At 60.4% G+C, this 55,328-nt stretch carries 55 protein-coding genes and 2 tRNA genes (1 of these 57 running past the window's edge); 22 read left to right on the top strand and 35 right to left on the bottom strand.

Features of this window, described 5'->3' with window-relative positions; genetic code table 11:
- The 3 genes from NW807_RS08475 to glyS form a co-directional block, all read left to right on the top strand.
- A protein-coding gene (locus NW807_RS08475) for a superoxide dismutase (RefSeq protein ID WP_414393646.1) crosses the window boundary here: on the top strand, positions 1 to 390 show its 3' portion. The gene continues 210 nt to the left of window position 1, outside the view; only the last 390 of its 600 coding nucleotides appear in the window; its start codon lies beyond the left edge, outside the window; its stop codon occupies positions 388 to 390.
- A gap of 200 nt (positions 391 to 590) precedes the next feature.
- The gene (locus NW807_RS08470; protein ID WP_414425823.1) at positions 591 to 2,669 is read left to right on the top strand and encodes a cation:proton antiporter; all 2,079 of its coding nucleotides are present in this window, start codon (positions 591 to 593) and stop codon (positions 2,667 to 2,669) included.
- 110 nt (positions 2,670 to 2,779) lie between these two features.
- Positions 2,780 to 4,972, top strand: a complete 2,193-nt coding sequence (gene glyS / locus NW807_RS08465) for a glycine--tRNA ligase subunit beta (protein ID WP_414425822.1) — start codon at positions 2,780 to 2,782, stop codon at positions 4,970 to 4,972.
- A 52-nt stretch (positions 4,973 to 5,024) separates the two neighbouring features.
- Here the strand turns inward: glyS and NW807_RS08460 are convergent, their stop codons facing one another.
- The 11 genes from NW807_RS08460 to NW807_RS08410 form a co-directional block, all read right to left on the bottom strand.
- The gene (locus tag NW807_RS08460; RefSeq protein ID WP_414425821.1) at positions 5,025 to 5,948 is read right to left on the bottom strand and encodes a fructosamine kinase family protein; all 924 of its coding nucleotides are present in this window, start codon (positions 5,946 to 5,948) and stop codon (positions 5,025 to 5,027) included.
- A gap of 161 nt (positions 5,949 to 6,109) precedes the next feature.
- Positions 6,110 to 6,538, bottom strand: a complete 429-nt coding sequence (locus NW807_RS08455; protein WP_414411217.1) for a hypothetical protein — start codon at positions 6,536 to 6,538, stop codon at positions 6,110 to 6,112.
- Between the two features lie 29 nt (positions 6,539 to 6,567).
- Positions 6,568 to 7,137, bottom strand: a complete 570-nt coding sequence (locus NW807_RS08450; RefSeq protein ID WP_414425820.1) for a GTP-binding protein — start codon at positions 7,135 to 7,137, stop codon at positions 6,568 to 6,570.
- 46 nt (positions 7,138 to 7,183) lie between these two features.
- Positions 7,184 to 7,741 carry a protoglobin domain-containing protein gene (locus NW807_RS08445; RefSeq protein ID WP_414411219.1) on the bottom strand — a complete coding sequence of 186 codons (558 nt, stop codon included), beginning with the start codon at positions 7,739 to 7,741 and terminating at the stop codon, positions 7,184 to 7,186.
- Positions 7,742 to 7,780: 39 nt separating this feature from the next.
- Positions 7,781 to 8,149 carry a roadblock/LC7 domain-containing protein gene (locus tag NW807_RS08440; RefSeq protein ID WP_414425819.1) on the bottom strand — a complete coding sequence of 123 codons (369 nt, stop codon included), beginning with the start codon at positions 8,147 to 8,149 and terminating at the stop codon, positions 7,781 to 7,783.
- 77 nt (positions 8,150 to 8,226) lie between these two features.
- On the bottom strand, positions 8,227 to 9,084 hold the full coding sequence (locus NW807_RS08435; RefSeq protein ID WP_414425818.1) for a DUF4388 domain-containing protein: 858 nt from the start codon (positions 9,082 to 9,084) through the stop codon (positions 8,227 to 8,229).
- Between the two features lie 161 nt (positions 9,085 to 9,245).
- A complete protein-coding gene (locus NW807_RS08430) occupies positions 9,246 to 10,082 on the bottom strand; it encodes a DUF4388 domain-containing protein (protein WP_414425817.1) in 837 nt (278 codons plus the stop codon).
- Between the two features lie 288 nt (positions 10,083 to 10,370).
- Complete coding sequence (locus NW807_RS08425; RefSeq protein ID WP_414425816.1) at positions 10,371 to 12,839, bottom strand: heavy metal translocating P-type ATPase; 2,469 nt, start codon at positions 12,837 to 12,839, stop codon at positions 10,371 to 10,373.
- 92 nt (positions 12,840 to 12,931) lie between these two features.
- Positions 12,932 to 13,201 (bottom strand): hypothetical protein, encoded by a 270-nt coding sequence (locus NW807_RS08420; protein ID WP_414393669.1) that lies wholly within the window; start codon positions 13,199 to 13,201, stop codon positions 12,932 to 12,934.
- A gap of 12 nt (positions 13,202 to 13,213) precedes the next feature.
- Entirely contained in the window at positions 13,214 to 14,479 is a 1,266-nt protein-coding gene (fabF, locus tag NW807_RS08415) for a beta-ketoacyl-ACP synthase II (protein WP_414425815.1), read from the bottom strand.
- A 63-nt stretch (positions 14,480 to 14,542) separates the two neighbouring features.
- On the bottom strand, positions 14,543 to 14,791 hold the full coding sequence (locus NW807_RS08410) for an acyl carrier protein (RefSeq protein WP_414393674.1): 249 nt from the start codon (positions 14,789 to 14,791) through the stop codon (positions 14,543 to 14,545).
- 193 nt (positions 14,792 to 14,984) lie between these two features.
- On the opposite strand from NW807_RS08410, the gene rpsF reads away from it, so the two are divergent.
- From rpsF to NW807_RS08390, 4 genes are all read left to right on the top strand, one after another.
- A complete protein-coding gene (rpsF, locus tag NW807_RS08405) occupies positions 14,985 to 15,275 on the top strand; it encodes a 30S ribosomal protein S6 (RefSeq protein ID WP_414393677.1) in 291 nt (96 codons plus the stop codon).
- Positions 15,276 to 15,344: 69 nt separating this feature from the next.
- Positions 15,345 to 15,743 (top strand): single-stranded DNA-binding protein, encoded by a 399-nt coding sequence (locus tag NW807_RS08400; RefSeq protein WP_414405338.1) that lies wholly within the window; start codon positions 15,345 to 15,347, stop codon positions 15,741 to 15,743.
- Positions 15,744 to 15,881: 138 nt separating this feature from the next.
- Positions 15,882 to 16,478, top strand: coding sequence for a M14 family zinc carboxypeptidase (locus NW807_RS08395; RefSeq protein WP_414425814.1), 597 nt, complete (start codon positions 15,882 to 15,884; stop codon positions 16,476 to 16,478).
- A 95-nt stretch (positions 16,479 to 16,573) separates the two neighbouring features.
- Complete coding sequence (locus NW807_RS08390; RefSeq protein WP_414425813.1) at positions 16,574 to 17,221, top strand: universal stress protein; 648 nt, start codon at positions 16,574 to 16,576, stop codon at positions 17,219 to 17,221.
- Here NW807_RS08390 and NW807_RS08385 read toward each other — a convergent pair.
- From NW807_RS08385 to purM, 5 genes are all read right to left on the bottom strand, one after another.
- Positions 17,218 to 18,627: a DUF4340 domain-containing protein gene (locus NW807_RS08385; RefSeq protein ID WP_414425812.1), complete on the bottom strand. Its 1,410-nt coding sequence runs from the start codon at positions 18,625 to 18,627 to the stop codon at positions 17,218 to 17,220. The two genes, NW807_RS08390 and NW807_RS08385, sit on opposite strands and share 4 nt — an antisense overlap.
- Before the next feature lie 18 nt (positions 18,628 to 18,645).
- On the bottom strand, positions 18,646 to 20,214 hold the full coding sequence (locus tag NW807_RS08380; RefSeq protein ID WP_414425811.1) for a GldG family protein: 1,569 nt from the start codon (positions 20,212 to 20,214) through the stop codon (positions 18,646 to 18,648).
- A gap of 24 nt (positions 20,215 to 20,238) precedes the next feature.
- A complete protein-coding gene (locus NW807_RS08375) occupies positions 20,239 to 21,024 on the bottom strand; it encodes an ABC transporter permease (protein ID WP_414393689.1) in 786 nt (261 codons plus the stop codon).
- The gene (locus NW807_RS08370) at positions 21,021 to 22,031 is read right to left on the bottom strand and encodes an ABC transporter ATP-binding protein (RefSeq protein WP_414425810.1); all 1,011 of its coding nucleotides are present in this window, start codon (positions 22,029 to 22,031) and stop codon (positions 21,021 to 21,023) included. Before NW807_RS08370 ends, NW807_RS08375 begins: the two co-directional genes overlap by 4 nt.
- 138 nt (positions 22,032 to 22,169) lie before the next feature.
- Complete coding sequence (purM, locus tag NW807_RS08365; protein ID WP_414425809.1) at positions 22,170 to 23,216, bottom strand: phosphoribosylformylglycinamidine cyclo-ligase; 1,047 nt, start codon at positions 23,214 to 23,216, stop codon at positions 22,170 to 22,172.
- 239 nt (positions 23,217 to 23,455) lie between these two features.
- Between purM and NW807_RS08360 the strand changes: the two genes are divergently transcribed.
- Positions 23,456 to 24,436, top strand: coding sequence for a septal ring lytic transglycosylase RlpA family protein (locus NW807_RS08360; RefSeq protein WP_414425808.1), 981 nt, complete (start codon positions 23,456 to 23,458; stop codon positions 24,434 to 24,436).
- Here NW807_RS08360 and NW807_RS08355 read toward each other — a convergent pair whose 3' ends face one another.
- The gene (locus NW807_RS08355; RefSeq protein WP_414405331.1) at positions 24,437 to 25,435 is read right to left on the bottom strand and encodes a ribose-phosphate pyrophosphokinase; all 999 of its coding nucleotides are present in this window, start codon (positions 25,433 to 25,435) and stop codon (positions 24,437 to 24,439) included.
- A gap of 129 nt (positions 25,436 to 25,564) precedes the next feature.
- Here NW807_RS08355 and NW807_RS08350 point away from each other — a divergent pair, with 129 nt between their 5' ends.
- From NW807_RS08350 to NW807_RS08340, 3 genes are all read left to right on the top strand, one after another.
- On the top strand, positions 25,565 to 26,470 hold the full coding sequence (locus NW807_RS08350; protein WP_414425807.1) for an SDR family oxidoreductase: 906 nt from the start codon (positions 25,565 to 25,567) through the stop codon (positions 26,468 to 26,470).
- 80 nt (positions 26,471 to 26,550) lie between these two features.
- Positions 26,551 to 28,437 carry an ATP-dependent zinc metalloprotease FtsH gene (gene ftsH, locus NW807_RS08345; protein WP_414425806.1) on the top strand — a complete coding sequence of 629 codons (1,887 nt, stop codon included), beginning with the start codon at positions 26,551 to 26,553 and terminating at the stop codon, positions 28,435 to 28,437.
- A 90-nt stretch (positions 28,438 to 28,527) separates the two neighbouring features.
- Positions 28,528 to 29,349, top strand: coding sequence for a class I SAM-dependent methyltransferase (locus NW807_RS08340; protein ID WP_414425805.1), 822 nt, complete (start codon positions 28,528 to 28,530; stop codon positions 29,347 to 29,349).
- Here NW807_RS08340 and NW807_RS08335 read toward each other — a convergent pair.
- Positions 29,346 to 29,975, bottom strand: coding sequence for a hypothetical protein (locus NW807_RS08335; RefSeq protein ID WP_414425804.1), 630 nt, complete (start codon positions 29,973 to 29,975; stop codon positions 29,346 to 29,348). The genes NW807_RS08340 and NW807_RS08335 overlap by 4 nt on opposite strands.
- Positions 29,976 to 30,058: 83 nt before the next feature.
- Positions 30,059 to 31,462 (bottom strand): chromosomal replication initiator protein DnaA, encoded by a 1,404-nt coding sequence (gene dnaA, locus NW807_RS08330; RefSeq protein WP_414425871.1) that lies wholly within the window; start codon positions 31,460 to 31,462, stop codon positions 30,059 to 30,061.
- 217 nt (positions 31,463 to 31,679) lie between these two features.
- On the opposite strand from dnaA, the gene rpmH reads away from it, so the two are divergent.
- Together rpmH and rnpA are read left to right on the top strand one after the other, a co-directional pair.
- Complete coding sequence (gene rpmH, locus NW807_RS08325; protein WP_414393711.1) at positions 31,680 to 31,820, top strand: 50S ribosomal protein L34; 141 nt, start codon at positions 31,680 to 31,682, stop codon at positions 31,818 to 31,820.
- A 68-nt stretch (positions 31,821 to 31,888) separates the two neighbouring features.
- On the top strand, positions 31,889 to 32,260 hold the full coding sequence (gene rnpA / locus NW807_RS08320; protein WP_414393714.1) for a ribonuclease P protein component: 372 nt from the start codon (positions 31,889 to 31,891) through the stop codon (positions 32,258 to 32,260).
- Between the two features lie 168 nt (positions 32,261 to 32,428).
- On the opposite strand, the gene NW807_RS08315 is transcribed toward rnpA, so the two are convergent.
- Positions 32,429 to 32,569: a hypothetical protein gene (locus NW807_RS08315; RefSeq protein ID WP_414419991.1), complete on the bottom strand. Its 141-nt coding sequence runs from the start codon at positions 32,567 to 32,569 to the stop codon at positions 32,429 to 32,431.
- A 143-nt stretch (positions 32,570 to 32,712) separates the two neighbouring features.
- Between NW807_RS08315 and NW807_RS08310 the strand changes: the two genes are divergently transcribed.
- From NW807_RS08310 to miaB, 4 genes are all read left to right on the top strand, one after another.
- Positions 32,713 to 33,300 carry a Uma2 family endonuclease gene (locus NW807_RS08310; RefSeq protein ID WP_414393719.1) on the top strand — a complete coding sequence of 196 codons (588 nt, stop codon included), beginning with the start codon at positions 32,713 to 32,715 and terminating at the stop codon, positions 33,298 to 33,300.
- Between the two features lie 136 nt (positions 33,301 to 33,436).
- The gene (locus NW807_RS08305; protein ID WP_414425803.1) at positions 33,437 to 34,954 is read left to right on the top strand and encodes a S41 family peptidase; all 1,518 of its coding nucleotides are present in this window, start codon (positions 33,437 to 33,439) and stop codon (positions 34,952 to 34,954) included.
- 138 nt (positions 34,955 to 35,092) lie between these two features.
- Positions 35,093 to 36,442, top strand: coding sequence for an adenylosuccinate synthase (locus tag NW807_RS08300; protein WP_414393723.1), 1,350 nt, complete (start codon positions 35,093 to 35,095; stop codon positions 36,440 to 36,442).
- A gap of 164 nt (positions 36,443 to 36,606) precedes the next feature.
- The gene (gene miaB, locus NW807_RS08295) at positions 36,607 to 37,968 is read left to right on the top strand and encodes a tRNA (N6-isopentenyl adenosine(37)-C2)-methylthiotransferase MiaB (RefSeq protein ID WP_414393726.1); all 1,362 of its coding nucleotides are present in this window, start codon (positions 36,607 to 36,609) and stop codon (positions 37,966 to 37,968) included.
- Here miaB and NW807_RS08290 read toward each other — a convergent pair.
- A tRNA-Thr gene (locus NW807_RS08290) sits at positions 37,968 to 38,039 on the bottom strand. The two genes, miaB and NW807_RS08290, sit on opposite strands and share 1 nt — an antisense overlap.
- Positions 38,040 to 38,043: 4 nt before the next feature.
- Positions 38,044 to 38,129 (bottom strand) — tRNA-Tyr (locus tag NW807_RS08285).
- 144 nt (positions 38,130 to 38,273) lie between these two features.
- On the opposite strand from NW807_RS08285, the gene lysA reads away from it, so the two are divergent.
- The 3 genes from lysA to NW807_RS08270 all read left to right on the top strand — a co-directional run bounded on the left by lysA (position 38,274) and on the right by NW807_RS08270 (position 41,502).
- A complete protein-coding gene (lysA, locus tag NW807_RS08280; RefSeq protein ID WP_414393729.1) occupies positions 38,274 to 39,644 on the top strand; it encodes a diaminopimelate decarboxylase in 1,371 nt (456 codons plus the stop codon).
- 182 nt (positions 39,645 to 39,826) lie between these two features.
- Entirely contained in the window at positions 39,827 to 40,750 is a 924-nt protein-coding gene (gene cdaA / locus NW807_RS08275) for a diadenylate cyclase CdaA (RefSeq protein ID WP_414393732.1), read from the top strand.
- 5 nt (positions 40,751 to 40,755) lie between these two features.
- On the top strand, positions 40,756 to 41,502 hold the full coding sequence (locus tag NW807_RS08270; protein ID WP_414393735.1) for an isoprenyl transferase: 747 nt from the start codon (positions 40,756 to 40,758) through the stop codon (positions 41,500 to 41,502).
- A gap of 53 nt (positions 41,503 to 41,555) precedes the next feature.
- Here NW807_RS08270 and NW807_RS08265 read toward each other — a convergent pair whose 3' ends face one another.
- The 8 genes from NW807_RS08265 to NW807_RS08230 all read right to left on the bottom strand — a co-directional run bounded on the left by NW807_RS08265 (position 41,556) and on the right by NW807_RS08230 (position 48,806).
- The gene (locus NW807_RS08265; RefSeq protein WP_414405324.1) at positions 41,556 to 42,140 is read right to left on the bottom strand and encodes a CPP1-like family protein; all 585 of its coding nucleotides are present in this window, start codon (positions 42,138 to 42,140) and stop codon (positions 41,556 to 41,558) included.
- Between the two features lie 33 nt (positions 42,141 to 42,173).
- Positions 42,174 to 43,367, bottom strand: a complete 1,194-nt coding sequence (locus tag NW807_RS08260) for a cysteine desulfurase family protein (RefSeq protein WP_414405323.1) — start codon at positions 43,365 to 43,367, stop codon at positions 42,174 to 42,176.
- An 87-nt stretch (positions 43,368 to 43,454) separates the two neighbouring features.
- Entirely contained in the window at positions 43,455 to 44,780 is a 1,326-nt protein-coding gene (rodA, locus tag NW807_RS08255; protein WP_414410502.1) for a rod shape-determining protein RodA, read from the bottom strand.
- 244 nt (positions 44,781 to 45,024) lie between these two features.
- On the bottom strand, positions 45,025 to 46,158 hold the full coding sequence (locus NW807_RS08250) for a histidine kinase (protein WP_414393744.1): 1,134 nt from the start codon (positions 46,156 to 46,158) through the stop codon (positions 45,025 to 45,027).
- A gap of 56 nt (positions 46,159 to 46,214) precedes the next feature.
- Complete coding sequence (locus NW807_RS08245) at positions 46,215 to 46,391, bottom strand: DUF3285 domain-containing protein (RefSeq protein WP_414393745.1); 177 nt, start codon at positions 46,389 to 46,391, stop codon at positions 46,215 to 46,217.
- Positions 46,392 to 46,470: 79 nt separating this feature from the next.
- Entirely contained in the window at positions 46,471 to 47,049 is a 579-nt protein-coding gene (gene aat / locus NW807_RS08240; RefSeq protein WP_414393747.1) for a leucyl/phenylalanyl-tRNA--protein transferase, read from the bottom strand.
- 2 nt (positions 47,050 to 47,051) lie between these two features.
- Complete coding sequence (locus NW807_RS08235; RefSeq protein ID WP_414393749.1) at positions 47,052 to 47,525, bottom strand: hypothetical protein; 474 nt, start codon at positions 47,523 to 47,525, stop codon at positions 47,052 to 47,054.
- A gap of 99 nt (positions 47,526 to 47,624) precedes the next feature.
- Positions 47,625 to 48,806, bottom strand: a complete 1,182-nt coding sequence (locus tag NW807_RS08230; RefSeq protein ID WP_414425802.1) for a metallophosphoesterase family protein — start codon at positions 48,804 to 48,806, stop codon at positions 47,625 to 47,627.
- Between the two features lie 192 nt (positions 48,807 to 48,998).
- Between NW807_RS08230 and NW807_RS08225 the strand changes: the two genes are divergently transcribed.
- Entirely contained in the window at positions 48,999 to 49,427 is a 429-nt protein-coding gene (locus NW807_RS08225; RefSeq protein ID WP_414405319.1) for a Fur family transcriptional regulator, read from the top strand.
- Between the two features lies 1 nt (position 49,428).
- Here the strand turns inward: NW807_RS08225 and NW807_RS08220 are convergent, their stop codons facing one another.
- From NW807_RS08220 to NW807_RS08210, 3 genes are all read right to left on the bottom strand, one after another.
- Positions 49,429 to 51,534, bottom strand: coding sequence for a thioredoxin domain-containing protein (locus NW807_RS08220; RefSeq protein WP_414425801.1), 2,106 nt, complete (start codon positions 51,532 to 51,534; stop codon positions 49,429 to 49,431).
- Between the two features lie 87 nt (positions 51,535 to 51,621).
- Positions 51,622 to 52,125 carry a GNAT family N-acetyltransferase gene (locus tag NW807_RS08215; RefSeq protein WP_414405317.1) on the bottom strand — a complete coding sequence of 168 codons (504 nt, stop codon included), beginning with the start codon at positions 52,123 to 52,125 and terminating at the stop codon, positions 51,622 to 51,624.
- A 71-nt stretch (positions 52,126 to 52,196) separates the two neighbouring features.
- Entirely contained in the window at positions 52,197 to 52,664 is a 468-nt protein-coding gene (locus NW807_RS08210; protein ID WP_414425800.1) for an SRPBCC family protein, read from the bottom strand.
- Positions 52,665 to 52,942: 278 nt separating this feature from the next.
- Here NW807_RS08210 and NW807_RS08205 point away from each other — a divergent pair, with 278 nt between their 5' ends.
- Positions 52,943 to 53,710, top strand: a complete 768-nt coding sequence (locus NW807_RS08205; RefSeq protein WP_414393761.1) for a DUF502 domain-containing protein — start codon at positions 52,943 to 52,945, stop codon at positions 53,708 to 53,710.
- On the opposite strand, the gene NW807_RS08200 is transcribed toward NW807_RS08205, so the two are convergent.
- Positions 53,707 to 54,039: a TIGR03792 family protein gene (locus NW807_RS08200; RefSeq protein ID WP_414425799.1), complete on the bottom strand. Its 333-nt coding sequence runs from the start codon at positions 54,037 to 54,039 to the stop codon at positions 53,707 to 53,709. The two genes, NW807_RS08205 and NW807_RS08200, sit on opposite strands and share 4 nt — an antisense overlap.
- Positions 54,040 to 54,053: 14 nt before the next feature.
- Positions 54,054 to 55,328: 3-phosphoshikimate 1-carboxyvinyltransferase (aroA, locus tag NW807_RS08195; RefSeq protein WP_414425798.1), on the bottom strand; the 1,275-nt coding region annotated here is incomplete at its 5' end.

The following is a 55,328-nucleotide window of genomic DNA, read 5'->3' as shown; positions in this document are numbered from 1 at the left end:
AACAATGCCGCCCAGGTTTGGAACCACACCTTTTTCTGGGAATCCATGAAGCCAGGCGGGGGCGGCGCGCCGACAGGGCCCATTGCCGACAAGATCAACGCTGATCTAGGCGGCTACGACAAGTTTGTGGAGGCTTTCAAAACGGCGGCGGCCACCCAGTTTGGCAGCGGCTGGGCCTGGCTGGTGCTGGACAACGGCACCCTGAAAGTGACCAAAACCCCCAACGCGGAAAACCCGCTGGTCCACGGCCAAGTTCCCCTGCTAACACTGGATGTGTGGGAGCATGCCTACTACCTGGACTACCAGAACCGGCGGCCTGACTACATCACCGCCTACCTGGAGCACCTGGTGAACTGGGATGCTGCCAACGCTCGGCTGGCGGCAGCCTGAGTGTATCTGTTCTGGGATCCCTGGACAGGGGATCCCCTTGAAGACTAGCTCCGCCTCTGCCAGCTAGGCAGACCTCTTTTGATGGGATTCGAGGGATCCTCAGCAACTGGGGATCCCTTTGCTCTTTTTGCAAGGCACCTCGAACCTGGAAGAATCTGATAGACTCAGGCGGGCATCTGGTTGCTGTCCTTTGGGTATCTATGCTGGCTAGCTGGCTGCAAATTTCAGGGATCCCTCTAGCCGTAGTCGGCCCGGTGAAAAACCCGGTGCTGGTATTCCTCATCATCCTGACGATCATGCTGGTGGCCCCGCTGCTATTTGAGCGACTGCGCCTGCCGGGGATCATCGGCCTGATCTTGTCCGGGTTGGTGGTGGGGCCCTACGGCTTGGGGATCCTGCAGCGGGACGAGACCATCGTCTTGTTGGGCACGGTGGGGCTGTTGTTTCTCATGTTCATGGCCGGGCTGGAGACCAGCCTGGAGGATTTAAAGCTCAACGCCGGCAAGGCCAGCATCTTCGGGGCGTTTACCTTCCTGTTGCCCATGCTCATCGGCACAGCAGCCATGCTGGCCATTGGGTATGACTTCCTGGCGGCGGTGCTGGTGGCCTCCTGCTTTGCCTCCCATACCCTGATTGGGCTGCCCATTGTCTCCAAGCTGGGGTTGATGCGTCTGCAGACGGTAACGGCTACCTTGGGGGCCACCCTTATCACGAATGTCCTGGCCTTGTTGGTGCTGGCGGTGGTGGTGCGCGCCCACCAAGGGGAGCTGTCGCTGCGCTTTTGGCTGACGTTGATCCCTTCCATTGCCCTCTACACGTTTGCCACCCTGTGGGGGGTGCCTAAGCTGGGCAGTTGGTTCTTTCAACGCTTTGGTCACGACGAGGGAGCAGAGTTTACTTTCGTGATCGCCACTTTGTTTGTGGTGGCCTACGGAGCGGGGTTGATCGGCATTGAGCCGGTGGTGGGAGCCTTTCTGGCCGGGACGGCCATTACCCCCATCATCCCGCCTCTCAGCCCCCTGATGAACCGGATCCGGTTTATCGGCAACACCCTGTTTGTGCCTTTTTTCTTGATCTCGGTGGGGATGTTGATCAATCCCGGCATTCTCTTGGGAGAGCCGCGCACACTGCTGGTGGGCGGGGTGATGATCGCAGCGGAGGTGGTGAGCAAGTTTCTGGCGGCTTGGATCCCGGCGCAACTGTTTGGCTGGCGCTTGGCCAGCGCTATGGTCATGTTTGGCCTGTCGATGGCCCAGGCGGCGGCTACCCTGGCGGCAATCACGGTGGCTTTTCAGGTGGAGTTGGTGGATGAGCTGACGGTGAACGGCACCATTGCCATGATCCTGGTGACCTGTGTTGCCTCGCCTTGGATTGTGGCCCGCTGGGGAGAGCAAATGCAGCCAGCCGAAGTGGCGGCAGAGTCCACTGAATTGCCCAAGCCAGCCTGGGGATCCCGCGTCCTGGTGCCGGTAGTCAACCCCGAGACTGAGAGCAACCTGCTGCGGTTGGCTCTGATTCTGGCCAAGAAAGAAGGGGGAACACTGCTGCCGCTGCATGTTTTGTCTGACTGTGCTGGGATCTCGCCAGCAGCCCTGGCCCGGCAAGAGCAGTTGTTGTCCTTTGCCGAGTCCCTAGCCCACAGCGCTGCAGCGCGGGTGGAAGCCATTCGCCGGGTGGATGACTCGGTGGAAAAGGGAATCGTCCGCTCGGCCCTGGAGCGGCAGGCGACCTTGGTGATCCTGGGCTGGAAGGGCTACTCCACCTACGCGGAAAACTTCTTCGGCAGCACCATTGACGCCGTGGTGCGGCAGGTGGAGATCCCGGTGCTAATCGCGCGCTTCCCTGTTCCGCTCGAGACGACGCGGCGCATCCTTTTGGCAGCCCCAGAGTTGGAAGTGTCTCCTGGATCCCTGCAGCAGACGATTGGGCTGGCGCAGACGCTGGCTGGGGAGTTGAAAGCGGCGCTGCAGCTTCTCTTAGTGCAAACCCGACCGCTGCAGGAGCGCTCTCCGGGCCCGGGGGCGGCAAGCTATGCCCATCTGCCGGTACAGCGGGTGCAGGGGGGGTTGGTGGCCGAGGTGCTCAAAGCCCTGCAGCCGGGGGATATGTTGGTGGGAGTGCTCAGCGAAGCCCGCAGCCGCTTTCGCCTAAGCCGCGAGCCGGAGATCATCGCCCGCCATCGTCCCGACCTCCCCATGATCGTGGTGCATCTGCCTGCTGCCCACCCGCCGCGTTTGCAGGAGAGTGTTCTGGCGGCAGGAGACTCCACTTGGTACTAGGGCTAGTGAGACTGGCTCAAACGGCAGCCCGCTTCCCCTGCTAGACTGAGAAATCGCGATCAACACCCACCCTCGCCGAGGAAAGACGTCGCTAGCGCCGGGCGGAGCCTATGGTTGCCTATTTGCTGGAAGTTGGCTGTGAGGAGCTGCCAGCTAGTTTTGTGGATTCGGCCCTAGAGCAGTGGAGGACGGGGATCCCGGCCTCTTTGGCAGAAGCCCATCTGCAGGCCGAGCAGATGCAGCTTTTCGGCACGCCGCGGCGCCTGGCAGTTCTGCTGCAGGGGCTGCCCACCCAACAGCCGGATCGCCTTCTGGAGGTGAAGGGGCCGCCAGTTCAGGTGGCCTACCAAGACGGCCGGCTTACCCCTGCCGGGGAAAAGTTTGCCCAGAAACAGGGGGTGGATCCCGCCAGCCTGGAGATCCGGCAGGTGGGGAAGGGCTCCTTTGTCTTTGCCGTGCAGCGGGTGCAGGGACGTCCAACAGCAGCGGTGCTCCAGGAATTGGCGCCCACCTGGATCACCTCCTTGAGCGGCAAGCGGATGATGCGCTGGGGCTACGGGGAGTTCAAGTTTCCCCGCCCCATCCGCTGGCTGGTCTCCCTCTGGGACGATCAGGTGCTGCCTCTGCTCTGGCCTACCCCTGACGGCAATCCTCCGTCGGGCTTAGTGGCTGGTCGGGTAAGCCGTGGCCACCGCGTCTTGGGATCCCCGCAGGTCGTCTTGGAGCGGGCCGAGAGCTACGTTCAGCAGATGCAAGCAGCAGGGGTAAACCCCGACCCGGCAGCGCGGGCAGCGCACATCCAGGCGGAGGTGACCCGGCTAGCCAAGCAGGTGAACGGGCAGGCCCAGATCCCCTCTGCTCTGCTGCAGGAGGTGGTGCAGTTGGTGGAGTGGCCAACGGCAGTTCTGGGGCGCTTTGAGCCGGAGTTTTTGCGCTTGCCCCCTGCGGTCATTGAAACGGTGATGATTGCCCACCAGCGCTACTTTCCCGTGCGGGATGGGCGGGATCCCGGAAAACTGCTGCCCTACTTCATCACCATCTCCAACGGCGACCCCCGGCAAGCGGAGCGGATTGCGGCAGGCAACAGCCGTGTGGTGCGGGCCCGCTTGGCCGATGCCCGCTTTTTCTACGAGGAGGATCGCCGCCTCCCCTTGGCCCAGCGGGTGGAACGTCTCCAGGCGGTTACCTTTGCCGAGGGGCTGGGATCGATGCGCGACAAAGTAGAGCGCATCCGCCACATCAGCCGCCTCATTGCCACTGCCTTGAACTTGGATCCCCAAGAGCAGGCCTTGGTGAATCGCACGGCTTACCTGTGCAAGGCAGATTTGGTTACCCAAATGGTGTACGAGTTCCCAGAGCTGCAGGGGATCATGGGCGCCGAGTACGCCCGCCAGGACGGCGAGCCTGAAGCCGTGGCCGAGGGGATCGAGCAGCACTACTGGCCTTTGGGGGCAGGGGAGGCTCTGCCCACCTCTTTGACCGGGCGGGTCGTGGGCTGGGCAGATCGCCTAGACACCCTGGTGGGCATGTTCCACCTGGGGCAGATCCCTACGGGCTCTTCGGATCGCTTTGCCCTGCGGCGGGCTGCCAACAGCCTGGTATTGATTGCCTGGGAGGCTGACTGGAGGTTGGATGTCAATGAGCTCCTGCGCCAGGTGGTGCGGGACTACGCGGCGGGAGACGAAAGGACCTTAAAGGCCTTGCAGGAGTTTCTTGCCCAGCGGCTGCAAATCCTTCTGCAGGAGGAAAAGCGAATTGACTACGACTTGGTCAGAGCCGTGGTCGGGGATCCCGAGTCTGTCCACGGCAAGGAGCCCCAGAAAGCGGAACTGACCTTGCGGGCTTTGAGCAACCTGCCTCTCACCCTGCTGCGGGCCGAGTACCTGCAGCATCTGCGAGCGACTGGAGAGTTGGCAGATCTCTACCCCACCCTCAACCGCTGCGCCCGCCTGGCCACCCAAGGGAATTTGGACTACGCCGTGCTGGATCCGGCGGCTGCAGTGAATCCTAGGCTGTTTCAGGAGACGGCAGAGCAGGAGCTGTACGAAGCCTGTCAAAGGGTTTACCGGCTGGGCGTGGGGCCAGCCTGCCAAGGAGACTTTACCCCACTGGTGGAGAGCCTACAGGCAGCAGCCCCTGCAGTGGATCGTTTCTTCGAGGCGGTTTTGGTCATGGATCCGGATCCCAGCCTGCGAGCCAACCGGCTGAACCTGTTGGGGATATTGCGCAACCAGTCTCGCCTGCTGGGAGATATGGGGGCTGTGGTCATGGCCGGGGAAGCGACGCCAGAGAAGAGCCGCTAGCTGCCGGCTGGCTATCCCAGTAACTAAGCGTAGGCGAGGGAGTAGAACAAGACTATGCAAGAAAGCGTAAGCATTGCTGCAAGGCCCGCTGCACTGAGCCCAGGTAGCCCTCTCCAAACAAGTTGAGATGGTTGAGCCAGTGGTAGAGCTGGTAGAGGGGCTTGCGGTGAGGATACCCCTCGTCCAGGGGATAGGCCTCTTGATAGGCCCGGTAGAACTCCGCCGGGAAGCCGCCAAAAAGCTCAGTCATCGCCAGATCCGTCTCCCGATCCCCGTAGTAGGTGGCTGGGTCGAAAATTACCGGCGAGCCATCGGGCAAGGCGCCGTAGTTGCCGCCCCAGAGATCCCCGTGTAGCAGAGACGGGACGGGCCGGTAGTTGCGAAAGAAAGTCTCTAGCTCCGCCATTACCCGCTCGGCTTGCGTCACCCAGGCGCCGCGGTAACCCCGCTGACAAGCCAGCTTGACCTGGTAGAGAAGTCGCTGTTCTCGGTAGAACTCCACCCAGTTCTGCCGCCAACTGTTGATCTGCGGCGTCGAACCAATGGTGTTGTTGCGATCCCAGCCGTAGTTGCCGTTGGGGGAGAGCGTGCGGTGCAACTGGGCCAACTGGGATCCCAGCAAACTTCCCGTTTGGGGGCGGGGCGAACTCAGCTCCAGGTATTCCAGCACCAGGTAAGCCTGCCCATCAAAGGATCCCCAGGCAATCGGCTGTGGCACCCGCACGGCATTGGCCGCCGCCAAGGTTTGCAGGCCCGCCGCCTCTGCTGCAAACATCTCCAGCGCTCTTTCTCCTCCCCCCGCCACCTTGACAAAGTAGTCCCGTCTTTCCTGGCCAGAAGAAGCCTGAAGCACACAGGAAAGCTGGTAGGCGGCGTTGATGCTGCCCCCGCCCAGGGGACGGTAGTGTAGAGGATGCAAGGGATCCCCTGTGGCTTCAGAGAGGTGCTGGGCAACGGCCTGCCAAAAGTTCTGCATCAATACTGGGCTAGCTGGGCTAGTTGTTTAGATGAACTATCGGTGTCAGTCCGGCAACCGACCCAGCTACCAGCGTAGCAAAGCTGCCTGCCGCGTCCATTTCTCGCTTGGGCGATAACCTCCGCCGCCTTTCTGGCCGCCTGGCGAGAGCCCAGAAGCTGCTATTCTCCTTCTACCGCTGCCTCAGCATCCAAAAAGTCGAGTTCAATGGCTTGGGATCCCCCCACTGCCAACAGCTCCAGCAGGGATCCCAGCCGCCACCAGATCAGTCCTGCTGTGCTGAAGACAAGGATCCCGCCGACCAAGGCCGCCAAAGCCAGAGATAGGCCAAAAACGTGTAAACAGGCAGCTACAAAGCCAAAGGCAAACAGATTGCAGAGGGTGTAGCTGAGGATGATCCCCGGCGTGCGGTAGCGGATCTGCCCCTGGCCCTCTCGGTTCTGCTGCCAAAGGGCTACCTGGTATTCCAACTTGTCTTTAAAGATGATGCCGAAAATAATAGCCAAGAAGCTGAGCAGGGCAATGGCCGAGTAGATAGGGGGGTTGACAAGGCTACGGGAAAACTCGCCGCTGAGGTAGAGGGACTCCATAAGACTTAGCTGACCCAACTCCCCCTAGCTTAACATTTCTTAGCATCTTCTGCTGGGACAACCACCTGGGGCATCAGTTGCTCAACCAATAGGAGCAGCGTGTTGGCCACAGAAGCCGGCTCTTGAGCATTTAAGGTCGTGTGGGGAATTGAGCCGTCTTGGTTGTTCAGGATCAGCAAAATGTCTTCCGGATCCCAGGCATTGGGGTGATCGACGTGGGTGATCCCAATAACTGAGGGAGCACGGGTTCTGGACCTCATAAAGGCTTGAATGGCCTGGGCATTGCGAAACTGGCCAGGCAGGTGGGCAGGCACCAGAAGAACGTAGCCATGAGCGCGCTGGATTAAAATATCCCACATAAAGCTAAAGCGGGCCTGGCCGGGCGTGCCGTAGAGATGCAGCCACATCTCTTCTTCCTCTTCGCCAATTCTCAGGCGGCCAAAGTCCATGCTGACCGTTGTGCTTTGCTTTAGCTCTGCCACCTCATCGGTGGCCTTGCAATCGGTATCGACCACCTCTATCTCGCTGATGGTGCGAATAAAGGTGGACTTTCCAGCGCCCACGGGCCCGGTGACAACAATGCGGAGAATATTGTCCATAGTTAGCTTCCCCCTACGAAAGACCAGCCCGCTCAAACCCAATTGGTTAGGAAGAAGCTAAACTGCTAGCTCCGGTAGCGATCAAGCGTTTAAACAAGGCCTCGCTCATACCCGTTTCCTGTTGCACAGCGTTGTAGGCCACCTCAAGGTAGGCTTGCTCAATAAAAGAAAGGTCGATCATACAAACTTTGCCTAGGCTCACCCGCAGTTCCTCGGGCTTACCTTCCTTGACTAGCCGACGACTCACCTCCCGAACCACTGTGGCCATGGCGGGCACCACATGCTGAGGGCCAATGCCAACGCGCACGTGAACTAGGCCAATTTTCCAGCGGCGCTCAGCGTACTGGGGGCCCCAGTTGTCCATGCCTGTAAACATTTCCCTAAACCACTCGGCAAAGGTCTGGCCCAGCCGCTGCCGGTTGTGCTTGGCTATGACTGCCGCCATCTCAGGGTCGCGATCCAGGTAGTTGTAAAAGGTATCCGACATCTCTGCGGCAATGCTGCTGCCCCAGTCGGCATTTTGCTGCAAAATCTTCTTATCTTCATCCGTAAATTCGGTACGCGAGATCAAGACTTGCAACAGCTCCAGAGGTTTGATGGCCATAGTTCCCTCAAAATCAGGTCAAAGTCAAACTCAGCCTATCTACTTCATGGCCTCCGCAATGCTTGCCGCAGCTCGCTTCATCTCCAAAAACAGCAAGCCCTGCTTTACCTCATCGCTAGCAATCGTCAGCAAGACAGCATCGGGGCCGCAGCGGGTTAAAACTCCATATCCCTTTTCTCCCTGCACAAAGACCCTCTCCATAGTTCCACGACCCAGCTCTTTCCCAATCCTCTCCCCCAAAGCAAGCATGGCAGCAGACATGGCAGAGGTTCTTTCCTCGTCCATGCCTACGGGCAGTGCGGATGCCAATGGCAACCCATCGGGAGTGACCACAGCCGCTCCTTGAATTCCTGGCGTGCTGGAAATGTAGTTCTGGAGAATTGCCTGCAAAGAGGATAAGTTAGCCATGCTTTCTCTCCTTGCTTTGTTATCTTCCCGCCTATTTGCTGATGCTCCTGTCTGATGCAGAAGATGCTGCCACAAAACTACTTATCACGGACTGCCTTCAGCAAAGTAGCCAGTCGCGCAACCAACGAGGGCTTGACCTGGCCGCTTTCCTCCGAGAAAGAGGGTAGCTTGGCGCTCAGCTTTTCCTTCCCTGTCAACTGATCTGAAGCAGGCAAAGAGGGAGCAATAGCCGCTGGGCCCTCACAAGGGCTGATGAGTCCCAGCTTGGCCAAGCGAGCACAGGCATAGCGAACTTCCAGAAGATCTGCACCCAACGCCCGGGCCACGTCAGTTAGCCTGCGCGAAGGCGAAACCTGCTCTAGGATCCCCCACTCCAAGGCAGAGAGCTTGTACAAGGGCAGCTCGGTGCTGGTGCGCCAGAAGTAGCTATCTAGTTGGGGCAAGTCTTCTTCCGGACGCTGATCCCACTTGATCTGCTGCAGCGCTTCTAGAACTGCAGCGGTGGCACTTTTGCTCAAGCCCGTCATCTCTCGATAAGGCATGGGTACGCCGGTCAGGAAACTGAACTGCCCCGCTTCCAGGGCAAAGAGGCAGTAGAGACCCACCTGGAGCTGATGGCGAAAGAGCTTGGCCAAATCTGCAGGCGAGATCAACCCCTGCCGCTGTAAACAGCGCCCCAAAGGCTCTTGCGCACCACAGAAGGAAGCCAACTTTTCCACGACCCGATCGCTAACAAGAGCGGAACGGGCTAACAACCTCTCTAAGCGGTGCTCCTCTTCGGGGGGCAGAGTAGCAATGACCCGACCTTGATAAAACCAGATTTTGTAGATGCCGTTTGGGGCCCAGATGGAAAGTTGCCCTGTTTTGCTGCCCCTTTCAACTAGCTGCAACAAGTCAGGCAAAGAAAATTCCCGGAGGTCTCCGACTATGGCCATGGCCAGCCTCCCTCGCGTAGTGTTTTAGGGATCCCCACAGCACGTCCTATTCTCGACCAAATATTTTTCCCGGACAACTGTGCAGTCGCGGAAAAGGCTGACTTTCCCGCTACCCGACCTGGCAGCAGTTACCCTGAATCCCGAGTCGTTGACTCGACCAGCTATTTCTCGCGAATGCTCCTAAGAAGCATGGAGAGGCGGCTGACCAAGGAGGGCTTAACCGGCTCCCTTGTCTCTCCAAGGTTATTTGCTCCCGAAGCCTTAGAAGTGCCCACCAGAGAAGGCTGAGGCATAGCTATTGGGCCTTCACAGGGAGCGATGAGTCCAAGCTTAGCTAAGCGCGCGCAGGCATAGCGCACCTCCAACAAATCAGCCCCCAATGCCCGCGCTAGATCAGCTAGCTTGCGGGAAGGAGAGACCTGCTCCAAGATCGACCACTCCAGCGGCGAAAGCTTGTATAGAGGAAGCTCAAGGCTGGTGCGCCAGAAGTAGCTGTCCGGCTGAGGCAAGTTTTCTTCCCGACGTTGATCCTGCTTCAGCTGCTGCAGCCCTTCCAAAACTACGGCCGAAGCCTCCTTGCTTAAGCCAGTCATCTCTTGATAGGGCAACGGTACGTTGGGTAAGAAGCTGAACTGGCCCGCTTCCAAGGCAAAGAGGCAGTAGAGCCCCACTTGCAGTTGATGGCGAAAGAGCTTGACCAAATCTACAGGGGAGATCAACCCTTGCTGCTGCAGGCAACGCCCCAGAGGTTCCTCTAGACCCCTGGCAACCAACTGGCTAATCACCTGGCTGTCCACTAGCCTAGAGCCAGTTAGCAGGTTTTCCAAGCGATGCTTTTCTTCAGGGGGCAAAGCGGCAATCACCCGGCCTTGATAAAGCCAGATGCGGTAGATACCATTGGGCGCCCAGACAGACAATTGCCCCGATTTCTTACCCTTCTCCATCAAATGCAATAGGTCGCTCAGGGAGAATTCCTGAAGATCCCCTAGCATTGCCATACTTTTACTCCCCTTGCCCCTCTAGGATCAGTTTCTCCAGTATTTTCACGGATCTTGCTCTGTTAGGCAAAAAACCAAAGAGTGCCCTCATGGGCTAGTCTGGACTTAATCATAAGCCCAGGTTGCAAAAGGTTAAAGATGATGCATTTTTTAGTCAGAGTTAGTCGAACTTGCTAAATTTTCCTAACTTGTATGCAGCAGTTGCTATGTCAGAAGCTCGGTAAAAACTCGGAAGATTAACAAATATTTAACAATCAATGTTCGGTTGTTCGCAGCCTCTAACACTTTTTAGCTGTAGCTACTCGAAAATTCACGGGGCACAAATGTTCTCCTCAAGAGAATCGAATTGAGGGTTACACTGAGGGAGCTCAAGGCCATGAGACCCCCAGCCATTGCCGGGCTCAGGCCAATACCAAAGGCGGGCAGGAGCACCCCTGCTGCCAGCGGGATCCCCAGCAGGTTGTAGCCAATAGCGCAGAGGAGGTTTTGCTGGATCTTGTGAAAGGTGGCGCGGCTGAGACGGATGGCTTCCACTACGTCCCAGAGGCGGTTGCGCATGAGGATGATATCGGCAGTCTCCAGAGCGGCAGCAGTAGCAGAGTGCAGGGCAATGCCCACATCGGCCTGGGCTAAAGCCGGTGCATCGTTGATGCCATCGCCCACCATGGCAACTCTCTGGCCCTGGGCCTGCAGATCTCGGATGACTTGAGCCTTGTCGGCTGGCTGCACCTCGGCGATGACGCGGATCCCTGGCACCTGCAAAGCTTGGGCCACCTGGTGAGCCACCTCGGCCCGATCCCCAGTCAGTAAGACCACCTGTAGGCCCATTTTCTGGAGCTGTTGCAGCGTTGCCTGGGCATCAGGCCGCAAGGGATCCTGGGCCGCCAACAGCCCCACCAGGGATCCCGCCACGGCCACCCCCACCACCGTTTTGCCAGCTTGTAGCAGCGCCTGGGCTTGGGCCTGCGCTTGCGGGGAAATCGGGATCCCTAGGGCGGCCAGCCCCTCTAAGGAGGCCAAGATGACCTCTTGCCCTTCCACCCGCGCCGAGGCCCCCAGGCCTGGCTGAGTGTAAAACTCGTCGGCAGAGAGCAGGGGTAGTCCTCGCTCGCGGAGGGCCCCCAAAATGGCCTGGGCCAGGGGATGGCGGGTGCCGCTTTCCACCGTGGCCGCCAGTTGCAGCAGCCGAGCCGGATCCAGAGAGGGGTCGAGGGCCAGGCAATCTGTTAGGTGCGGATCCCCCTGGGTGAGGGTGCCGGTTTTGTCGAAGACAACCGTTTGCAGGCGGTGGGTTTTCTCCAGGACATCGCCGCCGCGGATGAGCAGCCCCCGCTCCGCGCCCAGGCCGGTGCCCACCAGAATGGCCGTCGGCGTCGCCAATCCGAGGGCACAGGGGCAGGCCACCACCAGCACCGAGATGGCCAGCTTAAGGCTGAGGAGCAGAGGGGTGGGGTGGGGCGGGTGATCCGCCAGGTGCAGAGGGGAGTGAAGGCCGACCCCCCTCAGGAGCTCGCTGCCCCACAAGGGGATCCCAACCCAGTACCAGAAGGCGAAGGTGAGAAGGGCCAGCACCACCACCCCGTAGGTGAAGTAGCCGGCCACCCGGTCGGCCAGGCCCTGGATGGGGGCCTTGCGGGCCTGGGCTTCTTCCACCAAGCGGATGATCTGGGCCAGGGTGGTGTCTTTGCCGGTGCGCGTAGCTTGGCACAGCAGCAGCCCCGATTGGTTGACCGTCCCGGCCACGACCGGATCCCCTGGCTGTTTGAGCACGGGTAGGGATTCCCCGGTGAGCATGCCCTCGTTGACCATGGCCTGGCCGGCAATAACCTCCCCATCCACGGGGATCTGTTCGCCAGCGCGCACCTGCAGCCAATCCCCTACCCGGACTTGTTCAATGGGGCACCATTCTCCCTCCTGGGATACCCAGTCGGATCCAAGCCCTTTCTGGGCTCGCAGCCGGCGAGCTGAGGTGGGGTACAGGCTCACCAAAGCCTGCAAACTGCTAGCAGCCCGCAGACGGCTCTGCTGTTCCAGGGCCCGCCCCAGCAGGATGAAGCTGAGCAGCATCACCGGTTCTTCAAAGAAGCACTCCCAGCCCACCTGCGGGGCCAGCAACCCCACCAGACTGGCCAGGTAGGCGGATCCGGATCCCAGGGTAACTAGCGTGTTCATGTTGGGAGCTAGCCGCCGCGCCGCCCGCCAGCCGTCCAGGACAATGCCCCGAGCTGGGCCAAGAAAAGTCAACGTCGCCAACCCCCAGTGCAGCCAGACGTCGTTGAGAACGGGCAAGCCCAAACGGGTGAACAGATCCAGGTGGCCAGCGGCAGAGACAAGCAGCAAAAAAGCGGCGGCGAGGGCCTGGCGAATTTGGTCTTGGGTTTGCCGCCGCTGCCGGGCCAGGGGATCCGCGGGCGCGTCCAGGGCCTTTTCGCCCGCTACCAAGGGGGCCTGATTTTGGGGAAAAGTGCTGGGAAACCCCGCCTCTGTCAAGATCCGGGCCAGCTGTTCTGGGTCAAGCTGGATCCCGGGGGCAAATTCCACAAGGGCCGACTCGGTAACCAAGTTAACCCTGGCCTTGACCACTCCAGGCTGGCTTAGGAGCAGCTGCTCAACGGTCCGGACGCAGCCAGCACAACTCATCCCCCCTACTTGGAGCAGCAGGGATCCGTTCCCAGCCAATTCTGAGGGCCTATCCTCCACAGCGGGCTTGGCTGGCTGGGTTTCTTCCCCAGGGTGCGGCGCCTCTGCAGGGGCCATTACAGGGACTCCCTCGACCTCGCTTTTTGGCGCCATCGGCAAAATCAGGAATGAGGGGTACTCTCCCCATCCTAACGCTGGGATCCCCGCCACTACCCCCTTTGAACTCGCCGCTCAAACTCCTCGCGGGTGGCATCCACCAGTTGCACTGCCTCTGGATAGAGATTGGGGTGGTTTTGCTTGAGCCAACTCAGGAGGCGCGCCAACTGGGCTGTGCAGAGATCCAGATCGGCCTGAAAAATCACCGCCGCCGCCATGTGCTGGGCATACTCAGGCGGGTGGCCTCTTTGGGTTAGCTCTGCAGTCAGGGCAGCCAGAGCCTGCTGACGAATCGAGGGCAAGGGGCCTTCGGGGGTGGACATGGGCAAGATCCCCTAGTCGGCGGAATAGCGGCGCAGGGCCAGGGTCACGTTGTGCCCCCCAAATCCGAAGGCGTTGACCAAGGCCACGTCAACAGCCATCTGCCGCGCCTTATGGGGGACAAAGTCCAGCCCTTCGCACTCGGGGTCGGGGCTATCCAAGTTGAGGGTGGGGGGAACCCAGCCGTGGTAGATGGCTAGGGCCGTCGCTACGGTGGCAATGCCGCCTGCTCCCCCCAACAGGTGGCCGGTCATGGACTTGGTGGCGCTGATGGCTAGGCGAGGGGCATGCTCACCAAAAACTGCCCTGATGGCCTGCACCTCGGCAACATCCCCCACAGGCGTGCCGGTGGCATGGGCGTTGATGTGCTGCACCTGGTCAGGCTGGATCCCGGCATCTTTAAGGGCTAGCCGCATCGCACGGGCGGCACCTTCGCCAGCGGGGGCGGGGTTGGTGATGTGGTGGGCGTCGCAGGTGAGGCCGTAGCCGACGATCTCGGCATAGATCTTGGCGCCGCGGGCGCGGGCATGCTCCAGCTCCTCCAGCAGCAGGATCCCTGCCCCTTCCCCCATGACAAAGCCATCCCGATCCCGGTCAAAGGGCCGGCAGGCCTGCTCCGGGGCGTGGTTGCGGGTGGAAAGAGCTTTCATGGCGCTAAACCCGGCCACCGACAGAGGGGTTACGGCTGCCTCCGTACCCCCCGCAATCACAGCCTGTACCTCTCCCCGCTGCAGGAGCCGGAAGGCATCACCAATGGCGTTGGAGCCGGAAGCACAGGCTGTTACCGTACAGAAATTGGGCCCCTTGGCGCCAAAGTGAATGGCCACGTGGCCTGCTGCCATATTGGCAATCATCATCGGCACCATAAAGGGGCTGCAGCGATCTGGCCCTTTCTGGAGATAAATGGTCTGCTGCTCTTCCAAGACCCGGATGCCGCCGATGCCGCTACCCAGCACCACCCCCACCTGCTCAGCATTGAGATGGGTAATCCGAAATTGGGCATCCTCTAGGGCCTGCTGAGTGGCAGCCAACGCCAGGTGGACAAAGCGGTCAGTGCGCTTGACATCCTTGCGATCTAGGTAGTCGAGGGGATCAAACCCCTTCACCTCCCCAGCAATGCGGCACTCGTGGCGGGAGGCGTCGAAGTGGGTAATTGGCCCAATGCCAGAGCGCCCTGCCAGCAAGCCCTGCCAAAACTCAGCAGGAGAATTGCCAAGCGGGGTTATTGCCCCCAGCCCCGTGATGACGACGCGACGCTTGGAGGGGAGTGGAACGGACATAGGAGCAAGGGCAGGATCTGTAGACAACGCTAAATCAGGGGAAGGCCCCCATCCTCCCGCAGGTTATGCAGCTTTCTTCTTGGAGAGGATGTAGTTGACGGCATCCTGCACAGTGGCAATGCCCTGAGCGTCCTCATCGGGGATCTCTAGATCGAACTCCTCCTCGAAGGCCATGACCAGCTCGACCGTGTCGAGGCTGTCAGCCCCTAGGTCGTTCTGGAAATTGGCTTCCAGGGTTACTTTGTCGTCTTCCACTCCCAGCTGCTCGGACACAATCTTGCGAACACGCTGGTAAACTTCCTCGGCGCTCATGCTTGGAACCCTAGAGTCTCTTAGCTATGGCTATCGAAGCACCCCCTATTGTATCGGAGAAAGGTTCTCCTCTTACGGAGCTCTACCAGCTTTTTTGGCCGCAGAGGGGGGAGGTGGCTTTTCCGGTTCCAGAAAGAGCAGCTAGGATAGTCAACTGCACCTCAAGTTGGATTCTCAAGGAGAACCTGCTTCCATGCCGCGCGCTTACGAAACGATGCTGATTGTGCGCCCCGACCTCTCGGAGGAACCCCTCGCCCAACTCCTTAGCGAACAGGAGTCTCTCTTGCGAGAAAACGGGGCAACTGAGCTAGAAATTACCAACCGTGGCAAGCGCCGCTTCGCCGGGTTTGAGATGAAGAAGTTTAAGGAAGGACTGTACATCCAGGTCAACTACAAGGCCGAGCCGAAGACAGTGGCCACCTGGGAGAAGAATCTGCGCATCAACGAGAACGTCCTGCGCTACATGACCCTGCGCCTGGATTGAGTCGACAGAATCCCGGCCAGAGCACAGACTAGAAATATAAGGCCCTAGCAAACTTCCCGTGGCTTTGTTATGAACTCGATTGTTTTGATGGGGGAGGTAGCGAGCGAGCCAGAGCTGCGCTACACACCTGACAACTTGGCAGTTGCCTCTTTGCTCTTGCGCTTCCCCAGCTCGCGCCCAGAGGAGCCGCCCTACCAGGTGCGCGTTTCCTCTTTTGGAGAACTGGCCAAAAGGGTGGTGGACACCTGCCATGTGGGCGACCAAATCACAGTGGAAGGCCAACTGCACATGAATGTGGTGGAGCGAGATGGGCGCAAGGAAAAGCTGGCCGAGATCACCGCGCGCCGTGTCCATCAGCTGGGATCCGCTCGCGTTCTCTCCCTGACGGGGATGGGCGAACCGGCGATTGTGGAATCCTCTGAGGGGGATGTGGTTTCCCCACCGGAGCCGGACGATCTCCCGTTCTAACGGTTGCGAGACTTGCCGGGATCCCCCATGTCTCAGGAACTTGCTGCGGGTGAACCTTTGAGATCCCTGCGGGTCATCGGCTACTCGGTGCAGGGGCGTCCTATTCACCTTTAGCAGCTCACCCAAGGGATCCGCTCCTTGCTGCTGCTCGGCGGGGTACACGGGGATGAGGTGGAGGGCTATGCCCTGATCGAGCGCTATGTGGCTTCTGGGAAATGGGGATCCCTGGCCGGGAAAGCGACCCTATGGGCGATCCCACGCCTGAACCCGGATGGCTGTGCCTTGGGGCAACGGCTCAATGCCAACGGCGTCGATCTCAACCGCAATCTGCCCACCCAAGATTGGATCCCGGCCTCTTTGGAAGCTCGCTATCCGCCCGGAGCAGCCCCAGGCTCCGAGCCCGAGACGCAGGCGTTGTTGGGGGGCTTGGCCCAGATGCGGCCCCAATTTATCCTTTCTGCCCACTCCTGTCAGGCACACCCCTGCGTGAACTACAACGGCCCTGCCCTTGAGCTGGCCCAGGTGATGGCCGCTTGCAACGGCTTGCCCATTACCGCCGACATTATTGGCTACCCTACCCCTGGTTCTCTGGGCACTTGGGCAGGGCAGGAACGGCGGATCCCAACCCTAACGCTGGAAATCCTGCGGGGCACTCCCCTCGATCAAGTCTGGCAAGAGCAGGCCGAGGCGCTGCAGGCGGTGTTGGAGTGGGCAGCCCAAGGCGATGCCTTCTGACCGGTGTCAAGATCTCTGAACTTTCGTTGCCAATCTGCCTAGTTCGTTCAAGATATCTGGGGTTTTCTCACCCAAATCTTCTACAACACAGATAGGTGGGGCAGAGCAGAGGGGAGCTTGGAGTCGAGGGAAAAGGGGTCAGAGGTCAACCCCGAAGTCACGCTGCTTCTGCCTTGTGCCCCGCTGTTAGCCATCTGGAGGAAGCCGATATGTTCAGCAGGATTTTGGTGGCATTGGATCGGTCGGAGCTGAGCGAAGGGGTATTTCAAGGGGCTCTGCAGGTGGCAAAAGCCATGCAGGCCGAGATGATGATCCTCCATGTTCTGTCTCAGGAAGAGCCGGGTGCCCCAGAGCCGCCGATGATCCTGGGGGTGGACTATAGCTCCGCCATCAGGGCCGAGCTGTGGCAGTCCTACCGGGAGCAATGTGCCATCTTCGAGCAAAACCAGATCGACTACCTGCGCTCGCTGGTGGAGAAAGCGGCTGAGCACGGGATCCGTGCTGAGTACAGCCTCAACTACGGCAACCCCGGTCGGGTCATCTGCGATCTGGCCCGCTCTTGGGATGCGGACTTGGTGGTGGTGGGCCGCCGCGGCCACTCCGGCCTGAGCGAGCTGTTTTTGGGCAGCGTCAGCAACTACGTGCTCCACCGCGCCCCCTGCTCAGTTCTCACCATCCAAGGGGAGACCCTGAAGAAGGGATCCCAGCCCCAGGCAAACCAGGTGGCTGCCCCGCCATCCTAGGGCGAAGCGGTGGGAGCAGGCGTTCCTTCCTCTGCCCCTTTCTCCTCCAGAAGACGCTTGACCTCTGTTTCAATGCTGTTGAAGGTGCTAAGGTCAAGCACAGCGATATCGGGCTGGCGGCTGCTGCGAGCGTAGGCCCGCAGGCCAGCAGAGCTTAGGCTCAGGGTCAAAGGCTCCTGCTCCGTCTCAGGCTTGGGTGCAATGTCAAGGGTAAGGTCGGGAGCAGCTAGGGCCTTTTGAGCGTCGGGATCGGTTGCGGGCACGAACTCCTTGGCGCGGGCAGCGTTGAGGCTGGCAAAGAGGGAGCTGAGGTTGACTACCTGGCCGGGCCGTTCTGGGTTTTCCCAGCGCACCTCCAGGGATCCCTTCTCCTGGGGCAGAGGGTTGAGGGTAACTCGCTCCTCCAGCAACTCCAGGGTAACTTGACCTACCTGGTTGGGGTTGAGGCGGGCGAGGCGGTGATCCCGCAGCTCCTCTAGGTCAGCGCGGAGGATGTCGGCAGTGCTAGTGAGGAGGGTAGCCACCGCCGGGTGCTCAGAGGTGATGACGTACACTTGGCCCTCTTTTTCCGAGCCCAAGGCTACGCTCAGGGTTTTGCCGTCCTTAAGCTCAACGGTTAGCTGGGCAGAAGGCTGCTCCAGACCATAGGAAGCTAGCTCCGCCTTGGTTTCAGCCGGAAACTCCACCGCTTGCAGGCGAGACAGCGTACTGAGCAGACGGTCGACATTGAGGTCATCAGCAGGCAGCACCCGGGGCTCGACAATCTGCCAAGTCTCTTCTTGCCGCTGCAAACGGACGACCTCTGCCTCGGCTAGTTGCACTTGGAGAGAGTTCACCGCTGCCCTATCAAAGCTCAGCAGGGTTTTGTCCCGCAAAGCCAAGAGGGAAGGCAGCAGGGATCCCTTTTGGCTGCTGGCAAGAAGCACTACTTTTCCCCCTTCGGGCTGGGCGTAGAAGCCAGAGCCGTCGAAGTTGTCATTGCCGATGGCCAGCCGGTAGGGCTCCCCTTCTTTGGGGAAGAGGGCAATCTGCTGGCGCGGCTGATCCAGGCCAAAGGCAGCTAGATCGTTAGCTTCCTCCAAGGTTAGCTGAGGCGTGAGGCGGGAGAAGGTGTTGAGCAACTGCTCCACCGGGAAGTCCAGCGCCGCTGACTGGATAGGCTGGCGGATGCGCCAACGGGATCCCTTTTCTCCTTCCGGGGTCCGCTCCAGGAGGATAACTTCTGGCTGGCTGTCTTTCTGCTGGCGGATCTCGATGCGGGCAATGGTGTCGGGGGCAAAGTGGAAGAGCCGCGCCCGCTCCGCCTGCTGCTGCTGGCGCAGTTGCTGAAAGCTGTCAAGGAGGAAGTACCCCAGAAGAGCAGCCACTGCCAAGCCCAAGAGAATCCAGGTGCTGCGCTTGAACATGCTTGTCCTCCTCCAGCTCTACCGCCTTTGCCACCAGAGCACGGCTCCCGATCCCAACGCCACCAGCGGCAGCAGCACTGTTGATCCCAGGATCAACCAGCGGAAGTTTTGTTCCGTCAACGTGAGACGGCGGTCGGTAATGGACTTGGGGCGGATGGAGATTTGTTCCGTTCGCTCAGCAAGCCAGTTGAGGGTGTTGAGGAAAAGATCGCGGTTGCCCTGCTGCCGCAAGTTGCCGTTGAGGGCAAAGTTGACATTGCCAACCACCACCAAGCGGGCCTCTGGCGGCGCCCCCTGGGATTCTGACTCCTTCTTCTCGCTATCTAGGCGGCGGGTCAAGGCTACGCCGAGGGTTAGGGGGCCGGGCTTGTCTTGATCTGGCTCAAACTGCAGTGGGCCGCTTTCCAGATTGGGGCTGGTTTCCCCCCAGCTCTGGGGGCTGCTGCGCAGCAGAGGGGTAGCTTGGATCCCTTGCCGCTCTTGGGTTTCCACCGAGCGAGCTAGAGGGAAAAGGGTCATCAGCCGCTGGGCAGCTAGCGGGGCAGTGATGGGGTGATCCCCGTAGTCCGTAACCAAGGCTACGGCTGGCCCTGTCCCCAGAAGCTGGCTGATGCTGCTGACCTCCAGGATGAGGTCATCCTTTAGAACCACGCCCCACTCTTGCAGCAAGGGATCCAGGCCGGCATCCACCCGCGGCCCAATCAAGACCAGCAGCCGCCCTCCCTTGGCGAGATAGTCCTGCAGCTTCTCCACCTCGCCAGGAAACAGAGCCCGCTGCGGCCCCGCCAACACCACTACATCCGCCTCCTCGGGGATCTCGGCCTGGACAAGGTTCAAGGGCTCCACCCGATAGCCCTCCTGCTTGAGAGCGGCCACCGCCTGGGCCAGGGTTGGGGTGCCCTCTCGAGCTTCTAGGCTTACTTCCCCATGTCCCTGGACAAAATAGGCCACCACCTCGCCGCGGTTGACCACCTTGGCCAGCACCGGGGTGAGCTTACTCTCCAACTCAGGGGCGGGTGGCTGGGGCAGTTGCTGGCGGCTGTTTCCAGCTTCCACCACCAGCGTGTTGTTCTGGGTTACCTGCAGCCGCTGGACGGTGAGAGGATCGCGGTTGGGATCGACGAACTCAAACTGGAAGCGGTCGGGGTTGAGGCGGCGGTAGCGCTCCAGCTGTTCCCGCAGGTTGGGATCGGGAGCGGTGGTTACCGCCCAGACTTTAACAGGTTGCGCCAGTCCCTGCACCAGCTGCCGGGTCTGAGGCGACAGGGTAAACAGGCCCTCCTCGGTGAGATCCAGGCGCAGGTCGTAGCGCACCGCCACCACATTCACCAGCACCAGAATGACGGCCATAGCCGTCACCGCCACCAGGATGTTGGCGTTGGTTTGAGTAGAGCGCAGGCCCAGGAAGACGCCGACTTCCCGTTGGTGGGTGAGGCCCCACACCACCACTAGGGCCAGGCCTGCTGCCAGCAGGCTCAGCGGCACAGCCGTCCAGCCCGTGAGGATAGCCCCCACCACTAGCCCAATGGCGATGACGCCCAGCCCAAGGATCCCCGTCCAATCTGCAAGTACCCGCCAATCCTTCATCAGCACACGTCTCCCAGGACAACCCTAGCCTTGCTGCCAGCGCAGGCTTTCCACCGCTTGCACCGTGGCAAACAACCCCAGCAGGATGATGCTGAGGAAAAGGACGATGCTACTGCTGCTGAGGATCCCTTGCACCCAGTTGCTGTACTGCTGCAGCAGCGAGACATGCCGCAGGGTAGCGGCAATCCACGTGTTTTCCTGGCCCGCTGCAGCGTCGATGACCCAAAGCAGCAGGATGAGCCCAAAGGTGGCCACTGCAGCAATGAGGGTGCTGTCGGTTAGGGAAGAGATGAACAACCCCAAAGCCATGACGCTGCCGGCCAGCAGAGCAAGCCCTACGTAGCCCATTAGGGTTAGGCGGTAGTCCACTGCTGGGTTAGAACTGCTCAGCACCAGCACGTGGTAAACCAGAGGCGGCAGCAGCAAGGTAATGAAGAACACCCACACCGCCAGCCACTTGCCCAGGGCCACCTCCAGGTTGGTAATGGGGGAAGTGGCCAGCAGCTCCATGGTGCCCCGCCGCCGCTCTTCGGCATAGGAGCTCATGGTGAAGATGGGCAATAGAAATAAGGAAAGGGTGCCCAGCAGATTGAGAAACTGCTGCGACAGGATGGTGGCAGCATCAAAAGGGTTCTCCTGGCCAAACTGGGCAAACAGATCCACCTGCTGGGAAAAATTGATGACCCGCACCAAGATGTTGACGAAGAAAAACCCTGCCAGCCCCCAAAACACTGCCGCCACCACATAGGCAATGGGGGAGGTGAAGTAGCCGCGCAGCTCTTTGCGGAAAATGGCAACCACGCCGTTCATGCCGCTTCCTCCAACGCGCCTGCTGCTTCCTCTTGGGTGGTGAGCTGCAGGAAAATTTCTTCCAGAGAAGCCTGAGGACGGCCAATCTCGTAGAGGTCGATCCCTGCCTGCACCAGAGCCCTGGCCACCTCTGGGATCCAGCCCTCTGCGGAAGCATTGCTCTTGAGCTGCACCTGCCAGCGAGGGGGATCCGCGGCCAAGGGCTGTACACTTACCACCTCCACGTGCAGCAGGTTCTGCAGGGCTGCTCGAATGGCCGCTTCCTCGGCTGCCCCCACTACCAGCTTTGCCTGCTGCCGATCCTGCAGCTGAGCCGTCAGCTCAGCGGGCGTGCCGACAGCTGCCACCTGGCCGCGGTTGATAATCACCACCCGGTCGCAGGTCATGCTTACCTCCGGCAGGATGTGGGTGGAGAGGATAATGGTGTGCTCTCCTGCCAGGCTTTTGATCAGGTTGCGCACTTCGATAATCTGCTTGGGATCCAGCCCAATGGTGGGCTCGTCGAGGATGATCACCGGCGGGTCGTGCACCAGAGCTTGGGCCAGGCCCACCCGCTGCTTGTACCCCTTGGAGAGCTTGCGGATAAGGGTGTGGCGCCTGTCTTCCAGACTGCAGCGGCGGATGACCTCGTCTACTCGCCTAGGTCGGTCACCGGCACTGACCCGCTTGATCTGGGCCACAAAGTGCAGGTAGGCCTCCACCGTCATATCGGGGTAGAGGGGCGGGTTTTCCGGCAAATATCCAATGCGCTGCCGCACCGCCATCGGGTTTTCGTGCACATCAAACCCAGCCACCCGCGCCGTTCCTTCCGTAGCAGGTAGATACCCTGCCAAAATGCGCATCGAGGTGGTCTTGCCGGCGCCGTTGGGCCCCAAAAACCCCATGATCTCGCCGGCATTGACCTGGAAAGAGATATCGCGGATGGCGGTAAAGCGGCCGTAGGTTTTGCTGAGGTGCTCCACTTCAATGGCAGCTCTGGCTACTGGAGCCGTGGGTAAACCGGTCATTGGCGCTTCCTCGCCTAGGGAGTTAGCGGCAGTTGTTGGCCTAGAAGGCCTAAGGCAGACGCCGAGGCCATCTGCAAACTTAGCATAGCGACGCTCAGCAGGAGCACAGGGGATCCCCATCCCCCTTTTGGTGGGGACTCAAGGCGCTAGGGATCCCCACTCCTCCAGCCCCAAGACCCGGCTCTCCCCAGGGCGGGCCGCTACCACCTCCCCAATGGGGAAGGCTTCGGGGAGCAAGGATCTCACCCGATTCTCCTCCTCAGGAGGGATCACCAGCACGTAGCCCACCCCCAAGTTGAAGGTGTTGAACATCTCCAAGGTTTCCACCTGGCCCTGCTCCTGCAGCCAGAGAAACTCCGGCGGAACTTGCCAACTGTGGGGCTCTATCCGCGCCGCCTGGTCAGGAGCCAAACAACGGGGCAGGTTTTCCGGGATGCCGCCGCCGGTGATGTGGGCCATGCCGTGGAGCTTGACCCCTGCTGCCTGGAGTTTCTGCACTGCCTGGACATAGATGCGGGTGGGGGTGAGAAACACCTCTGCCAACGGTCGATCCCAGCCAGGGGGTTGGTAATCCCAAGGCCAGCGCCGCTCGGCCACAATGTGCCGCACCAGGCTAAAGCCGTTGCTGTGCAGGCCGCTGCTGGGCAAGGCCCACAGCCGATCCCCCAACTGCACCCGCGCCGTGTCTAGGATATCTGCCTTGTCCACGATCCCGACACAAAATCCTGCCAGGTCGTACTTTCCAGGCAGGTAAAATCCCGGCATCTCCGCCGTCTCCCCTCCCAGCAGTTGGCATTCGGCTTCCTGGCAGCCCGCTAAGATGCCATCGATGACTTGCCAGAGGGCTTCCAGCTCCAGCTTGCCAGTGGCAATGTAGTCCAGGAAAAACAGCGGCCTGGCTCCCACCGTCAGCACATCGTTGACACACATGGCCACCAGGTCGATGCCGACGCCGCGGTGCTGCCCCCACTGCTGGGCAATCTCCAGCTTAGTCCCCACTCCATCGGCAGCGGCAACCAGCACCGGGGCAAGGTAGCCCTTTGGCAGCTCAAACAAGCCGGCAAAGCCGCCAATGCCCCCCAAAAGTCCTGGGGAACCTGCACCAAACCGCTCAACGCGCTCCCGAATCCCTTGGACAAAAGCGCGTCCGCGAGCGATGTCAACCCCTGCTGAGCGGTAGTCCAAGATGCCGAAAGGCCTTGTGATAACTGGGCTTGGGCTTTTGCGCCTGGGCGGGCAAAGCCGTCACCTTAAGAATCCATGGTACATTAACTTCCGTTGTTTTAACCCTCGCGTTGGAAGTTGGACGAGTTGAAGAGGAGCGCGGCCTCATGCGAACTCAAAAATGGCTCGGACAGGGACTGGCTCCTGCCCCCAAGCTGGGCTTGGTTAGCTGTCTCTGTGTCACAGCCTTGAGCTGGCCCATGGGCCTGCTGAGTGAGGCAAGGGCCCAAGCGTCAGCCCGCAGGGGATCTGCCCCCACCCACGCAACAGAGCTACCGCTGGAAAACCCTTCGCTCTCCCCTGCTGCCGATCTGGTCTTTGCTCCCCAGTCCAAGGCTTCCCTTCCCGCAAAACTTGGCACCTTGAACCTGCAGGACTTTTCCCCTCAGGCAAGTTTCTCCCCGCTACCTGAAGAGCCTATCCTCAAGATTGGCGAACAGCAGCAGCCTGCTCTTCAACCCATTGCCACCCTCTACTCCTACGCAATGGACGGGCGGCAGGCAGTAACCGTCTATGTGCGGGACTTGCCCATCGTCACCTTTATCGAGCACCCTCGCTTGGAGCCGCCGCTGCTCCGGGCCAGTTCTCTGGTGGCCCAGCTCAACCAAATGGCGCAGGGATCCTTGAAAGACACCACCATCACCCTAGCTTGGACGGAGTTCCAAGCCGGAGATCCCCTCTATGCCGTTCAGGTCAACGACAAGGAACTGTTGCGCATTGACGAGGGCGTGCTGCTGGTGGATAACCAACGCCCAGTGGATACCGCTCTTTTGGCCGCCAATCGGCTGCGCCGGCTGTTGCTGGATGCCCCTCCTCTCCCCGCTCCCACCTTGCCGCAGCTTGCCACTCTACCTGCCAGGGCCGCCGCTCGGCCGCCGCAAAGGACAGCTCAGCAGGATCCCCTTTTCATGGTCGAGCGAGTGCAGGAAGGGATCGCCTCCTGGTACGACCTGCACCCCACTCGGCATGAGATGACGGCAGCCCACCCTACTCTGCCCTTCGGGACCGAGGTGCGGGTAACCAACCTGAAAAATGGCCGCCAGGCAGTGGTGCGCATCAACGATCGCGGCCCCTTTATCCCAGGTCGGATCATCGACCTCTCCTTGCGGGCGGCAGAAGCCCTGGGCATGGTCCGCGCAGGACTTGCCCCAGTGCGCCTGGAAGTGCTACGGCGCCGCTAGTTAGTGGAACATGCTGCTGACAGAGCTATCTTCGTGGATACGCCAGATGGCTTCCCCTAGGACACTGGCCACCGAAAGGATGGTGAGGCCGGGGAACTGCTTCTCTGGAGGAACAGGAATGGTGTTGGTGACAATCACCTCTTCAAAGAGGCCACCCCGTAGGCGCTCAATAGCGGGATCGGAAAAGACGGGATGAATGGCACAGGCGTAAACTGCCTTGGCTCCCGCCTTGCGCAGCAACTTTGCCCCTTCAGAGATAGTGCCCGCCGTGTCGATCATGTCATCCACAAGGATGGCAATCTTGCCCCGCACGTCGCCGATGAGGTTCATGACCTCCACATCGTTGTGGGCCTGGCGGCGCTTGTCAATGATAGCTAGCGGAGCTTCCTTGAGTTTTTTGGCAAAAGCCCGAGCCCGGGCTACGCCGCCCACGTCAGGAGACACAACCACAATGTCTTCCTCCAGCAGGCCCTTTTCCTTGAGGTAGGCCTGAAGAACCGGCTGGGCATAGACGTGGTCAAGGGGGATGTCGAAGTAGCCCTGGATCTGGGCCGAGTGCAGATCCATGGCCAGCACCCGGTGGGCTCCCGCCTGAGTAATCATGTTGGCCACCAGCTTGGCGGTGATGGCTTCCCGCCCTGCAGTCTTGCGGTCGGCGCGGGCGTAGCCGTAGTAGGGCAAAACGGCAGTGATCTGGCGGGCAGAGGCGCGGCGGCAGGCGTCAATGATCACCAACAGCTCCATGAGGTGATCGTTGACTGGGCGGCAGGTGGGTTGGATTAAGTAAACATCAGCGCCGCGAATTGACTCCTGGATTTGAATGTACAGCTCGCCATCGGCAAAGCGCTTGCGCAGGATTGGCCCTAGATCCAAGCCCAAATATCGAGCTACCTCCTGGGCCAGGGCTGGATTGGCACTGCCGGAAAATATCTTCAGTCGGTTGCTCTCAGAAACAGGCGGCGGCGGGGAGGGACGAAGAAAGGGGGCAGAGCGAACCACAGATCGGTGTTGAACTCGTCCGTAGTAGCGCCCGAAGGCATGCTTCGCTATCGTAGCATCAGCTTTTCCCCCCTCAGCAACTAGGTTGAAGTCCATCTAGGATGGAGAAAGTTTGCAGGGAGGAAAGCCATGCCTTCACTTGCCAATCAGGTGGTGCTGATTACGGGGGCCTCTGCCGGCATTGGGAAGGCCGTCGCCCTGGAAGCAGCCAAACGCGGAGCTTGCCTGGTGCTAGCGGCCCGCCGCGCGAAGCTGCTGCAAGAGGTCAAAACCTTGGTGGAGAAGCACGGAGTAGAGGCGCTGGCAGTGCCCACCGACATGGCCGATACCGCCCAGGTGGAGGCGCTGGCCCAAAAGGCCCTAGAGCACTTTGGCCGAGTGGACATCCTGGTCAACAACGCCGGCTACGGCCAAATGGGGCCCGTGGAAGAGGTGGATGTGGCGGCGATGCGGCGCCAGTTTGAGGTCAATGTGTTTGGCCTGCACGCCCTTACCCGCGCCCTCTTGCCCCAAATGCGGGAACGGGGCAGCGGCCGCATCCTTAACCTTAGCTCCGTGGCTGGCCAGATCTCGATGCCCTTCAGCGGCGTCTACAACGCCACCAAGTTTGCCGTGGAGGCCCTCAGCGATGCCTTGCGGGTGGAAGTAGCTCCCTTTGGCATCAAAGTTATTGTGATCGAGCCGGGGCCGGTGGCCACCGAGTTTAGCCGCGTGGCTGAAGAGACCTTTGCTGCCGTTGTCAATCCCAACGGCCCCTACAAGGCCATCTTGGGCAAAGCTGCCGAGCTGGCCCGCTCTTTTAACAGAATGGCCTGGCCAGTGGAAAAGGTGGTAGAGCCGATCCTACGGGCCATGACCGACCCTCATCCTTCCGACCGCTACACTGCTTTTGCAGGCGGCAAGTTGGCTCTGGGGCTGATGCGGCTAATGCCGGCCGCTCTAGCTGACGCTATGTGGCGACGTGTCTATGGCCTCCCTATCTCGGCCCCGGTGCCCGCTAGGGCAAAGGAACCTACTGCCGCCGGGATCCCCTAGCCTCTGTGGGGTTGTGCCTGGTAGGAGCAAGAGGTTAAGTTTGTTAAAGGACTTTTAATGATGGGGTGTCCTTCTTCCTTATGAACAAGCTGCTTTCCCCCCAGCGCTGGTTGATGGCTCTTGTGCTGGGCTTCTGTCTCTGGCAGGGCTTTAGCCTAGATCCTGCTCACGCCGCCTTGGCCTCTGCCCTTACCTACGACCGCTTCTTGCGCTATGTCGAGGAGGGGCGCGTTACCGATGTGCGCCTTCTAGACAACAACCTGGTGGCAGAAGTTACGGCTATCGATCCCCAGACGCAGCGCTCCACCCGCTATCGGGTCAACCTACTGCCTACGACTGTGCCGCAACTGGTAGACCGCCTTACTAAGAAGGGGATCGAGGTGACGGTGGTGCCTAGCCGCGATGGCAGCGCCTTCTGGGCCATTCTAGGCAACCTGGTGATTCCCCTGATGCTTCTAGGGGGCCTGTTCTTACTCCTGCGCCGGGCAGGTGGGGGAGTGGGTGGCCCTGGGCAGGCCATCAACTTTGGCAAGTCGCGGGCACGCTTCCAAATGGAAGCCAAAACTGGCGTTACGTTCGACGACGTAGCCGGGATCGATGAGGCCAAAGAGGAGCTGCAGGAGGTGGTCACCTTCCTGAAGAAGCCGGAGCGCTTTACGGCCGTGGGGGCAAAGATCCCCAAAGGCGTGTTGTTGGTGGGGCCCCCGGGGACGGGGAAGACCCTCTTGGCCAAGGCGATTGCCGGCGAGGCAGGAGTGCCCTTTTTCAGCCTTTCCGGCTCCGAGTTTGTGGAGATGTTCGTCGGCGTGGGGGCCTCGCGGGTGCGAGATCTCTTCAGGAAAGCCAAGGAAAACGCCCCCTGCATCGTCTTCATTGACGAGATCGACGCCGTGGGTCGGCAGCGGGGGGCTGGCATTGGTGGCGGCAACGACGAGCGCGAGCAAACCCTTAACCAGTTGCTGACGGAAATGGATGGGTTTGAGGGCAACTCGGGTGTCATCGTTATTGCCGCAACCAACCGTCCGGATGTGCTGGATGCGGCTCTCCTGCGGCCTGGACGCTTCGACCGCCAGATCACGGTGGATCGACCCAGCTTTAAGGGCCGCTACGAGATCTTGCGCGTGCATGCCCGCAACAAGAAGCTGGCGGAAGAGGTCAGCCTCGAGGCCATTGCCCGCCGTACCCCTGGTTTTGCCGGCGCTGATCTGGCCAACCTGCTCAACGAGGCGGCCATCCTGGCGGCCCGTCGTCAGCATAAGGCCATCACCAACCAGGACATCGACGACGCCTTCGACCGCATCACCATCGGCCTGACCAAGCCGCCGCTGTTGGACGGGAAGAGCAAGCGCCTAATTGCTTACCACGAGTGCGGCCACGCCCTGTTGATGACCCTCTTGCCCCATGCGGATCCGTTGAACAAGGTGACCATCATCCCTCGTTCTGGGGGTGCCGGCGGTTTTGCCCAGCAACTGCCCAACGAGGAGCAGATTGACTCCGGCATGTACAGCCGCGCCTGGCTGTTGGATCGGGTGGTGGTCGGTTTTGGCGGTCGGGCAGCGGAGGAGATTGTCTTTGGCTACTCGGAAGTGACGACGGGGGCCAGCAACGACCTGCAGCAAAACACCAACCTGGTGCGGCAAATGGTGACCCGCTTTGGGATGTCCGAGTTGGGGCCGCTGATGTGGGATCCACCCAACAACGAAGTCTTTTTGGGCGGCGGCTGGATGAACCGCGTCGAGTACTCCGAAGATGTGGCGGCTAAGATCGATCGGCAGGTGCGGCAAATCCTGGAAAGCTGCTACCAGAAAGCCAAGCAGATCCTGCTCGAGCACCGCGCCCTGCTGGATCGTCTGGCCGACACCTTGGTGGAGCGGGAAACCCTGGATGGGGACGAGTTTCGGGCCATTGTGGCCGAGTACGTTCCCATTCCCGAGAAGATTGGCTTGCCCAGCCCAAAGACAGCCTAGGGATCCCCTCTGACTGCCGAATGGACTAGCTTAAGGGGGTAGTTGTCGGGGTCGTGGCCTGGCAACTGCCCTTTTGAGTCGGGTTCTCTCATGCGCTCTTTTCCGTCTGCTCTGCCAGCTCATCTTTACCGCTGCCTCAGCTGTGGTCAGGAAGGGCTGAGCCTGCCGCCAGCGCGGGAGCCAGGATTTGCTGTGGATCGGGTTTACTGTTCTCGCTGTGGCCAGGTTTACCCCATCCTCCCTTCCGGGGCAGTGGATTTTCTAGCCACCTCGCCAGCGCTGTCCCTCACTCCAGCCCAAGCCATTGCCCATCTGCCCGGCTTTGCCTGGGGTTACGACCGCCTCTGGCGGCCCTGGGCCCTGTCGCTGTTGTCGGGGGAAAGCTTTGGCAGCGAGCGAGAAGGCCAATTGCTGGCCGAGCTGGTGGGAGAGGCAGATCCGGTCTTGGACCTAGGCACGGCAGGAGGGTACTGGAGCCGCCTCCTCCTAGCCAGGGATCCGCAGCGGACGGTGATTGGTCTGGACAATGCGGCGGGGGTGCTGGCAGAGGCAGCCCAACAAGCCCAGCCCCAATGGCAGCACTACAGCCTGGTGCGGGCGCGGGCGGAGCAGCTTCCCCTGGCCTCTGGAGCCTTTGGGGCAGTAATTAGCGGCGCCACCTTAAACGAGGTGCCGTTGGATCCCTGTCTGGAGGAAGTGGCTCGCATCTTGCGTCCCGGAGGCATCCTGGTGTCCATGCACAGTCAGCCGGTTCAGGGGTGGGGGCAGGTGGTGCAGCGCTGGCTGGAGACGACAGGACTCCGCTTTTTCTCTGCCGATGAGCTGCGCCAGCACCTGGAAGCAGCAGGGCTGCAGTTGGAGCGCTATCTCAGTTTTGGCTGGGTAGCTTTTGTGCAGGCGGTGCGCCGCTAAGGGATCCACTCCAGGCCAACTCCAAAGCTGGATTCCCGCGCTAGGGTGGAGTGGCGCAGGCTGTAGCGGGCAGCAAGACGAAAGGAAGGGCTGATAGCGTAGGCAGCTGTAAGCTCCGCCAGGGTAACCTGGACTTCTCTTGGCTCCTGAGGGGTCAGCCAGGTGTAGCTGGCGGTTAAGTCGGCAGCTTGGAGAGCTAGGGACAAGACAACGAAGGCCCCATAGCTCACACCCCTGAGGCGGCGGTTCTCTTGTTCCAATTCCAAGGCGCGGTAGCCCAGTTGGGGGGCTAGATTGAAGCGGGATCCCATAGGGGCAAGAAAGTAGCGCACCTCTAAGCCGTACTGGCGGACTACTGGGTTCTCAGAAGATTGGCGATAGTCGCCGCTGAGGGTGAGGCGATCCCCCAAGCGCAAGTCCTGCAAGGCAATTCGCCACGCAGAAGCCGACTCAAAACCCGCCTGCAAACGGGTGGGCAAAGCGGGAGTATTGCGGATTTCTTCCAGGAGATTGGGCGGGCCTTGCAGCCAGCGGCGCAACACGGGGCTATCGATTTGGCCCTCCAGCCCCAAAGTATCTCCCTGGGCGGTTGAGGTCAAATTGGCCCAGGCTGGCCACCGGGGCATCAGTCCAGCTCCAAGGAGCAACACACCCAAGCAAAGCCCTCTGCCCACTTCCCCCCTCCCTGCCAGCCCCACCTGGCCGAAAACTATTTGTTTCGGCTGTTGGCCATGATCCGCAGCCGCTGCGACAGGTTTTGCAGTTGCCGCTCAAGTTGCAAATCTTCCCGCTGCAACTGACTAATTTTTTCACAGCTATAGAGAACGGTGGTGTGATCTTTTCCACCAAAGTAGTCGCCAATTTTGGGCAAGCTGAGACGGGTATGTTGGCGCATCAAAAACATGGCAATTTGACGTGCATGACTGACGTCCCGCCTGCGGGAAGATCCCAATAGGCTCTCTTGGTCGATGCCAAATTCCTCACAGACTACATCAACAATCATATCGGGAGTAATTTCCTTGGGTTCGCTGGGAGGGTTGAGGATGGGCCGAATCGTCTCTACACTCATCGGCAAGCCAGAAATGGAGACGTAGGCAACGGCCCGGATGAGGGCACCCTCCAGCTCGCGGATGTTGCTGGTGTAGGTGGTGGCAATATATTCGATGACCTCCAGCGGCAAGCTCATCCCCTCATACTCAGCTTTTTTCTTGAGGATGGCCATACGGGTCTCGATGTCGGGCGGCTGAATTTCTGCAATCAAGCCCATTGAAAACCGAGAACAGAGTCGCTCCTGCAGCCGCGGGATTAGATGAGGGGAGCGGTCGGCGGCCAGCACAATCTGCTTGCCCGATTCATGGAGGGTATTAAAGGTGTGAAAAAACTCCTCCTGGGTGTACTCTTTGCCTTCAATAAATTGGATGTCGTCCACCAACAAAATATCCACATCTCGGTACTGCTCCCGAAAAGACTGCATACTGTCCCGCCGGATGGCGTCGATGAGATCGTTGGTAAAGCGCTCGGTGGACACGTAGAAGACCTTAGCCCGGGGATTGGCCTCTAGCTGGTAGTGGCCGATTGCCTGCATCAGGTGAGTTTTGCCTAGCCCTACCCCACCGCAGAGAAACAGAGGGTTGTAGGCCCGCCCCGGCTTGTCAGCCACGGCCAGGGCTGCAGCATGGGCCATGCGGTTGTTGGGGCCGACCACAAACCGCGAGAAGGAATACTTGGGGTTGAGCTCTGGTGCCCGCATAGGTAAGCTGCTGCCCCCCTCCAGCCCCCGAGGAACAGAATCCGGGAAACTGCCAGCGCAGTAGGAGCTTGGCCTCTCAACTGTCGAAGGAGGCTCTTCCGCAGCCAAGGCTTGGGGAGCAACGGAAAACTCTACCTGCAAAGGGATCCCTGCTACCCGCTGCACCACCTCGGTGATGGTAGAGGCATAGTGCTTCTGCAGCCAGCCTCGTGCCCATTCGCTGGGAGTGGAGATGGTGAGGCGGTTGCCCACCAACGACTCAGGCCGTGCTGTTTTGATCCAAGCCTCAAAGGTTGGCCGGCTGAGCTGCACTTGTAGATGGCCCAGAGCCTGATCCCAGAGCTGATCTAGGGAGATATCCACGCCACACACCCAGAGCGACACACCACAAACCCCGAGAGCTAAGCAGTGCCTCCACTCTCGGGATTCCCAATTTAACTGCTTGGCGTGGGGCCTCCAATCTACCCATTTTCCGATAGGTTTGCTAGCATGGCTTCTCAGTGACTGTCTTTAGGTGAACTGGATTGCCCCCTCGCCAGCCGCGGTGGGCTGTGTTGAAGTTGCGAGTTAGTTTCTCACCATGCCTCAGCGTACCCTTCGTGGCACCAATCGCAGACGCATTCGTGTTTCTGGGTTTCGAGCCAGAATGCGCACCCCAGGTGGGCGGCGAGTCCTGAAGCGGCGGCGGGCCAAGGGGCGTTATCGTCTGGCTGCTTGCTGAGGCACTCAACTCCCCTGCTAGAGCCACAAGCAAGTGTTAACTTGGGGTGGGATCTGGGAGCCGCCACCATGCTACCTGCTCCTTATCGCTTGCGGGATCGGCGGGCATTTCAGGCACTTTACCAGGCAGGTCAGCGGCGTTCCACGGCGGGCTTGACCCTGCTGTTTCAGCCAATGCCGGCAGGAGGTGAAGGGATCCCTAGCCAGGTGGGGCTGGCGGTCAGCAAAAAGGTAGACAAATCGGCGGTACGGCGAAATCGGCTGCGACGTCGCTTACGGGAGGCCATACGCCTTCTCTGTCCCCAGCTAAAGCCCGGCTATCAGCTGCTGTTTATCCCCAAGCCCAATTTGCTTACCTACAAGTGGCCGGAGCTGCAAGCAGAGGTGCGCTACCTTCTCCAGAAGGCCGATTTACTCGCTAGCCCAGAGGCGAATTCCTAGGGGCGGGCAGGCTGGGCTACTGCTACTGGCTGTCCTAGAGAGCAGAGTAACCCCTTCCAGGAGATTTTGGAATGCCAGCTCTTCGACCTATGCCCGGTGTAAACCGGCGCAGTCGTTGTTGCCGAAAACTATGCTCTGGCTGAAGTCTCAGCCAGGGATCCCAATCCGCTAACACCCGCCGTATTTGCAGGCAATGTTGTCGGTCAACTGCCCAATGGCACTGAAGTGCAGGTCATGGTCGCCGATACCCTGGTGCGATACCTCCGTTGGGGTGCAGAGGGATCCCTTGCCGAAGCAGCGCTGGCCCACTTCAACGAGCTTGCCACCAACTGGTTTTGTGCTCTGAGAATGGTGCTTGACAGGCACACAGAAGAGGTGCGCCTCAGGTATTGCAGCAGGGATCCATCCTCAAGCCCGGACAAAGTTTTGCATGGGAGTGTCCAGTTCCTGCCATGACGGTCTTAACACTCAATCTCAGCCCTTTGATGACTCTGACGCGGGAGGATTTTATCCGGCTGTGTGCGGCCAATCCTGAGCTAAAGCTGGAGCGCACCGCCCAGGGAGAGCTGGTGATTATGTCTCCAACCGGAGGTGAAATTGGCAACCTCAACTTTGAAATTGCGGGGGCAGTCTATGTCTGGAACCGCCAATCAGGTCGAGGCAAAGCCTTTGATTCTTCCACGGGGTTTTCTCTGCCTTCAGGCAGCGACCGCTCTCCTGACCTGGCCTGGATCCCGCTGGAAAAGTGGGAGGCTCTGGATCCCCAGACCCGCCGGGGATTCTTGCCCCTGTGTCCTGACTTTGTGGTGGAGATCCTCTCGCCCACCGATTCTTGGGTTCAAGCCCAGGCCAAGATGCAGGAGTACTTGGACAACGGCTGTCGCTTGGGGTGGCTTTTGGATCCCAAGGCCAAGCGGGTGATGATCTACCGGGCAGGACAGGCGCCGGAGCTAGTGGAAGACCCAGAAACCTTGTCGGGAGAAGACGTGCTCCCCGGCTTCACCCTGCCCATCCGCAAAATTTGGTCTGCCGAGAGCTAAGGGATCCGCAAAAGGGGAAACAACTGGTAGTGTCTTAATGGCTTCAAAAACAAGCATTTGGCCCTGCCGACAGGGGTGGAGCAGATTGCCCAGAGTTTATCCTATTCACAGCATCTGCAAACAAGGGCAGGCCACCATGAAGGGGTTTGCGCGGGCAATTCGGGTGTGGGGCACGGTCGTGGCGCTCAGCGGAGCCCTTCCTGGCAAAGTGATAGGGCAGCCAGGCTTGCCGCCGGTGCCGGTCGTCCCCTCTGTTGAGGAGCCGAGAGTCGATCCAGTTCCTCCGTCCCCAGAGGTGTCCCCTGCTTCCAGGATACCGGCCGCTTCCCCGCCAATGGGCCAGGATCTGCGCTACCTGGTGAAGTTGTTCATCAACGAGTCTTGGCAAGCGGGCAAGCAAGCTGCTGCGGTCAACTACAACGACCTCTACAGCCGCCTGTTGACCCGCACCTACAGGGATCCCCGCCCGCCTATCGAAGTCGAGTACGAGCTGATTCGAGAGATCCTGCGCGAATACGGGGATCCCGCCGATCGCTTCTGGGATCCGCAAAGCTTTAGGGACCTGCTCAGCCGTCCTCGCCCACCTCTCCAGGCACGTCAGATTGGCCCGCGCCAGGTTTACTTAGCGGTGCCGGAGCTCACCCCTGCCACTGCCCAGCAGATCCGCCAAGCCCTCTACACTCAGGATTACAGCCAGGGCATTGTCCTCGACCTGCGCGGGTCGGTGGGCTATGACCCGCAAGTGATAGCGGATGTGGCGCGCCTATTTTTGCCTCGCTCCGTGCAACCGCTGCTGGTTACCGAAGACCGCTTTGGTCAGTCCACCCGCTGGAACAGCGAAAACCTGCCGCTAGCTGCCGGGATCCCCTTGGTCGTCCTTGTCGACAGCAACACCCGCCAGGGGGCCACCCTCCTGGCAGCTCAGTTGGGAGCTAGCGGCAACACCGTTATTGTGGGACAGACCGCCCAAGGCAGCGAGCGGCAGACCCGCTTCTTTGCCCTTCCTTCTGGCGCAGCGGTGGAGCTGGCCGTGGCCACCTGGAAGACCGGCGATGGACGCTCCTTAGCCCAGGGCTTGGTGCCCCTGCAAAAGGTAGAGGGAGATGAGGACGCTTGGCTAAAAGCCGCTCTAGAGGCCCTGGCCCTACCCCCCCGCCAGCCCAGCCCCCCGCCCCGCCCCACCGTCCTGGTTCAAGAGGGTCGCGTCGGTCGCTTTGTCCTGGGCATGGATACCCGCAACGTCGATACCCACCTTTTGGGCAACGTGGATCTCATCCCCGCCGAGTCACGGGCCAACGTCTTTCAGCCCAACAGCGACCTGAAGATCTTCTACTTGCAGGACTACATCCTCTTTGCCTACCGCCGTCCGGGCGTCCTCAATAGCTTTTTTGCCGACCGCATCTACACCACCCACCCCGAAGCCATGACTGGCGAAGGGATCCGCATCGGCTCCACCTACTCGGAAGTCATTGCCACCTACGGCGGCCCCGGGGAAAATGGCTACAACGAGGTCGTGCCCTATCCCAAAGGGAGCCGGGAATACCTGCGCGACGACCGCTACTATGTCAACTACGACGCCCTCGGCCTGTCTTTTGCCTTTGCGGTGGGCTCTAACCGGGTTACCGCCATTGGCCTGTTCAAGCCGGGGAGTTGAGAGAGCAAAAAGTTAATCGATTGTTAACCTTTTTGTCAAAGGCCCTCAACACCAGCCGGAGCAATGGGGTAAATTAGTGCAGCGGCCCCGGAAGAGGGGTTTTTGTGCTGTTTACATTACCGACTGGGGGAGAAGCCTTTGGCAAACGTTGTAGTTGTTGGTGCCCAGTGGGGCGACGAGGGAAAAGGGAAAATTACCGACCTCCTCAGTGAAAAAGCCCATGTGGTCGTCCGCTACCAAGGCGGCGTCAACGCCGGCCACACCGTGGTGGTGGGGGGCCAGACCTTTAAGTTGCACCTCATTCCCTCTGGCATTCTCTACCCCGATAAGCGCTGTGTCATCGCCAGCGGCACGGTGATCGATCCCGAAGTCTTGCTGGCCGAGATCGACCAGCTGCACCAACTGGGGATCTCCACCCACAACCTCTACATTGCCGAAACGGCCCACGTAACCTTGCCCTACCACCGCCTCATCGACGTGGCCGAAGAAGAGCGGCGCGGCATCTACAAGCTGGGCACCACTGGGCGAGGCATTGGCCCCACCTATGCCGACAAGGCCGAGCGCATGGGCATCCGCGTCGTGGACTTGATGTACCCCGACCAACTGCGGGAGCGCCTCAGTTGGGCCATTCCCTACAAGAATGTTTTGCTGGAGAAGATCTACAACCTGCCCCCCCTGGATCCCGAGCCGATTATCGAACAATACCTGGCCTATGCCGAGCGGCTGCGCCCCTATGTTACCGACGCCGCCCTGCTTCTCACCCAAGCCATCGAGGAGCGGCAGAACATCCTCTTTGAGGGGGCGCAGGGTACGCTGCTGGACATTGACTATGGCACCTACCCCTACGTCACCTCCTCCCATCCCATTGCTGGCGGCGCCTGCGTGGGGGCTGGAGTTGGCCCCACCAGCATCGACCGGGTGATCGGGGTAGCCAAGGCTTACACCACCCGCGTCGGCGAAGGCCCCTTCCCCACCGAACTGAAAGACGAGATTGGCGCCTATTTGCAATCTGCCGGCGGCGAAGTCGGCACCACTACCGGGCGGCAGCGGCGCTGTGGGTGGTTTGATGGCGTCATCGGGCGCTACGCTGTGCGCATCAACGGCCTCGACTGCCTGGCCATCACCAAGCTGGATGTCCTGGATGCTCTGGACGAAATCAAGGTGTGTGTGGCCTACGAGTACCAGGGCCGTGAGATCCACCACTTTCCCAGTGACGCTCGGGTCTTTGCCCAGTGCAAACCCATCTACAAAACCCTGCCCGGCTGGAGGTGCTCCACCAAAGGCTGCCGCTCCGTTGAGGACTTGCCCCCCGAAGCCTACGACTACCTGAAGTTTTTGGCCCAGTTGATGCAGGTGCCGATTGCCATTGTCTCGCTGGGGGCCAGCCGCGACGAGACCATCATTGTCGAGGATCCCATCCACGGCCCCAAGCGCGCCCTGCTCTACCCCAATGGCAGCAAGCAGGTTCACGCCCTCATGCCGGACTGAGGATCGGCGGCTAGTCCCCTGGGGAGCACTGCTTTGGCAAAGCCAGCCCCAGCTTGGGCCGCCCCGAGGGGTCGAGGGAACCCTTGGAGTTGCCGCCACTGCTTCACTTAAGGATCCGCTAAGCTCAAAGGTAGAGATTGCTTGCCCTGTCTTCTGGTCTTCCCATGGCTGCTCCCACCTACTCCATCATCACCTTCGGCTGTCAAATGAATCGGGCCGACAGCGAGCGCATGGCCGGGATCCTGGAGTCGCTGGGGTATGTGCGTGCCGAAGACGCGCTGCAGGCGGACTTGGTTCTCTTTAATACTTGCACCATCCGCGACAACGCTGAGCAAAAGGTGTATTCCTACCTAGGCATCCAGGCGCAGCGCAAGCGGAAAAACCCCGCTATCAAGCTCATCGTGGCCGGCTGCGTGGCCCAGCAGGAGGGAGAGCGGCTGCTGCGCCGCGTCCCCGAGCTCGATCTAGTCATGGGCCCTCAGTACGTCAACCGCCTTGGGGATCTGCTGGCCCAGGTGGAGGCCGGCAACCAAGTGGTGGCCACTGAGCCCGTCGAGATCCCAGAAGACATCACCAAACCCCGCCGCGACAGCCGGGTAACAGCCTGGATTAACGTTATCTACGGCTGCAACGAGCGCTGCACCTACTGCATTGTGCCGCTGGTGCGGGGACGGGAGCAATCGCGCCAACCCCAGGCCATCCGCGCCGAGATGGAGGACGTAGCCCGAGCTGGCTACCGCGAGGTAACCCTACTGGGGCAAAACATCGACGCCTACGGGCGGGATCTGGATCCCAAGACCAACTTGGCCAGCTTGCTGCGCTTTGTCCACTCAGTGGAAGGGATCGAGCGGATCCGCTTTGCCACCAGCCACCCGCGCTACTTCACGGAAGAGCTCATTGCCACCTGTGCCGAGCTGCCTAAGGTGTGCGAGCACTTCCACATTCCCTTCCAGGCGGGCAGCGACGAAGTCCTCAGGCGGATGCGGCGCGGCTATACCCAGGAGCGCTACCGCCAGCTCATCCAGCTCATCCGCCAGTACATACCTGAAGCCACCATTAGCGCCGATGCCATCGTTGGCTTCCCCGGCGAAACAGAGGCCCAGTTCCAGGAAACCCTGCAACTGGTGAAGGATATCGGCTTCGATTTCCTCAATACCGCTGCCTACTCCCCCCGCCCTGGCACGCCAGCAGCCGAGTGGCCCGACCAAGTGCCGGAAGAGGAAAAAAGCGATCGCCTGCAACGACTCAACCGCCTGGTGGCCGAGGTGGCTGCCGCCCGCAGCGCTCGACTGCTGGGCCAGGTGCAGGAGGTGCTGGTGGAGGGCCCCAACCCCAAAAATCCTCGCCAAGCTATGGGACGTACCCGCGGCAACCGCATCGTTTTCTTCGACGGCGATCCTGAACAACTGCTGGGATCTCTGGTGCCAGTGCGCATCACCGCCACGCGGGCCTTTTCCCTCAGCGGCGAGATTGCCAAGCCTGGGGAAGAGAAACCCCAAGCCGCAGAACTTGGGGCTTGCGCCTAAGCCCACGACGAGGATTGAACTCGTGACCTCCCCCTTACCAAGGGGGTGCTCTGCCACTGAGCTACGTGGGCGGCATGGTGGGCCGAGTTGGATTCGAACCAACGTAGGCGTAAGCCAGCGGATTTACAGTCCGCCCCCTTTAACCACTCGGGCATCGACCCATAGACGCTGGTCCTCCATGGTAGCAGAAAAAAGAGACTAATGCCCAGGAGCAATCTCTGCCCAGGGGGGTAGAGGGGATCTCCCCGAGGCCAAACTGGAGAGAAAACTTGGTAGGGTGGAAGACAGTCTTTTAGCTGGCAACTATGGTTTCAACCCTCGGCACGCCCCCTTCTGTGGTTTCTCCCAACCAGTCGCTGCAGCCGTTAACCAGCCGCGTCAACAGCCAGGGCCACCTGGAAATTGGCGGCTGTGACGTGGTGGAGCTCGTGCGCCAGTTTGGCTCCCCCCTCTACATCCTGGACGAATGGACCCTGCGGCAGGCCTGCCGTCTCTATCGCGACAGCTGGGCCCGCTGCTACGCCGGCAGCTATCGGGTGTTGTATGCCACCAAAGCCTGGAGCTGCCTGGCCATCTGCGCCTTGGCGCTGCAAGAAGGGCTAGGTCTAGACGTGGCCTCTGGCGGCGAGCTGTACACCGCCCTGCAAGCAGGGGCCAAGGGGGAAGATCTCTACCTGCACGGCAACGCCAAGTCGGCAGAGGAGCTAGCCATGGCCCTTGAGGTAGGCTGCACTCTGGTGGCAGATAGCCTCCACGAGCTGCAGCAGCTGGCCGCTCTGGCCACCCCTGACCGGCCGGCCCGTCTGTTGGTGCGGGTTAACCCTGGCATTGACGTCCACACCCACGAGTACATCCGCACCGGCCAAACCGACAGCAAATTCGGCATTGGCCAATGGCAACTGCCGGAGGTGTTTGATTTTCTGGCAGCCCATCCCCAACTGCACTGCGTCGGGCTCCACGCCCACATTGGGTCTCAGATTTTTGACCTGCAAGGACACCGGGATCTGGCAGGAGTGCTGGCCCGCATTTGGCAGCAAGGGCTAGACAGAGGTCTGCCCCTTCAGGAGCTCAATGTGGGCGGCGGCCTGGGGATCCGCTACGTCGAGTCCGACGATCCCCCATCCATCTCCGAGTGGGTGGAAGCGGTGGCCACGGCAGTGCAGCAGAGTTTCACCGCCGCCGGGATCCCACTGCCCAAGGTGCTCTGCGAGCCTGGGCGCTCTGTGGTTGGGCCAGCGGCGGTAACCGCCTATACCTTGGGGGGCAAGAAGTGGATCCCGCCCAGCGACGACCTTCCCGAAGGCCGCCTCTACGTCACCATCGACGGCGGCATGTCCGACAACCCCCGGCCTATCACCTACGGGGCCCGCTACACCGCCCTCTTGGCCAACCGCCCCGAGGCCGAGGCCACCCAGCGGGTGACAGTGGCCGGCAAACACTGCGAGTCGGGAGATGTGCTCTTGAAAGATGTGCTTTTGCCCAACCCAGCGCCCGGCGAAGTCCTAGTTGTGTTGGCCACTGGGGCCTACAACTACAGCATGGCCTCCAACTACAACCGCTTTCCTCGGCCAGCAGCGGTGCTGGTTAACCAAGGGAAGGCCCAGTTAATCCTGCGGCGGGAAACTTATGCCGATTTAATCCGTCTGGATATCCTACCAGAGCAGTTACGGCGCTAGGGGGCTGCCCCAACCTGCCAAGGGGGATCTAGCCCGCTGGTCTCAACAGGGAAGAGCTGGAGGCCAGGGAGGAGAGCAATGGTAGGCTGGTCAGGGAGCCAAAGTCCAGCAAGATTCTCACTGCAGGACAGCGCAGGCAGAAGGTCTGGAGCACGAGGGGAGCGTGAACGGGGTTTTTCGGCATGCGGGCGGCCTTATGGGCTTGGCTACAGCAATTTAACCCTCTCAGCCTCTTGGACGGGGCTCTGGCTGTCCTGCTACTGGCTTTGGCCCTCTATTCCACCCGCAAGAGCCGGGCTGGTGTCCTACTGCGGGGATTTACGGTACTGTTGGTACTTTACCTGGCCTCAGCCTCGCTGCCGCTGGTGCACCTCATCTTGGATCGCCTGCTCCTGGCTGCGGCCGTGGCCATGGGGGTGCTCTTTCAGCCGGAGCTTCGGCAGCTCTTGGAGCAGTTGGCAAAGACCATTCCCCTGGAGTGGTCAGATTCGCCAGACGAGGAGGAGGAAGATTCTGAGGAGGGCTTGGTGGAGGAGGTGGTGCAAGCGGTGCGGGAGCTCTCCCAAAGTCGAACGGGGGCTCTGATTGTGATTGAGCCGGATCAGCCCATTGACTCGCGGGTGTTTACGGACAAGGGGGTCTCCCTTCAGGCACGAGTATCGCGGGAACTCTTGCAGACGATTTTTCAGACCTCGACCTTGCTCCACGACGGGGCAGTTCTTATCCATCGGGATCGCATTCGGGCAGCAGGGGTAATCCTGCCAGTCTCGGAGCGGCCTGCTGGGAGGCACCTGGGCACACGACACCGCGCCGCCATGGGGATTACCGAGCAAGCCAATTGCTTGTGTATCGTGGTTTCAGAGGAAACTGGCTCCATTTCTCTAGCAGAGGGTGGACGCATCGAGCGCCCCCTGACCAGTGCCAGGTTACAGGAGCTGCTGCTGGAGCGGCTACGCCATTCCCGCCAAGCCAAAAAACGAGAGGCTCCTCTGGGGAAACTGGGGATCCACCCTTGGGTTTGTAACGGACTGTTGGGCTGGGGGAGATCCCTGATTGAACTGGCAAAACGCTTTCGCAAACCTAAGAAAACGCTTCCCAAAGGATAACCTCCATGACCCTTTCTCCTGCTCATCTTCTGCAGTTGCCTGCCGATCTCGATCCGCAGTTGTTACCCCGCCACGTGGCCGTGGTGATGGATGGCAACGGGCGGTGGGCGCAAAAGCGAGGGCTTCCTCGCAGCGTCGGCCATCAGCGGGGGGTGGCGGCCTTGAAGGAGCTGGTTCGCTGCTGCCACGACTGGGGGATCCCCCTTCTGACCGTCTACGCCTTCTCCACTGAGAACTGGGGCCGCGCCCGCGAAGAGGTGGATTTTCTCATGACCTTGTTCGAGCAGGTGCTGTGGCAAGAGCTCGAGGAAATGATGGAGCAAGGGGTGCGCCTCCAGTTTGCTGGCCAGCTATCAGCCCTGCCCCCCTCTTTGCAGGAGGCCATTGGGCAGGCAGTGGAGTGTACCCAGCACAACGAGAGCCTTTGCTTGACGGTGGCTCTCAACTACGGAGGAAGGCAAGAGATTCTGGAGGCTTGCCGCTCCATTGCCACCCTGGTTCAGCAGGGACTGCTGCAGCCGGATCAGATCGACGAGGCCCTTTTCTCCCAGTTTCTCTACACCAACGGCCTCTCGGACCCTGACTTGTTAATCCGCACCAGTGGCGAGATGCGCCTCAGTAACTTCTTGCTCTGGCAGATGGCCTACACTGAGCAGTACTTCACCCCCATCCTTTGGCCAGATTTTGACCGCGCTGCTTTTCACCAGGCTCTGCTCAGCTACCAGTCGCGCCAGCGACGATTTGGCAAATGAGAAAACCCCCACTTCTGGAAAAAGGTGAGGGATGAGAGCTCCTTTAGGCGGCACTAGCGCAAAAAGCTGGTTACCAGCCACATCAACCCAAACGTCATCCCCACCAACAGGATGCCAGGAGCATCGCCGCCAGTAAGGGGCAAAGCAAGGGCATAGGCCAACGCCAGCCCCAGGATCAAGGCTGCCAGCGCTAGGAGGAAAGAGCGAAGGAAGCGGCGTTCCTTGCGGTACAGGAAATAGGTAGAGGTCATCAGCCCCAGCGCTAGTTGTAGGGAGGGATACTCTTCAGGGGAGAGGACAACCCAACCCAACAACCCTCCCAAAATCGCTGCCGGCCAAAGGACAGCGGCTACCGAAGGAGTGTCCAGCCAGCGACTCTTCTGGACGGGGCGGGGTAAATTCAACGCTGGCTCGGGAGGAGCAGGACGCTGTTCAGCGTAGCGAATGCGATCCGGGACAGGGATCTTGCCCTCTTTGCGCAGGCGCAGGCGCTGCATCAGAATGGCGTCGTAGGCTTGTTCCACCCGCTCTTGCTGCTCTTCATCGGCAGCCAAGCTGGCCAGAAGCCGTGCCCGCGCCGACTGGATCTCCTCAAAAGAGGCTTCTTCACTGACCCCCAGCACTTGATAGGGACTCATCTCAGCCATGGCGACCAGTCTTGTGACTCTCTATCACCTTAACCTAGCCGCCAATTCAGGAAGGGGTTGGGGAGCTGGCTCGGAAACAGAAAGGAGCACCGCCCGCAGCGATTGGGCCACTTGCTCAACTGCTGCTTGAGTGGTGGCTCTGCCAAGGCTAAGGCGAATAGACCCGAGGGCCTCGGCTTCAGAATAGCCCATGGCTAGGAGAATGCGGCTAGGGATCTGTTGGCCGCTGCTGCAGGCAGAGCCGGCACTGATAGCGATCCCCTGGCGGCTCATCTCCCGCACCAGCACGTTCCCCGAAATCGCGGTAGTGCAGTAACTGAGGTGGTGGGGCAGTCGTTGCTCCAGCTCCGCAGGGCCAGTTAGCCGCAAACTGGGCACGGCAGCTAGTAATTGTGCCAAGTGCCGTTGCAGCTGTCGCAGGCGGGCCGTCTCCTGCTGCAGCTCTTGGGCTGCCAGGGCCGCCGCCACCCCTAGACCGACAATGGCAGGGATCCCTTGGGTGCCGGGCCGCAGCCGCCGTTCTTGCCCGCCCCCCCCTAGCAGCGGCTGCAGCTCTACTCCTGGCCGGACATAGAGCGCTCCCACCCCTTGAGGGCCATAGAGCTTGTGCCCAGAAAGGGAGAGCAGATCCACCGGCAGCTGCGCCAGATCCAAGGGGATCCGCCCCACCGTCTGCACCGCGTCGGTGTGGAACAGGACCCCCGCTTGGCGGCAGATCTGCCCCAGCTCGGCAATGGGCTGCAGGGATCCCACCTCGTTCTGACCATGGACAACGGAGACCAAAACGGTGTTGGGCTGGAGCGCCTGGAGCAACGCTTGGGGATCCACCTGGCCGGCAGCATTTACCGGCAGGCGGGTCACCTGCCAGCCCTGGGCCTGCAAGCGGCGGGCGGCATTCTCCACCGAGGCATGCTCAACGCTCGAGATGATTAGGTGCTGCGGCTGGGAGTAGCGCTGCGCCACCCCAAATAAGGCCAAGTTGTTAGACTCCGTCCCGCCGGAAGTAAACACCAGGGCCTCCGGCTCACAGTTGAGCAGCCCAGCCACCTGCTGCCGCGCCCGTTCCATGGCCATGGCAGCCCGTTCTCCCCACCCGTGCAAGCTGGAGGGGTTGCCCCAACTTTCCTGCATCGCCAGCCGCATGGCCTCGATCACCTCCGGACGCGGCGGGGTAGTAGCACTGTGATCGAAGTACAGGGCGGGATCCAGATTGGGCATGGGCAGCTCAGCTTCTAGGATTTGCTGTCCCCATCTTAGTGTTGGCAGCAGCTTACTGGGGCTTTGTCCTCCCTCGCGACGGCTAGGTTACTTTTTCCTGAAAAGGCTAGGGGGTTGGCGGTGCAGAACCACCGATTCCACCAGGCCAATGGCCAGAAAGTTGGCTAGCAAAGCCGAGCGGCCATAGCTTAAAAAAGGCAAAGGCAACCCCGTAATGGGAGCTAGGCCAACGGTCATGCCGATGTTGATCACTGCCTGAAAGAGGATCATCGCCAGCACCCCAATGGCGATCAGAGACCCGAAGTTGTCCTTAGCTCCTTGGGCAATCCAAATTAGCCGTGCACACAGAATCCAAAGCAGGATCAACACCGTCAAGGTGCCGACAAAGCCCATCTCTTCCCCGATGGCGGAGAAAATGAAGTCGGTATGTTGCTCGGGGATGAAGTCCAGTTGGGTTTGGGTGCCCTGGTGGAGGCCGCGGCCCCAGAGCCCGCCAGCGCCAATGGCAATGCGAGACTGGATGAGGTGGTAGCCAGATCCCCAGGGCTCTTGGGTAGGGTCGAGGAAGATCTCCAGCCGCCGCCGCTGGTAGGGCTTGAGCAGGTTCCAGGCCACCTGGCCTAGCTGCCCCGAGAGCAGGTTAATGACACCAAAGGTCACTGCCCCTGTCCACCGCCAAGGCAGCTTCCAAGCGGCTAGGCTTGCCATGCCCAGACACCAGAGTAACCAAACCCAGATCATCCAACTCAGCTCGGGGCGGGTGTGCAGGCCGTAGAGAATGGCTCCCACCCCTGGCGACACCAGCAAGAGGATCCAACTGCCCTTGGCTCCAGCCCAGTAGAGCATGGCTAGCAAGATAGCCACAAACACCAGGGCCGTACCCAAATTGGGCTGAAGAAAGATCAAAATCCAAGGAGGGGCGACGACGGCAACAGCTACCCAAATCTGGCTGAAGTACCTGATTGGCCAGTGATGCAAAATGGCCGCCAGGGTAATAATGACCCCCACCTTGGCAAACTCGGACGGTTGCACCTGAACGCCGGCAATGGAGATCCACCGCTCGGCTCCCCCTGCTGCTGTGCCGAAAAAAAGCACCGCAATCAAGCCCGCCAAGCTTAGGAAGTAGGTCAACCAGTGCCAGCGCAACAACCGCTCATAGGGGATCCGGGCCACCATCCCCAAGAGCACCAGGCCGATGCCAGCCATGATCAACTGCTGCAGCCAGTAATGGCTGACGGGGCGCCCCCAGACCGCGCTGCGGATGGCAATGATGCCGATGCCCGTCAAGGTCAGCACCGTAGCTAGCAAAATGCCGTCAAACTCCTGCCAAGGCGACAAGATTTGCTGTAGGCGCTGTTTCCAGCTTGCCCGGGGGGGCACTTTCGGCTCAGCGCTGTGCAGGAAGCGGGTCATACCTAGGGAGCAACGCCGGCACTAGTTTATCCCAGCTCTGCCGGTGTCCCCACCAGGCAGCAGCAAGTAATCGGTATCGACCGCCATCCCTGACCCAGGACGCTAGGCCACAACCTCGCCCCCAGTTGCCCATAGGTTTCAGTATCCAGGCGGGTACTGAAGCCGATAACGGCTTTATTCACACCATCACACGGTACTCCTCGTGCGGCCGCCCTAGTTTTGACCAATTTTTAGCGGGGGCCAGCTAGTGCCCACTGAGGCGATAGACCGGCAGGGTGAAATGAAAACTGCTGCCCTTACCTGGGATAGATTCCACCCAAATCTGGCCGTAGTGGGCACGCACGATGCGACGGCAGAGGGAAAGGCCAATGCCGTAGCCCTCCTGCTGCTGATCGCGCTCTAGGCGCACAGCCTCGGAGAAGATCTTCTCTTGCTCAGCTTCAGGGATCCCAGGGCCAGTATCGCTGACAGTCACTTGGATCTTTTGACTGGTGCGGTGAAGGATGGCAAGGCGAATAGATCCCCCGGCAGGGGTGTACTTGATGGCGTTGTCCAGGAGGTTAAAGATCACCTGGCGGATTTTGTCGGGATCCACGTGAACCGTGGGCAGATCCAGGGGAATATCGACTTGAAACTGCAACTGCTTGGCCTGGATACGGGGCTGCAGCTCCTCAATAAGCGGCTGGCATAGGCTAGCCAGTTGGGTTTCTACCGCCCGGATCCTCAGCTCCGAAGCGCTGCCGCGGGCCGATTCAAGAATGTCGGTGATCATGCTGTCCATCTTGCGCAACTGCTGGCGGGCGTGCTCGAACAGTTGCCGCTCCAGAGCCTTGTCCAGGGATCCCTCGCGCGCTTGCTGCAGGGTTTCCACCGCTAGAGCTGTAGCCGTCAGAGGGCTGCGCAAATCGTGAACCAGCATCGCCAGAACGCGGTCTTTAAAATCCAGCTGTTCCCGCAATTGGGCTCGCTCTTGCCGCAGCAAGAACACCTCCTCTGACAGCTGGAGCAGCGCCTCGGTGATGGGAGGAGGGGTGGGATCCTGACCCTCCTTTTGTTGGTGGGAGGCAAGAGCCGCCTGACCCTGCCAGCGAGGCCACCACACTTCCAGTTGCGTCGCCAAGTCCTCCCCCGCCAAAACCTGGGCTGGCAAGGGCTCTGCCTTCACTAAAGCGGGGGTCACCACCAGCTTGTAGTGCTCCGCCAGGTAGGGGTGCTCTTCTAGCGGCACCACTTTTAGATGGGCAGGATATTGGCCAGGTAAGCTCTGGATGTGCCGACGGAGTTGCTCTGCCAGTTCTTCGACGTTGGCTCGGCCTTGGGCAAACAACAGCAGCCGAATGGTGGAACGGGTAGAAGCGCAATCTAGCGAGGTTTGCATAGGCCAAAGTCCAAAGGGCGGCGGGTACCTTGAGCTCACCCTCCACGCCGTTGAGCTTAGCGAAACAGGTAGGCCAGACCCACCAGCACAGCCACTAGCCCCACCGTGGTCAAGCTGAAGTGCAGGAGAGAGGTTCTGCCTTTGCGCACCATGTTGCGCATGGCCAGGCGAACATAGCTGGGCGAGGATCCCTTCTCGCTCTGCGAGGAGCTAACCGGCGAAGGCTGGGACATTGGGATGTCGGAAACGCGGGCCGATACCTCTAACCTAGCTCAAGCTGCCCCCGTTAATACACCTGCGGCCACCAGCTCATCAGTCAAACCGGCAAGGGATCCCTAGGCACTGCTGCAACAGCTTTCGGTACTCTTGGCCATCCACGAGAAAAGCCCCAAAGCGGGCCAGGTGCGGGTTCATTAGCTGGGCGTCAAAAAGGCGAAAGCCCCGCTCCCGCAGGTGTTCCACCAACTTCACCAGCGCCACTTTGGAGCCATTGGGAATGCGGTAAAACATCGACTCGCCAATGAAAGCCGCCCCCAAGGTAATGCCCAGGATCCCGCCTGCGAGAACTTCTCCCTGCCAGGTCTCAAAGCTGTGAGCAAACCCCGCTTGGTGCAGAGCTAGGTAAATCTGCTTTAACTCCGAGCTAATCCAGGTTTTTGGTCGAGCAGCGCAGCCCTCCACCACCTGCTCAAAAGCGCTGTTGATGCGCACCTGAAAGCGACCGCTGCGCACTAGGGGCCTCAGGGAGCGCGGACAGTGAAACCGCTCGTCCAGAGGGATTAGCGCATGCTGCCTACAGCCATACCACCCCAGGGATCCCGTCTCTTCATCGGCCATGAGAAAGTAGCCCTGGGCATAGCCGGCCACAATGGCGGTTATGTCTACCTGCATACTCATTGCCAGTTTGGCGAGAGGGTGGCGAAATCCCCCGCCTCGGCCTTGGGGTGACAATCCACACAGCCACTTACTCGCACTGGGGTAGGAAAGTCCACCTGCAGGTGCAAAGCCCGGAAGTAGCGAGACTCGGCTAGACGATAGGGCACTGGCTCCCCCTGCCGCAGCGGACGAGAGTTGGGCCGTAAATAGCCCCAAGCCAGTTGGAAAGTCACACCGGTCAAGGGCTGAATCTGCTGGCCGTAGTGGTTGGGATCCTGCAGCAGCCGTTGCCAGGTTTCGGTGGGCAACACCTGAGCGGGCAGCGCCACGTGGCAGGTGCCGCAACTGCGCACGTACTGAGCCTGCGCCAGCTGGGTCGGGGTGAGATCCTGCTGCGCTTGTACCCCAGCTAGCAGGGATCCCATCAAGCCGGCCAGCAGCGCAATCCAGCTGACAAGCCAAAATTGCCGCCGTCGTTTTAAGGAAGCCATGCTCTTGCCTTGAGTTTCAATAGATCCCCTAGTGAGTTTCCAGGATGAGCCTCTCCTGCCAGCCAGTAATCTAGAGCAGCCGGGTGCTGTTTGGCTGGCCTAATCCCGGCAGAGGGATCCAAGACGAGCCCGGCAGATGGCAATTTCCGCGGGGGTAAGGCTATCCCAGCGGACATCGCGGCGCAGAACCAAGCCATTGTGACCGGTGAGGAAGCGAGGGAGCTGGGCCTGGTCAATCACACTTAGATCCCGCATGTCGTAGGTTGTGTAGTGGGTAATCTCTGGGGAGGCGAAGTCAATGTCGATGAGGGTAAGGGTCTTGCGGGGTGGCAGGGGGCTGCCCAACAGGGGGCGGGGCCCAGAGCCGAGAGCGCCACAGTGAAGCAGCTGCAACTGTCCCTTGTAGCCAGGATAGTAGGCGTGGTGGTGGCCGCTGATGTAAACATGGACGCGGTACCTTTCCAGCAGAGCTCGCTTGGCCTCAGCATCCAGCAGCACTTCCCCCGGATTGTCGCGCCCGACGGCAACGGCATAGAGGGGCAGGTGACCAATGACGATGCGCAGCTTGGCCTGTTGAGCCCGCTCGCTGGCTAGCGCTGCTTCTGCCCAAGCCATCTGTTCAGGGGGAATGAAGTTGCAGCTAGCATCCCAAACTAGGTAGAAAACCCCATCTTTTTCAAAGGTGTAATAGAAGGGGAAATCGCCCCGATCCACAAAATTCAGGCCGGGATCATGGGCGGGATCGTTCCAAAACTCGCGCGCCAGATCCCGTTCCTTTTGAAAGAGAAAACCACCGCGGGCGTTGCGGGCACAGGAAGCATCGTGGTTGCCCAAGGTAAAGCCATAGGGCAGTTGGGCAGCGCGCAGCGGAGCTGCCACGTGTTGGTCAAAGGCTGCCCACATGGCGCGGATGCGCTCTTCGGAAAGGCGGGGATCCTGCCCTGCCACCATGTCCCCTCCTCCCAAGACGATATCCGGCTGGAAGTAGGGGATGAGGCGGATGGCCCGATCCACCTCTGGGTCATAGTCCACCGAGCCGTAGAGGCCATTTAGGTCACTAATCACCACGAGGCGCAGATCTCGGCGGGGAGGGATGTAGAAGCCGCGAGGAGCTTCGGGATGGGGGACAGCCGTAGGGGTGGGCTGCGGCAGCAGAGGTGGCGCTTCCCTTGTCGGCTTTGGCTGAGAAGCCAGGGGCTGCCGACTGGCCCAGTAGGCCCCTGCCCATGCGCTGCTAACGGCTAACCCCAACAAGCCTAGGAGCAGCTTGCGCCGCCTCATCCTAACTCCTCCTCCACACCCCAGCGGTATTGTAGAAAATGGACAGGCTGCTGTTGGCGCCACGGCCTGGAGAGGTCGACGGCCAGTTTTTTGAAGGCTTTGGGGTGGCTTCTAGAAGCCAAATCGCGGATGCTAGGCTAAGTTGGATTGGCAATTCGCTATCTCGAACTCGGTATGGCTTGAGGTTTTCCCATGCCTCGCCCTGTGGATTCTTTGGAAGCTGCGCTAGAGCGATGCCGGGAGTGCAATCTTCGTCTTAGCCGGCAGCGCCGCTACATTTTGGAACTCTTGTGGCAATGTGGCGAGCACCTCTCGGCGCGAGAAATCTACGACCGTCTTAATCGGCAAGGCAAGCCCATTGGCCACACTTCCGTCTATCAAAACCTAGAGGCTCTGGCTAGGCACAACATCATTGAGTGCCTGGATCGCGCTGATGGGCGCCGCTACGGCAGGTGTACCCACCCCCACAGCCATGTCAATTGTCTAGATAGCAACCGCATTCTCGACGTAGAGGTAGAGTTGCCGCCGGAGTTGCTGGCTGAGGTGGAGCAAAAGACCGGCACCCGCATCCACAGCTATCGCATCGAGTTCTTTGGTGTGGAAAATCCAGGAAGAAGCTAAGTCAGTAGGAGCGGTTTTGTCCCCTGTTGATCTGAGACTGGATTTGTTCCAGCGAGCTGGCCGGGGCCAGGCACTTGCTGCCCCAACACACCAAGCCCACCGTCCCTGGCGGCAGGGGCTCTGCCTCTGCAGGCAAAGTAAAGACGGCAGTGGGCCAGGGGCGCTGTTGGAAGGTGGGGATGTGCTCAGCTCCTAAGGTCACCTTCACCCAGTTGCTGTACCAGTCTAGCCCAAGGAATAGAGTGGGACAGACCCGCGGCTGGGTACTCATAGGGTGGGCAAAAGTTTTCAGGGCCTGCTCTGCTCGCTCCAGATAGTCCAGATCGCCCGTGAGGGCAGCCAGACGCACCAGGTTGGCGATGGCCACACCATTGGCTGACGGCATGGCGCTGTCCTGGAAGTCTTTCTCCCGCACCAGGAGTTCAGCGGCGCTCTGGGCATCGCTGACAAAGTAACCTCCCCTGGCCGTATCCCACAGTTGCGCGTCCATCTCCTGCTGCAACTGGATGGCAGCCTCCAGCCAGTACTGGGAAGTGGGATCCCCTGCTCGACCTAGGCAGGCCTGGTGCAGATCCAACAGGGCCTTGATGAAGAGGGCGTAGTCTTCGGATTTGGCAGGCACCTGGGGTGTGCCGTCGTAGTTCAACCGCAGCAGGGATCCCGTGTCGGGATGGCGCTGGCGGCTAAGGATGAACTGGGCAGCCCGCAAGGCCAACTGCAGGTACTCCTCGTCGCCAAACACCTGGTAGGCCCGTGCCAGCCCCGAGATCATCAGGCCGTTCCAGGAGACGATCATCTTGGTGTCCGTAACAGGCGGGATCCGCCCTGGCCAAGGGTGTTGGCGGGCCGATTGGGCATCTACTGCCGGCGGGAAGGGGATCCTGCGCTCGGTGGAGCCGTAGCGAGCCCGAAACAGATGAGTGGTCAAGGCGGTCTCGACTTCCGGCGGCAGCTCTCCCCCCTGTTGGCGCTGGAGGACAATGCAGCCGGGCCGGTCGGGGAAATTGCCCCCTGGCAACAGGAAGAAAGCCTGCTGCAGAGCGCGGAAGGTTTCTTCATCGAGCAAATCTTGCAGCTCCTGCCAGCGCCAGACATAGAACTCCCCCTCCTCGGGCTCCGCATCTTCTCGCCGGGCAAAACTATCGGCATCCTGGGCCGCATAGAAATACCCAGCAGGAGCTGTCATCTCCCGCGCCACCCACTCCACCGTCAGGCGCACCGCCCGCTCGATGGCAGCGTCCCGGATGCCGTGGGCCCACAGCTCTGCCAAGAACTCCAAGATCTGCCCGTTGTCGTAGAGCATCTTTTCAAAGTGGGGCACCGTCCAGGTGGGATCCACGGTGTAGCGGTGAAAGCCACCGGCCACATGGTCGAAGATCCCACCCAACACTAGGGCCATGGCCCGCTCCTTGGCCCGTTCCAGAGCTGTCGGCAAGCCAGTGATCCCTTCCGGCGGGTCGAAGCGGGCCGAGCGCAGCACCAACTGGGCATAGGGCATCATGGGGAACTGCTGCACCGCCCCAGCGTTGGTGAGCAAGGGCTGGATCTTGGCGATCCCGGAGCGCAGTAAGTCGGGTGGAATATGGTCTTCTGGCACTAGGTCGCTGAGGGTGGTCAGGGCCGTCAAAATCTGGCCCTTCATCTCCGCAATTTTTTCTTTTTCCTGCCGGTAAAACTGCAGGACGCGCTGCAGCACCGTTAGAAACCCTGGCCGGCCAAAGCGGGGCTTCACGGGAAAATAGGTGCCTGCATAAAACGGCACCAGGTCATTGGGTGTGAGAAAGACATTGAGAGGCCACCCTCCCTGCCCGCTCATGAGTTGCAGCGCCTGCATGTAGATGCTGTCCAGATCGGGCCGCTCCTCGCGATCGACCTTGATGGGCAAAAAGTGGGCATTCAAGAAAGCGGCAATCTCGGGGTCCGAGAAGGCCTCTCCCTCCATGACCGTGCACCAGTGGCAACTGGAGTAGCCAATAGACAGAAAAATCGGCTTATCCTCAGCCCGGGCTTTCTCCAGGGCCTCCGGGATCCAAGGCCACCAATCCACTGGATTATTGGCGTGCTTGCGCAGGTAGAGGCTAGAACACGTGGCGAGGCGATTGGCCATAGGTAAACCCTCTCACCTTTTTTGCTCAGGCTAGCGCGTCCTCCCCTCGAGGCCAAGCCAGACCCCTGTCCCCCCTTGCCTCGGGGATTAGACCTGCTCCTGTTTGGCGGCTGGGATTAAAAACTCCAGCGATCGCCCATAGAGAACCAAAGTGGTGCTGGGGTTTTCCACAAAACCAATCCGCTCGTAAAAGCCGCGCTGATGGGTGGTGAACACGTAGATGCGCTCCACCGACTGCAGGTGGGGATGGCTAATTAGGGTTTCCACCAGCTTGCGCCCAATGCCCTGGCGGCGGTAGTCGGAATCCACCACAATATCCCAGAGGACGGCCCGGTAAACTCCATCGGAGGTGGCGCGGCCAAAGCCAATCAGGCGCTCCCCGTCCCAGGCGCTGACCACCGGATGGCTGTGGGCAATGGCCCGCTCCATCTCTTCCCGACGGCGGTTTTGCGCCCAAAAGGCATTGCGGTTCAATAGCAGCAGAAGCTGATCCAAGTCCAGCTCGCCCCGCTCTAGAGAAAAGCGAATGTTGCGGTTGTCAACAGGCTGAGAAGAAGAGGCAACAAGAGGCTGAGGAGGGGGATCGGGCATGTTCAAATCTTTGCCGCAGCGAGAGTGGTCAAGCAAGAAGCCAAGAAGACAGCTTGCCCAACCAGGCGGAGCTAGCTGGCCGAGGCGCTGTCAGAGCTTAACCTCGCCTGCTCCAAGGCATAGGCTTTGAAGCGCTCCAAGTCCGCTTGGATGGTGCTTTCCACTACCTTACCCACAAACAGGCCATCTAGAATTTTGCCCAGAATGCCTGGAATCTTGTAGGCCACTGACAGCTTCACAATGGTACTACCCTTGCGATCATAAAACCGCAGCGCCCCCCGATTGGGCAGCCCTTCCACCGATTGCCAGGCGATGCGTTGGTGTTTCACCACTGTGTGGGTGCGGGAGATCCAACTGAAGGTAAAGCCGCGCGTAGCAAGCGTCCACCGCGATAGGTCGTGATCCAGCAATTCCACCGAGCGAATCCACTGCATCCAACGCGGCATGAGGGCCAGGTTGGACCACAGCTCCCAAACCTGTTCAATGGGAACCGGCACCTCCACCTGACAGGTGTGCTCTAACCAATCTGACTCCGCCATGGCGCCTCCCACACAAGATGTAGCAGAAGGGGGAAGCCACCCTCAGCCCTGGCCACCAAGCCGCTGGGGGATCCCTGCCTTTACAAAATTTTATATCGGCCTAAGATAGCATTATCAGCCCAAGGCAAAATCGGGGGCTTTGCGCCTTTGGCCAGCAAAGTGCGGTCGATGCCTATTATGAGGTGAGGCATAAGGGGGGTATCATGATTGCCACCTGCAAGCTTCACCTGCATTGGCCCGCTGCACTCAGCTGTTTGACTTGACAGGACGACCTCACCATGGTTTCTCAGTGGAAACAGCATCTTAAAAACTACTTCGTGGCGGGATTGCTGGTGGTGATTCCTCTAGCAACCACCATTTGGCTGATGGTGGAAGTGGCCACCTGGAGCATCGGTTTTCTGACCAGCATTCCTAAGCCGTTTAACCCCATCCAAGGGCTGCACCCCATCCTGGTTAACCTCATCAACCTGGCGGTGGGCTTGCTGACGCCAATCTTGCTTATTTTGCTGATTGGCTTCATGGCCCGCAACATTGTCGGCCAGTGGCTGCTCAACCTAAGCGAGCAGCTGCTCCATGCCATCCCAGTGGCGGGGCTGGTGTACAAAACCCTAAAGCAATTGCTTAGTGTCTTATTTGCTCCCAACAACCAGGGGTTTCGGCGGGTGGTGCTGGTAGAATACCCCCGGCCAGGGATCTGGGCTTTGGCTTTTGTGACGGGCAGCATTCAAACTCCCATCCGACTGGGCGGGCCCCAGCGTTCCCTTAGCGTGTTTATCCCCACCACTCCCAACCCAACCACCGGCTGGTATGCGATCGTGCCAGAAGATCAGGTGGTGGAGGTGTTCATGCCGGTGGAGGATGCTTTTAAGATGCTCATCTCCGGTGGGATCGTGACCCCGGAAACCTTTGAGGCTGGGCTGCAGCGGCGCGAGGGAGCTCTGGCGGTAACCATGCCCAGCTTGCGGGAGCTGGTGGAACAAGAGCGGGCGGCAGCCTCTGCTAGGACGGACTCAACGGCTGCCGAGGTGGGCTTTGAGGCTTCTTAGCTGGCCGGTTCCTCTCCTAGGAGGTTGGGCTGCCAGAGCTGGTATTCTTTGGCTTGCTCCAGGCGCACGTAGAAGGGCTGCATCTGCCGATCCAAGGCTTCCGCCTGCTCTGGGGGGAAAGCTTTCCAGGCGGCGCGGCTAGCCCAGCGAATGATGAGGTGAACAAGTTCGGGATCCTCGGCGTCAAGCCAGACTTCCTTGCCCAGAAAACCCGGCTGTTGGCGCAGGGCAGCTCCCCAGATCCGCTCGTCTTCCCGAAGGAAAGCCACCTGGCCGCCGGGGGGGACTCGAAAGCAGAGGTGTTCGATGGCAATAGGCTGGTCGGACATCGGCAAAAGTTGTCTTAAGACGCTAATGAAGGGTTGGTCAGCCGCTGCAGGGTGGGAATGAAGTCGGGGTAGGAGATGCGGGCGCAGTCGGCACCGCTGAGGGTGGTGGATCCCTGGGCGGCCAGGGCAGCTACCATCAAGCTCATGGCGATGCGGTGGTCGGCGTGGCTGTCCACCTCTGCTCCCTGCAAGGGGATCCCTCCTTTGATTTCCAGGCCGTCGGGATATTCGGTTACCTGGGCACCCATGCGGCTGAGTTCCTGAGCGATGGCCGCCAAGCGGTCACTTTCTTTTACCCGCAATTCCGCTGCATCGCGAATGACCGTAGTTCCTTCGGCAAAGGCTGCTGCCACCGCCAAAACCGGGATCTCGTCGATTAGGGTGGGAATCAGCTCGCCGCCGATGCTACAGCCTCGCAAACGGGCCGAGCGCACGCGCAGATCCCCCAGAGGCTCGCCGGTCACTTCCCGCTGGTTCTCCACTTGAATGTCGGCCCCCATCTCCTGCAGCACCTGCAGCAGCCCGGTGCGGGTGGGGTTGAGGCCCACACCCTCTAGCAGCAATTCGCTCTCGGGCACAATCGAGCCCGCCACCAACCAGAAGGCTGCCGAGCTGATGTCCCCGGGCACCTGCACCGTCTGGCCCACCAGGCGGGATCCCCCCACCACCGCCACGGTTTTTGTCGCCACATCGACCTGGATCTCGGCTCCGAAGGCCCGCAACATCCGCTCCGAGTGGTCGCGGGAAAGGGCCGGCTCCGTAACCTGAGTGGTGCCTTCTGCCAACAGGCCCGCCAGCAGCAGGCAGGACTTTACCTGGGCCGAGGCCACAGGCGAGTGGTAGTGGATCCCCTTTAAGGATCCCCCCTGCACAGCCAGAGGTGCCAGGTTGCCCCCCGCCCGCCCCCAGATCTGAGCCCCCATCTGCCGCAGCGGCTCCACCACCCGCCCCATAGGCCGCGAGCGCAGGGAGCGATCCCCAGTGACGGCAAAAAAGCGCCCCCGCTGGCCAGCCAGGATCCCCAACATCAGGCGCAAGGTGGTGCCGGAATTGCCGGCATCCAAGACATCTGCCGGCTCCTGTAGGCGATCCAAACCCACTCCCCGGATGCGCACACACTCGCTGTTGAGCTCAGGGATCTCGACTCCCAAAGCCCGAAAGCAAGCCGCTGTGCTGTGGGGATCTTCCCCTAATGACAGACCCTGGATGACCGTTTCCCCTTCCGCCAGGGATCCCAGCATCAGAGCACGGTGGGAGATGGACTTGTCCCCTGGAACCTTAATCTGGCC

Source organism: Synechococcus sp. R70.1, assembly GCF_047461675.1.
Taxonomy (GTDB): domain Bacteria; phylum Cyanobacteriota; class Cyanobacteriia; order Thermostichales; family Thermostichaceae; genus Thermostichus.
The sequence above is the reverse complement of the archived record's forward strand: the minus strand, read 5'-3'. Positions and strand labels throughout refer to the sequence as shown.

Bases quoted from the DNA above. Each gene is read 5' to 3' on its own strand.
- NW807_RS08470 (WP_414425823.1), top strand. From the start codon at position 591: ATGCTGGCTAGCTGGCTGCAAATTTCAGGGATCCCTCTAGCCGTAGTC.
- glyS (WP_414425822.1), top strand. From the start codon at position 2,780: ATGGTTGCCTATTTGCTGGAAGTTGGCTGTGAGGAGCTGCCAGCTAGT.
- NW807_RS08460 (WP_414425821.1), bottom strand. From the start codon at position 5,948: ATGCAGAACTTTTGGCAGGCCGTTGCCCAGCACCTCTCTGAAGCCACA.
- NW807_RS08455 (WP_414411217.1), bottom strand. From the start codon at position 6,538: ATGGAGTCCCTCTACCTCAGCGGCGAGTTTTCCCGTAGCCTTGTCAAC.
- NW807_RS08450 (WP_414425820.1), bottom strand. From the start codon at position 7,137: ATGGACAATATTCTCCGCATTGTTGTCACCGGGCCCGTGGGCGCTGGA.
- NW807_RS08445 (WP_414411219.1), bottom strand. From the start codon at position 7,741: ATGGCCATCAAACCTCTGGAGCTGTTGCAAGTCTTGATCTCGCGTACC.
- NW807_RS08440 (WP_414425819.1), bottom strand. From the start codon at position 8,149: ATGGCTAACTTATCCTCTTTGCAGGCAATTCTCCAGAACTACATTTCC.
- NW807_RS08435 (WP_414425818.1), bottom strand. From the start codon at position 9,084: ATGGCCATAGTCGGAGACCTCCGGGAATTTTCTTTGCCTGACTTGTTG.
- NW807_RS08430 (WP_414425817.1), bottom strand. From the start codon at position 10,082: ATGGCAATGCTAGGGGATCTTCAGGAATTCTCCCTGAGCGACCTATTG.
- NW807_RS08425 (WP_414425816.1), bottom strand. From the start codon at position 12,839: ATGGCCCCTGCAGAGGCGCCGCACCCTGGGGAAGAAACCCAGCCAGCC.
- NW807_RS08420 (WP_414393669.1), bottom strand. From the start codon at position 13,201: ATGTCCACCCCCGAAGGCCCCTTGCCCTCGATTCGTCAGCAGGCTCTG.
- fabF (WP_414425815.1), bottom strand. From the start codon at position 14,479: ATGTCCGTTCCACTCCCCTCCAAGCGTCGCGTCGTCATCACGGGGCTG.
- NW807_RS08410 (WP_414393674.1), bottom strand. From the start codon at position 14,791: ATGAGCGCCGAGGAAGTTTACCAGCGTGTTCGCAAGATTGTGTCCGAG.
- rpsF (WP_414393677.1), top strand. From the start codon at position 14,985: ATGCCGCGCGCTTACGAAACGATGCTGATTGTGCGCCCCGACCTCTCG.
- NW807_RS08400 (WP_414405338.1), top strand. From the start codon at position 15,345: ATGAACTCGATTGTTTTGATGGGGGAGGTAGCGAGCGAGCCAGAGCTG.
- NW807_RS08385 (WP_414425812.1), bottom strand. From the start codon at position 18,627: ATGTTCAAGCGCAGCACCTGGATTCTCTTGGGCTTGGCAGTGGCTGCT.
- NW807_RS08380 (WP_414425811.1), bottom strand. From the start codon at position 20,214: ATGAAGGATTGGCGGGTACTTGCAGATTGGACGGGGATCCTTGGGCTG.
- NW807_RS08375 (WP_414393689.1), bottom strand. From the start codon at position 21,024: ATGAACGGCGTGGTTGCCATTTTCCGCAAAGAGCTGCGCGGCTACTTC.
- NW807_RS08370 (WP_414425810.1), bottom strand. From the start codon at position 22,031: ATGACCGGTTTACCCACGGCTCCAGTAGCCAGAGCTGCCATTGAAGTG.
- NW807_RS08360 (WP_414425808.1), top strand. From the start codon at position 23,456: ATGGGCCTGCTGAGTGAGGCAAGGGCCCAAGCGTCAGCCCGCAGGGGA.
- NW807_RS08350 (WP_414425807.1), top strand. From the start codon at position 25,565: ATGCCTTCACTTGCCAATCAGGTGGTGCTGATTACGGGGGCCTCTGCC.
- ftsH (WP_414425806.1), top strand. From the start codon at position 26,551: ATGAACAAGCTGCTTTCCCCCCAGCGCTGGTTGATGGCTCTTGTGCTG.
- NW807_RS08340 (WP_414425805.1), top strand. From the start codon at position 28,528: ATGCGCTCTTTTCCGTCTGCTCTGCCAGCTCATCTTTACCGCTGCCTC.
- NW807_RS08335 (WP_414425804.1), bottom strand. From the start codon at position 29,975: ATGCCCCGGTGGCCAGCCTGGGCCAATTTGACCTCAACCGCCCAGGGA.
- rpmH (WP_414393711.1), top strand. From the start codon at position 31,680: ATGCCTCAGCGTACCCTTCGTGGCACCAATCGCAGACGCATTCGTGTT.
- rnpA (WP_414393714.1), top strand. From the start codon at position 31,889: ATGCTACCTGCTCCTTATCGCTTGCGGGATCGGCGGGCATTTCAGGCA.
- NW807_RS08310 (WP_414393719.1), top strand. From the start codon at position 32,713: ATGACGGTCTTAACACTCAATCTCAGCCCTTTGATGACTCTGACGCGG.
- NW807_RS08305 (WP_414425803.1), top strand. From the start codon at position 33,437: ATGAAGGGGTTTGCGCGGGCAATTCGGGTGTGGGGCACGGTCGTGGCG.
- miaB (WP_414393726.1), top strand. From the start codon at position 36,607: ATGGCTGCTCCCACCTACTCCATCATCACCTTCGGCTGTCAAATGAAT.
- lysA (WP_414393729.1), top strand. From the start codon at position 38,274: ATGGTTTCAACCCTCGGCACGCCCCCTTCTGTGGTTTCTCCCAACCAG.
- cdaA (WP_414393732.1), top strand. From the start codon at position 39,827: ATGCGGGCGGCCTTATGGGCTTGGCTACAGCAATTTAACCCTCTCAGC.
- NW807_RS08270 (WP_414393735.1), top strand. From the start codon at position 40,756: ATGACCCTTTCTCCTGCTCATCTTCTGCAGTTGCCTGCCGATCTCGAT.
- NW807_RS08265 (WP_414405324.1), bottom strand. From the start codon at position 42,140: ATGAGTCCCTATCAAGTGCTGGGGGTCAGTGAAGAAGCCTCTTTTGAG.
- NW807_RS08260 (WP_414405323.1), bottom strand. From the start codon at position 43,367: ATGCCCAATCTGGATCCCGCCCTGTACTTCGATCACAGTGCTACTACC.
- rodA (WP_414410502.1), bottom strand. From the start codon at position 44,780: ATGACCCGCTTCCTGCACAGCGCTGAGCCGAAAGTGCCCCCCCGGGCA.
- NW807_RS08250 (WP_414393744.1), bottom strand. From the start codon at position 46,158: ATGCAAACCTCGCTAGATTGCGCTTCTACCCGTTCCACCATTCGGCTG.
- NW807_RS08245 (WP_414393745.1), bottom strand. From the start codon at position 46,391: ATGTCCCAGCCTTCGCCGGTTAGCTCCTCGCAGAGCGAGAAGGGATCC.
- aat (WP_414393747.1), bottom strand. From the start codon at position 47,049: ATGCAGGTAGACATAACCGCCATTGTGGCCGGCTATGCCCAGGGCTAC.
- NW807_RS08235 (WP_414393749.1), bottom strand. From the start codon at position 47,525: ATGGCTTCCTTAAAACGACGGCGGCAATTTTGGCTTGTCAGCTGGATT.
- NW807_RS08230 (WP_414425802.1), bottom strand. From the start codon at position 48,806: ATGAGGCGGCGCAAGCTGCTCCTAGGCTTGTTGGGGTTAGCCGTTAGC.
- NW807_RS08225 (WP_414405319.1), top strand. From the start codon at position 48,999: ATGCCTCGCCCTGTGGATTCTTTGGAAGCTGCGCTAGAGCGATGCCGG.
- NW807_RS08220 (WP_414425801.1), bottom strand. From the start codon at position 51,534: ATGGCCAATCGCCTCGCCACGTGTTCTAGCCTCTACCTGCGCAAGCAC.
- NW807_RS08215 (WP_414405317.1), bottom strand. From the start codon at position 52,125: ATGCCCGATCCCCCTCCTCAGCCTCTTGTTGCCTCTTCTTCTCAGCCT.
- NW807_RS08210 (WP_414425800.1), bottom strand. From the start codon at position 52,664: ATGGCGGAGTCAGATTGGTTAGAGCACACCTGTCAGGTGGAGGTGCCG.
- NW807_RS08205 (WP_414393761.1), top strand. From the start codon at position 52,943: ATGGTTTCTCAGTGGAAACAGCATCTTAAAAACTACTTCGTGGCGGGA.
- NW807_RS08200 (WP_414425799.1), bottom strand. From the start codon at position 54,039: ATGTCCGACCAGCCTATTGCCATCGAACACCTCTGCTTTCGAGTCCCC.